This is a genomic window from Novosphingobium sp. PhB57 (assembly GCF_004342985.1).
GTDB lineage: Bacteria > Pseudomonadota > Alphaproteobacteria > Sphingomonadales > Sphingomonadaceae > Novosphingobium.
Genome location: NZ_SMBO01000001.1, coordinates 172815 through 230485 on the forward strand (window position 1 = coordinate 172815; position 57671 = coordinate 230485).

Sequence of the window (57671 nt, forward strand, 5' to 3'; positions counted from 1 at the left end):
CGGCCGACGGCCAGATCGACTGGCGCGATTCCGCGGCCGGGATCGACCGGCTCGTCCGCGCCGTGGGGCGGCCCTATCCGGGCGCTTTCACGCATGTTTCCGGACGCAGGATGACCGTCTGGGCCACGCGGCCCGTGGGCGGCGCGGACCGGCATCACGCCATCGCGGGGCAGATCATGGCCAGCCGCGACGGAATATTGACCGTGCAGACCGGAGACGGGTTGCTTGAACTGACCGACTGGGAGCTTGCCGAGGGCAAGCCACCGGCCCTGCATGCCGTGCTGAAAGGATAGCGCTTGGCTCTCGATCACTATGGAAAGGTCCTCGTCGTCGCGCCCCATCCCGATGACGAGATCCTCGGCTGCGGCGGCACGATGGCGCGCATGGCGGCGGCGGGCATGGACGTGCAGGTCGTGGTCGTCACCAGCGGGCGGCCTCCCGCCTTCTCGGAAGACGGCGTCGCGCGGGTCCAGGCCGAGATGCGCCGCGCGCACGATCATATCGGCGTGAGCCAGGTGCACATGCTGGATTTTCCGGCTGCTTCGCTGGACGTGGTGCCTGCTGCGGAACTCAATGCGGCGCTCGGGCGCGTGGTCCGCGAAGTCGCGCCGGACACGCTTTTCGTGCCGTTCCTGGGGGATATTCACCAGGACCACCAGTTGAGCTTCCTGGCCGCGATGGTCGCCGCCCGCCCGCGCGACCGCACCGTGCCGACGCGGGTGCTGGCCTATGAGACCCTGTCCGAGACCAACTGGTACGCAGCGCCGATGACGCCGCCTTTCGTGCCCAACGTCCATATCGACATCTCGGCCACCCTGCAGCGCAAGCTCGATGCCTTCGCGCTGTTCGAAAGCCAGGTTCGCGACTTTCCCGACGAGCGCTCGCTCATCACCATCGAGGCCCTGGCCCGGCTGCGGGGTTCCACCGTGTTTTCCGAGGCCGCCGAAGGCTTCGTCCTGGTTCGCGCCATAGAGCGCTGAGACCACGGCCGGCGCGACCCCCCGGCACGCGCGAAAGGTCATCTTTCGATAGCGCTCGGCGCTGAAAGCCGTGACCGCGCTTCGGGTCCCGCCCGGCGCAAGACGCGGGCGGCTCGTCGCACCGTCCCGGCAGGGGCGGGATCGCCGGCCGCCAGTCGCCGCCGCTGGGCTGCTCTTTACAGTTGGGCGGCCGGTCTTTGCCAAGAAGCGGCCTGCGCGTCAGCTATTGAAGCGGGAATACTTCGGTTTTTCTGACGTGATCCGAATATGTATAGATGGTGAATACTTTGCCGCGGCACCGTGACGCCGGTTTCACGCGGCCTTGCACACCGACCCGATCGAGAACCGTAAAAAGGCTCGAACGAGCCCGAAAAATCTCCGAATCGATTCGTCCGGTTAGTTTACCGTGCAACCGGCGAGGTAGTTGCCGGTAGCTTCTCACCGCAGTGCCGCGAGACGCGTGCTGCAGCCGCGAAGAGAATCGCCCTGGGCCTCAACCGATTCGCCGGCCCTACCTCCTGATCCTAGGAGGTTGCAGAGGATTGCAGCGACTGGGCAGTCGCAGCGCGAGTCGCATGGCGGAAATCCTCGACTTCCGGAAAAAGTCCCCTCGCTCGCACCCGTTCCGCAGGCTGGCGCGGATCCCCTCCAGCCGTGCCTGACAGAGGAAGGTATGTTAACTTTTGTAAGTTAACGTCTTGAAAAGGTGTAAGTTATCGAAAGACTACCTCTTTGGAGGTACAGTGTACCAGAATTATACGTTTGACTCCCTGCCCTCCAGAATGAACTTTTGGAAAGGGGGGGTATCCCACTGATCATAGGGGGAATTCGAAGGCACCTAGAATGCTCATTCACGGCTCGAATAGAACCTAACCACCCCCTCGACTTGAAGACGACAATATGTTCTAAGGTGATCTACCTAAGGTGTGGGTGGAAATAGGGGGCATGCAAAGGGGGGGCTCGCCATTCTGGCAAGGTCATCCAGCGATTGTCGTTGATTTTCTGATTTGGGATTTTCCGAAAGGGAAGTTCTTTGACTGTTCCGTCCTGCGCTTGGGTGAGTCAGGATCAGTCCCAAAATAATATCATAATACGCTTGGGTCGTCCGTATTTCCGTTATTCAGGAGAGAAAGACGATGTCGACTTTTGATGAAGTGTGCGTGAGCATTGTCGGTTTCAACTCCCTCGTGAGGGAAGGGATCTGCAAAATTCTCGACAAGTGCGAGTTCAAGTGCACCCGGTTCTTCAAGGACTGTGACGCGGTGCTCAGCGACAGCGATTCACCAACCGTTGGTCTTACCGTTTTCGACATGGGAACGTGTGGAGACCTGCTCGAATGCCTTCCGGCCATGAAGGAGCGCCATCCGCACATGCGGGCGGTCCTGCTGGCGGACGAATTCGAGTTCGGGCAGATGGTGGAAGCCTTCCAGCTTGGCGCCCATGCCTTCCTGTTGAAGGAAATCGGCTCCGAACCCCTGATCGAATCCCTGCGATTGGTTAATCAGGGTGAAAAGGTATTGCCCAGCGCACTGCTGCAGCATCTGCCGCAGAAGCAGGTCATCGCCGAGGGCAAGGCCGAAGTGCAGGTCCAGCTCAGCGAGCTGCTTTCCGATCGCGAAATCGATACGCTGCGCTGCCTGGTAATGGGCTATCCCAACAAGGTGATCGCCTATCGTCTCGACATCAGCGAGGCCACGGTCAAGGTTCACGTCAAGGCCATTCTGCGCAAGCTCATGGTCCAGAACCGTACCCAGGCCGCGATCTGGGCCGTGAACCAGGGGCTCATCACGCACGGCGGCGACTTCCGCGAAACGCCGGACTTCGTGCCGGTCGAGGAAACGGTCCGCGCGCCGGTGGCTCTGGCCATCGCCCGCTAGGAAACGTCCCGAGCGCGATTTTGCCGCAACGGACCTGAATGACAGTGCTGGCCGGCCGATCCCATCGGCCGGCCGCTGCTTCCCGAAGCGCCGCTTCCTACACGCTGCGCCTTGATCGGATTTCTATTTTTCCCGGACCACGCAGCGAAAGCCGATGTGCGTCGTCGCCGTGTCGATCATTTCGGGATGGCGCGCGGCGGGGCGATAGCGCTGGCAGTAATTCGCAGCGCAAAGATGCGAGCCGCCCTTGATGACCTTGCGGCCGATACGGATCTGCGGCTGCGCGGGATCGAAGCTGTCCTTGAGCTTCGCGCCCTTGGGGTTGCTGATCGCGCAGCAGGAGCCGCCCTGCTTCTTGCCGGCGTCCGGCCGATCCGACCACCAGTCGCGCGTCCATTCCCAGGTATTGCCGATCATGTCGTAGAGCCCATAGCCGTTGGCCGGGAAGCTGCGCACCGGCGAAGTGCGTTCCCAGCCGTCCAGGCACTGGTTCGCGAAAGGGAACAGTCCCTGCCAGTAATTGGCCATCATCCGGCCTTCGGGCGCGAGTTCGTCGCCCCAGGCATAGGCCGCATCATCGAGACCGCCCTTGGCGGCGAATTCGAATTCGGCTTCGGTCGGAAGATCCTTGCCTGCCCACGTCGCGTACGCTTCGGCATCGGCATAAGCGACGTGGATCACCGGATGATCCCAGAGGTCCAGCGCGTCGATGTCGCTGCCCGGCCCGAGCGGATGGCGCCACGATGCGCCGAATTCGAAATTCCACCAGTTTGCCGGGTTGGACGTGTCCACCGGGGTCGCGCTCTTGCGGAAGACCAGCGAGCCGGCATGCGCCATCTCGGGCGGCATTCCCGGATAGTCCTTCGGGTCGGGTGCGATCTCGGCACCGGTCGTATGGCCGGTGGCCTCCACGAAGCGGGCGAAGTCGCGATTGGTGACGGGTGTCTCGTCGATCCAGAAGGCATCGACGGCCACTCGCCGCAGCGGGGCTTCCTCGGGGTAGAAGCTTTCCGAACCCATCGTGAAAGTGCCGCCCGGCAGGCGGACCATGCCGCGCAGGCGCTCTTCGCCGTCAGCCGAAGTCGGGGGCAGGGTCTCGGTCATCCAAAGTCCTCTCGGTCGATCTCGTCCCTGTCTAGGGGCGGATTTGCCCCGCGCCAAATGTCGAGTTCACGGCGTCATGCCGAAACTGTCCGGCCGAAAGCATCCGGCCGAAAGTTTCCGGGAAAGGGACGAGGATCGCGCGAAAGGCTCAGCCGAGTTCCTTTTCCTTCTCGGCATAGAGGCGCTCCAGTTCGGCGCGGCTCTTCTTCTCGGCAGCGGTCTTGAGCTGGCCGCAGGCGGCATCGATGTCGCGCCCGCGCGGGGTGCGCACCGGGGCCGAGATGCCGCCCCTGAACACGATTTCCGAGAACGACTTGATCCGCTCCGGCGTCGAGCATTCGTATTGCGCGCCCGGCCAGGGGTTGAACGGGATCAGGTTGACCTTGGCGGGCAGGTCGTACTTCTTGAGCAGGCGAACCAGTTCGCGCGCGTCGTCGTCGCTGTCGTTCTTGTCCTTGAGCATCACGTATTCGAACGTGATGCGGCGCGCGTTCGAGGCCCCCGGATAGTCGGCACAGGCCTGGAGCAGATCCTCGATGCCGTACTTCTTGTTGACCGGCACGATCTCGTCACGGACATCCTTGGTCACGGCATGGAGCGAGACGGCCAGGTTCACGCCGATTTCCTCGCCGCAGCGGGCCATCTGGGGGATCACGCCCGAAGTGGAGAGCGTGATGCGGCGCTTGGACAGCGCCAGGCCGTCACCGTCCATGACCAGCTTCAGCGCGTCGCGCACATTGTCGAAATTATAGAGCGGCTCGCCCATGCCCATCATCACGATGTTGGTGAGCAGGCGGCCATCCGAGGTGTAGCTGCCTTCCTCCTCGTCGTCGGCCACATCCGCGCCGTCGATGCCGTCGCCGAAGCTGAAGTCCATGCGGCCCTTGGGCCATTCGCCCAGCGCATCGCGCGCCAGCATGACCTGGCCGACGATCTCGCCCACCGTCAGGTTGCGCACCAGGCGCATGGTGCCGGTGTGGCAGAAGCGGCAGTTGAGTGTGCAGCCGACTTGCGAGGAGACGCAGAGCGTGCCGCGATCGGCGTCGGGAATGAACACCATCTCGAAATCGTGCGCGTCGGCCGTGCGCAGCAGCCACTTGCGGGTGCCGTCGCTGGAGTGCTGGGCCTCGACGATCTCGGGGCGGCCGATCACGAAGCGTTCGGCCAGCCAAGGGCGCATGGTCTTGGCGATATCGGTCATCGCCTCGAACTCGGTGACGCCGCGGTGGTAGAGCCAGTGGTAGACCTGCTTGGCGCGCAGCTTGGCGGCCTTGGCGTCGAGCCCGGCCGTTTCGAACATTTCGGCGATGCGCTTCTTGGGCAGGCCGATCAGGTCCAGGCGGCCGTCTTCGCGCGGGGTCACCCCCTCCACGAGGTTGGGACGGGGCACCGGCACGGGATCGATATGGCCCGGGATCGGCATTGGCCCGGCGCCGGAGGGGCCGGAAGGAGTCTGGTTCGCGTCTGTCATGATCGGGGGGGCATATAGTGCATCCGCGCCCAAAACGGAAGATGCGCGCTCGCGCAGGCCTGCGCGAACCGCTGCAATGCTTCGCGGGTTCCCGCCGCCCGGCGCTCCATGCCCTCGCTCCGTCGATCAAGTGTGACACAAAAACATCAGCAATTTCGTTGTGTTAGGTTCAGGAAACTCCTCCCGTATGACGATCATTTGACCAGTCCAGACGGGCCGGTCGCCGCCAACGGATGCCCGTCGGAAAAAACAACGAATGGAGCATCCCATGAAGAAGTTTCTCGTCTGCCTGGCCCTCGGAACTGCCGCCGGCACGGCCATCGCTTCGGTCCCCGCCATGGCGCAGGACACCGGCCCGGCCCAGCCCTTCGAAGGCTTCCACGTCGAGGCGCTGGCCGGTTACGACGTGACCAAGGCCGGCAGCAGCGTCGACGACGACGCCAATGTCGATAACGACCAGTCGATCGACGGCTTCGCCTATGGCGTCGGCGCCGGCTATGACTTCCGGTCGGGCAACCTCGTCTTCGGTCCCGAAGCCGAAGTGACCTGGTCGACCGCCAAGACCAAGTTCGACGATGGCGATTTCGAAGGCTTCGGCCTCGGCAACGTCAAGACCAACCGCGACCTCTATGTCGGCGCGCGCGTGGGCTATGTCGTCACGCCGACCACGATGGTCTACGCCAAGGGCGGCTACACCAACGCCAAGTTCGACGTGCGCAGCACGTTCGGCACCGTGGAAACCAACCGCGACATCGATGCCGACGGCTGGCGCATCGGCGCCGGTGTCGAGCAGGCGATCACCAACAATGCCTTCGTGAAGCTCGAATATCGCTACTCGAACTACGAGAAGGGCGAGGTGGACTACACCGGCGACATCGCGGACGGCCAGCGCTTTGACCTCGACCTCGACCGTCACCAGGTCATGGCCGGCGTAGGCGTCCGCTTCTAAGGCGACACGCGATTGCAGGGGGAGGGCGGGAGCGAGAGTTCCCGCCCTTTTTCGTGGCGCGTTTCCGTTGCGCGGCCGGTTTCCGCCAGTGCGGAAAGCCGGGCGGAAAGCCCGGACATACCGCCCCTATTGCAGCTTCGCGCAGCCGATCAGCGCCGCGTCCATCGCCGAAGCGGCGCCGGAGAGCGCCCAGGCATTGACGAAGCGGTGGCCCTGGCGGTCGCGCGCCGTCACGGTCATGCGCGGCGCGGAGCGCATGGCCGCGACGATGGCGGCATTGTCCTTCTCGTCCCGCCCCCAGGCATCGCCTTCACCGGCCGTCAGCACGAAGCGCTCCCCGCCGAGCGACAGCGTCACTTGCGCGCCCTGCGCGATCCGCCGGGACAGCCGGAAATGAACTTGCCCGCGCGCCCCGCGCCGGGGCCAGGTGCCGACCGCCGCGAAAGGCTGGTACTCCCGCGCCGCAGCATTGGGCTCGGCCATGGCTATGGCATAGCACCGCGGAATCACCGGATCGCGGAACGCGCCCCAGCCGGCGTAGATCCCAAGGCTTTCCCGGGCGCGTGCCGGCGCGGGCGAGAACGTCAGGGCGAGGCCTGCCATCGCCAGAGCCGCCACGTTCAGCGGAATCCCGCGCAATCGCGACGTCACGGGGCCGGGTACCCGATCTCCAGCACTTCCCATTCCTTTTCGCCCGATGGCAGGCGGACCATGCGGAGGTCTCCCACGGCCGCGCCGCGCAGGGCGCGGGTGATGGGGGCGCTCCAGCCGATCAGGCCTTTCGAGGCGTCCTGCTCGTCGTCGCCGACGATGGTCACGGTCATCTGGAGGTCGTCCTCGTCGGCGAGGGTCACCGTGGCGCCGAAGAACACTTTGCCGCGCTCGGTCTGCTCGCGCGGATCGACCACGCGCAGTGCCTTCATGCGGCGGGCGAGATAGCCCAGTTCGCGGTCGATCTCGCGCATGCGCTTGCGGCCGTAGAGGTAGTCGCCGTTTTCGGAACGGTCGCCGTTGCCCGCGGCCCAGGATACGATCTCGACGATTTCGGGGCGCTCCTTGCCCAGCAGATGGTCGTAGCGGGCGCGCAGCGCGGCCATGCCTGAAGGCGAGATCGGAGGACCGGCGGGTTTCATGACCCGATCCTTATAAAGCATTGCCGGTCCGGCCAAGTCCCTGATCCGCTTCGTCACCGGCTTGCGCGCCGCCTATTAGTCCGACAAAAGAGCGAGCAATATCTAACGGGATTTGAGGATCGTCATGGACATTTCACGCCGCGCCGCACTGTTCGCTGCCGCTTCCGCACCGTTGCTCGGGCTGGCCGGCAGGGCCGGAGCCGAGGCCGGAAGCCCGGCAGTCGTCGGCGCTGCCGCGCCGATGCCCGGCCTGGCGCCCGCACCGGGCGCTGCGCTCGCGCCCCGCCCGCCGATGGGCTGGAACAGCTGGAACAGCTTTGCCGGGACCATCACCGAGGCACAGGCCCTCGAAACCGCCGCGATCATGCGCGAGAAGCTGCTGCCCTTCGGCTACGATGTCTTCACCGTCGACATCCAGTGGTACGAGCCGGATGCCAAGAGCTACACCTACAACGCCAACCCGGTGCCGGCGCTGGACGCCAACGGCCGGATGATCCCTGCGCCCAACCGCTTCCCCTCGTCCAGGGGAGGCAAGGGCTTCGCGCCGCTCGCCGCCAAGGTCCACGCCATGGGCATGAAGTTCGGCATCCACGTCATGCGCGGCATCCCGCGTCACGCCGTGAAGCTCAACCTCCCGGTGCTCGGCAGCAAGCTGCGCGCGCAGGACATTGCCGACACCTCCAGCATCTGCTCGTGGAACCCGGACATGTACGGTGTCGACATGAGCAAGCCCGGCGCTCAGGACTACTACGACAGCATTTTCAAGCTCTATGCCTCGTGGGGCGTCGACTTCGTCAAGATGGACGACATGAGCCGTCCCTACGACGCACACGCGCCCGAGATCGAGGCGGCCGCCAAGGCCATCGCCCGCTGCGGCCGCCCCATCGTGCTCAGCCTCTCGCCGGGCGAAACCCCCGTCCTGCGCGGCGCCCACGTTCGCCAGCACGCGCAGATGTGGCGCATCTCCGACGACTTCTGGGACGAATGGGCGCAGCTCTACGCGCAGTTCACGCGCCTGGAGAACTGGACGCCGTTCCGCGGTCCCGGCTCCTGGCCCGATGCCGACATGCTGCCGCTCGGCCGCCTCGCCCTGGGCGACCGCGATACCCGCTTCACCCCGGACGAGCAGCGCACGCTGATGACGCTCTGGTCGATCGCCCGCTCGCCGCTCATCATGGGGGGCGATTTGCGCCACCTCGACGCGCCGACGCTGGCGCTGCTGACCAATCGCGAAGTGCTGGCGGTGAACCAGGCGAGCACCGAGAACACGCCGCTGTTCCTCGACGACGGCACCAAGGTCTGGACAGCGCGCGCCGAGGGTAGCGGGGATCGCTACGTGGCGCTGTTCAATGTGTCGGACAAGGAGCGCGACGTAAGTGTTCCGCTTTCGCTGCTTGGTTTGGGCGCGAAGGCTTCGGTGCGGGACTTGTGGGAGGGCAAGGATCTTGGCGCAGTCGAAGGGCGGGTTTCGGCGCGGCTTGCTTCGCGCGGGGCGGGGTTGTTCAGGGTGAAGGGCATTTAAGAAGAGCAAGACCCGGGGGATGATCCCCCGGACCCTCGGAATGGCGGCGCCGTGCGCCACCTGTCCGTCGTGCGCTCCTTGCGGCGCAGGGGGCTATGCTCCCCTGCTTCTTCCCTTAACCTTCACCCCGGACTACGCTTCCCGATCAATTGCGTAAGCGGCGTATTCCCGCGATAACCCGACTCCTTCGGGTACATCGATTCGTAGACCACGGCGTTTTCCAGCACGCGCTGGATGTAGTTCTTGGTCTCGTAGATCGGGATCTGTTCCAGCCAGTCGATCCAGTCGACCGCGCCGGTGCGGGGATCGCCGTTGGCGCGCAGCCACTTGTTCACATTGCCCGCGCCCGCGTTGTAGGCGCCCACGGCCAGCGGAAGCGAACCGCCGAAGTAATTGCGCATGCGGGTGAAGTAGGCATCGCCGAGGCGGATGTTGTAGCTGGCGTCGTTGATCAGGGCGCTCTCGTCATAGGCCATGCCGAGCTTGCCTGCCTGCTCGCGCGCCGTGGCGGGCATGAGCTGCATCAGGCCGCGCGCACCGGCATGGCTCAGCGCGTTCTGGGCGAACTGGCTCTCCTGCCGGGTGAGGGCGTGCGCCATGGCGAAGTCGGCGCCGGGCGGCATCGGGATCAGGGGGTAGGCGATCTGCCCGAAGTCCTGGTAGCCGTCGCCGTGCGCGCTCTGGCCGAGGATGACGGCAAGGTCGCGGCGGCCTATCTGCCGCGCCAGTTCGGCCACGAGCACATGGTCGGATTCGCTCTGCGCCTGGTCCGAGATTTCGCGGAAGAACTGCACCGTCGTGCGCCAGTCGCCGTCGCGGGCGACATCGCGCACGGCATTCGTCAGCGGCTTGGCGAAGAAGGCGGAGCGCTCGGCCTGGGTCGGCACCGCGCGGGGGCGGGTGTCGAGGTCGGGCAGGGGGCGGCCCAGCCGTTCGAGCGCGAGCTGGCCGTAGAAGTAGTGCGGATAGGCCGCGGCCATCTGGAAATAGCGGTTGGCGCCGGCGGTGTCTCCGGCGCGGGCCAGGGCGCGGCCGGCCCAGTAGAAGCCCTTGGACCGGGTGCCGGGCGTCTGCGCCGCGGCGCCGTAGCGATAGAACAGCGGCGCTGCGCGCCGCGCGTCGCCCAGTTGCCACAGGGCCTTGGTGCCGCCCAGCCAGACCAGCGTCGTATAGTCGTCGCGCAGGCGGAAGGAGAGCTGGCTGATGTCGGTGCCGGGCGCGAAGGCGTCGTCGATGCTGGCGGCGATACGCACCGCCGAATCGGCACCCGCGCCCTTGGCGGCGGTGAGCAGTTCGCGCACCCACTTTTCCGGCTCGGGGACCGGCGCGGTCAGCGTGGGGCGATTCGAGAGCAGGGCGATTTCGCCGGGCAGGTTGCCGCTCTTCCGTGCCTGGACCGCACGGCTGTAGATATAGCCGGCATCGGCGTTCATCTGCGGCGTCAGTACGAGGCCCAGCGTGCCCGGGGGCGAGCCCTGCAACATCGCCAGCCGCTCCATGAACAGGGCGCGCCGCTCGGCCGACACGAAGGAGACCTGCCGCTCCGCCTGCGAGGTTTCGCCTTGCCACAGCAGCCGGTCCATGCGGATGTCATGGTCGGCCGGGGTCAGCATGCCGCGGTAGGTGGCGAGAATCAGTGCTTCGTCGTTCGGCGCCAGCGTGCCGCCGCGCCAGGCGGCCAGTGCACGCTGCTGCGCATCGGGGCGGCGCAGCGTGGTCAGCGCCACGGCGTAGCGCCCGGCGGCCTGGTTCGACAGCGGCGGATAGCGGGTGAAGAACGAGACCACCGAATTGGCGTCGGGCGACTGGTTCAGCAGCGCACGTTCGGCCGATACGCGAATCTTGTCCGCCTGCGGATAACCGGGATAAGTCAGCAGAAAGCCGGAATAGCTGCCGAAATCGAAGCTGTCCGACGCAGAGAGCTGGCGCCAGCGGTCGATCGACTGGTGAACCGCCATGTCGTGCGACTGCATCGCCTGAGCCTTGGCAAGGTCCCATTCGCGGCCGTCTTGCGCGGCTGCGGGGCTGCCGATGGCGATGCCGAATGCGGCGGTCGAAGCAAGCAGGACGAGGGGGGCGACACGCTGCATGCTGGACATTTTGGGAAAAGGCTCCTTATCAGGCGCTGAACATCGGGTCCGTCGGGCTCGATCAATGAACATCAGGTGAGGTAAAGTCCATGTTCTCGGGTTCCATTCCTGCGCTTGTTACACCGTTTCGCGACGGAGCGTTCGATGAGCAGGCTTTTCGGCGACTCGTGGACTGGCAGATAGAAGCGGGTTCTTCAGCCCTCGTGCCCTGCGGTACGACTGGCGAGAATTCAACGCTTTCGAATGCCGAGCACCATCGCGTCATCGAACTCTGCGTGGAGCAGGCCGCCGGCCGGGTGCCGGTGATCGCGGGCTGCGGCAGCAACGATACGATGAACGCGCTGCTGCACATGAATTTCTCCAAGAAGTGCGGCGCCTCGGCGGCGCTGCTGGTGGCGCCGTACTACAACCGGCCAAGCCAGGAAGGGTTGCTGGCCCATTTCACGTATCTGGCCGAAAACAACGACCTGCCGATCGTGCTCTACAACGTGCCCGGCCGCACCGTCACCGACCTGCTGCCGGAAACCGTCTGCGAACTGGCGCGCCGCTTCCCGGACCGCTTCATCGCCATCAAGGATGCCAGCGGCGATCTCAGCCGCGTCACCGATCACCGCATGGGCATCGGCAAGCACTTCGTGCAGCTCTGCGGTGACGACGAACTCGCGCTGCCGTTCAACGCGGCAGGCGGCGTGGGCTGCATCTCGGTGACCGCCAACGTCGCGCCGAAGCTCTGCGCCGAATTCCAGGCGGCCTGCGCGGCCAACGACCTGGAAGAAGCGCGCCGCCTGAACGACCTGCTCTATCCGCTGCACTACGCCATGTTCGAGGACAGCTCGCCGGGCCCGTGCAAGTACGCGCTGGCCCAGGTCCACGACTGGATCGAAAACGAACTGCGCCTCCCGCTCGTCCCCTGCAGCGACAAGGCTCGCACCGCCGTGGACGAAGCCCTGGCCCACGCCGGACTGGTCTGATCAGATAGACCGTCGTCCCGGACATGATCCGGAACGACGGTCTATAATTTTCTCAATCCGCCGGATTGTACTTTTGCACGAAGCGCACCGCTTCCGAGAGCATTCGCTTGCGCGTTTCCTCGCGGGAGAGCCAGTGGTCCTCACCGGTCAGGGCGACGAGTTCGTAGGGCTTCCCCGCATCCTTCAGTGCGTCCGCCATCACCTGGCTCTGCTTGTAGCCGACTACGGTATCGTCCTTGCCGTGGATCAGCAGGACCGGTGCATCGGCCCGCGAGGCGAAGCGGCGGGGTGAGACTTCGTCGTAAAGCTTCGGGTCGCCCAATTGCTCTCGCAGAGACTTGGTGAGCATCTTGGAATCGCCGCTCTCGCGGATGTCGGTCGAATACATGAGCTTGAGATCGGCCACGCCCGCCACCGACACGGCGCAGCGGTAGAGCCCCTGTTGCAGGGTTACGCCCGCCAGCGCCGCATAGCCGCCGTAACTGGCACCGACGATGCAAGCCCGCCTGGGATCGACCAGTCCGCGCTTTGCCAGTTCGGCGAGACCGTCCGAGATGTCGGACTGCATCTTGCGGCCCCACTGTCCGTCTCCGGCGTGGCGGAAGGTGTCGCTGCGGCCGGTCGAGCCCCGGAAGTTGGGTTGGAACACCGCATAACCGCGAGAGGCGAAAGCCTGGGCCCACCAGTCGAACTCAGCCTTGTCGTGCGCGGCGGGGCCGCCGTGCGGCAGCAGGATCACTGGCAGATTCCGGGCTTCTCGACCGGGAGGCAGGGTGAGGACACCGTCCATTTCGAGACCATCCTGCGCCTTGTAGTCGACGGTGGAAATGGCGCCGACCTGGTCAGGCGCGATGGCGGGACGCTCGTTGCCGATCGGATCGGCGCGCTTGGCGCGCACGTCCACGAGATACCAGGTGCCGCTGTCCTTGTTGCCTGTGGTGCGCACCAGCACGTTGGAGAAGTCGGGCGTCCAGTCGATCAGATGCGCTTCGCGGCCCGCGAAGGCCTTGAAGATCCGGGTGATCGCACTCTGGTACGCGGGGTTGTCCATGACTGTCCTGGGCGTTTCACCCTGGGTTCGGTAGCCGATCATGTTGCCGCTGTTGCGGTCCACGAACAGACGGTCGATGCCGACCTCGTTCAGGATTTCCGTGCCCTGGCCGCCAGCCAGCGGTGCTTCATACCAGTGGGAGGCCCCGTCCTCGTCCTCGATTGCGTAGATCACGGCCGAGCCGTCCTTGGCGAACGAGACCAGGCTGACGTCGCCGGTGGAATCGACGCCGCGGGCAAGCTCCAGACCCTTGGGCGTCGTGATTTTCTAGACCCCGCTGTTCTCGGCGACATCGAGGAAGACGGCCACGTTGCCGGCGCGGTCTATCAGCCAGTCGCGGTAATGGTCCTCCTGTGCCGGCTGTGCCACCGCGCGTGCTCGGTTGCTGGCCATATCCACGGCATAGAGCGTCGTGCGGCCATGGCGCCAGCGTGTGTTGAAGCCGTCGACCTCGAGAGCGATCCCGCCGAAATAGCCGACCGTGCGCCCAGCGATGGTGCGGATGCCGTAGCGCCCGCGCGTGGTACGCGCGATTCCCTTGCTCTTGCTGAAGACCATGCCCGATTCGTTGCCCGCCCGCATCGGCAGGATGATCGTACCGGACATCTCATACTTGGAGGCGGCGAAGCCGAACATCGGCACCGTGGCACTGCTGGTCACCAGCACGGTATCGTTGTCCGCCCATTCGATGGCGCGGACCTTGGTCTCCCCCGATGCGCCGTTGAACAGCACTTTCCCGTCTTTGATCACGAAGACCCGCCGGGCGCCGTTGGTGTGCACAACGCTGGCGATCGACGAACCGTCCGGCGAGATGGCCGCATCCTCCACTTCCGGTAGCTCGCCATAGGCATCGAGCGGTGGGGGCTGGATGGACGGAGGCGCGGCCGCCAATGCGATCGACGATGTTGAGCCGGCAATAAGCAAAGCAGCCGGCAGGGCCGACCGAAGTATGATGCGCAAGTTGATTTACCCCGTTTGTTCCGGGGTATTCAAATTGTCGGCGCCGATGGCAAGAGCGATCTTGGGCGCTGGCGCGGTTAATTTTCCTTCATGGCCGTTGGGCACTTGCCAGCGAGAGAAGTCGTCTGGACTATGCGCTCCCACGGCGGGACTGCCCGTCGACAACGGGATGACGAAATGACGCAAAGGGGCGTTTCCTTTTCCCGCGCCAATCCCTACATGCCGGGTCATCATGGCACGCCCGCAGCACACGACATTCGACAAGCACAAGAGCGTCGCGGAAAACCGCAAGGCGCGATTCGAGTACTACATCGAGGAAACTTTCGAGGCCGGCATCGCGCTGACCGGCACGGAAGTGAAATCGCTGCGGTTCGGCGAAGGCTCGATCGCGGAATCCTACGCCGAGATCAAGAACGGCGAGTGCTGGCTGGTGAACTCCAACGTGCCCGAATTCAGCCACGGCAATCGCTACAATCACGTCCCCAAGCGCCCGCGCAAGCTGCTTCTGCATGAACGGGAACTCTCGCGCCTGCAGGGTTCGGTGGAGCGCAAGGGCATGACGCTGGTGCCGCTTTCGATCTACTTCAACGGCCGGGGCCGCGCCAAAGTCGAACTGGCGCTGGCCAAGGGCAAGAACGCGGCGGACAAGCGCCACACGATCAAGGAACGCGACTGGAAGCGGGAGCAGGGCCGCATCCTGCGCGAACACAAGTGAGCGACCTGCTGCACCGCCTGGGGGCCTGGCTGCACGGCCAGATGCCCACGCATGCACAGTTGGAGGCGAATCGCTTCACCGCGCCGTTCACCCGCCGCCCGGAACTGTTCCGCTTCACCCGCCGCTCGGTGCCGCGCGGCGTGGCCGTGGGCATGTTCATCGGGATCTTCGCCCTCATTCCCGGTGTCCAGATCGTCGGCGCGGCGCTCATGTGCGTGCCGTTCCGCGGGAATATCCCGCTCGCGGCGGCCGTCACCTTCATCAGCAACCCGGTGACGACGCTGCTCATCATCCTGCCGCTTGCGGTCGCGATCGGAAACAGCTTCGGCTATCACGCCGACATCGCCACGGTTGAGGCGATGGTGCGCGAAGGCGCGGGCCTGGCCCAGTGGCGCAGCTGGCTGCTGTCCGACACGGCGCCGGCCGTTCTCATCGGCCTGTTCATCCAGTCGATCGTCGCCGCTTTCCTGAGCTATTTCCTCACCATGTGGTTCTGGCGCTACTGGATCGGCCGCAAGCACCGCGCCCGCCGCCACCGCGCGCTGTTCCGCCATGCCGAGAACGAGGCCGCCTCCATATCCTTGGCCGCATCCTCGACGCCTGCGGCGAAGGCTTCGGTAAAGACCGGCGACACGGAAGGAATTGCATGAAGGCAGGCCAGCAGCGGTCGGGCGTTTCGCAGGCCGTCAGCCGGAATCGGATGGGCGGCCTTTCGGACACCGCCGTTGTCGGCCTGGCGCTTGTGGCCAGTGCCGCGCTGGTCTGGCTGGTGAGCGGGGACGGCCTGCTGGTCGCCGTGCTCACGGGCACGTTGCTGGTCTTCGCCAGTCTGGCCTGGATGATCGCCAATCGTCGGCCCGAAGCGTCTGATATCGAATTCGCGCAGCCCGACTGGTCGGTCACCGTCGCCGCGATCGACCGGACCGATACGGCCATTGCCGTCACCGATCGCGCCGGCCGCCTGGCCTGCGCCAATGGCAGCTTCGAACTCTGGTTCGGCACCGCCAACCCGCCGCCGCGCCTACCGGTCGACGATGCCGCGATGGAGCGCCTCACCGATGCCGTGCGCGCGGCCTGGCGCGATGGCCATGCCCGCGCCGAAGTGCGCACCGAAGGCGATACCGCCGCGGACTGGCGGGTGGAAATCCAGCGCTCGGGCCGGGGGGACGACTTCCTGGTCTGGCGCATCCAGCCCGTCAGCGCGGTCGATCTCGTGGGGGAACTGGTGCGGCAGGTCGACGGCCGGCTCGGCAAGGGCCTAGCGCGGGCAGGCATTTCCGCGGCCGTGGTCGATCCCGACGGCATGATCCGGGCCGCCAGCGCCGGCTTTTCCCAGCGCGCGACGGGCGATGCCCTCTCGGACATGACCGGGCTCGATTTCGTTTCGCTGATCAGCCAGGAAGAAGGCGAAAGGATCGGCTGGGCCCGCGATGCGGGGCGCGGCGGTCCGCTGGTGCTCTATCACGTTCCCATTGCCGACCCCGAATCGCCGGTCGAGCCCGATCCCAACGTCACGCCGTCGCTGATGCTGGTGGTGGAGGCCGGGCAGGGCATCGGTGCGGGCGGCGGCGGGGGCACGGCCGCGCCGCATCTGGAAGCGCTGCTCAGCCAGTTGCCGCTCGGCCTCGCCATGGCCGACCGCGATGGACGCCTGCTCTTCGCCAACCCGGCCTTCATGCGTGCCGCCGGGCAGGAAGGCCAGCATCCGCCAAGCTACCCGACCGACCTTGTCGTGCGGGACGACAAGCGCGCGCTCTCGGAAGCGATCCGCCGTTTCGCGCAGGGCCCCGCCGCTGCCGGCGACATCGCCGTGCGCCTGACCGCGCAGCCGGACGACCCGGTTTCCCTCAGCCTTGCCGGTGTTCGCGGGCTGGGCGAGGCGGCCGTGCTTCTCGGGCTGACCGACACGTCTGAGGAAACCCGCCTCAAGCGCCAGGTCGCGCAGGCGACGAAGATGCAGGCCGTGGGCCAGCTCGCCGGCGGCGTCGCACACGATTTCAACAATGTGCTCACGGCCATCCTGGGCACCTGCGACCTCATGCTGATGCGCCATACGCCGGGGGATTCCGACTATGACGACATCCAGCAGATCCGCGCCAATTCGAACCGCGCCGCCTCGCTGACGCGCCAGCTTCTGGCGTTTTCGCGCCAGCAGACACTGCGCCCCGAAGTGCTCCAGCTTCCCGACGTGGTGGCGGACGTATCGCAGATGCTGCGCCGCCTGATCGGTGAAAAGATCCAGCTCGTCGTCAGTCACGATCGCGATCTCGGGCCGGTTCGCGCCGACCCCACGCAGCTGGAGCAGGTGATCGTCAATCTCGCCGTGAACGCGCGCGATGCGATGCAGATGAAGGGCGACGGCGCGGGCATCCTGACGCTCGCAACCCGCCGCATCAGCAACACGGACGTGCGGGCCATGCGCAGCGAGATCATTCCCGCCGGCGACTATACCGCGCTCTTCGTGGAAGACACGGGCGGCGGTATCCCTCCCGAGCATCTCGGCAAGATCTTCGAGCCGTTCTTCACGACCAAGGAACAGGGCAAGGGCACCGGCCTCGGCCTTTCCACCGTCTACGGCATCGTCAAGCAGTCCGGCGGCTTCATCTTCGCGGAAAGCGAGCCGGGGCGGGGCACCCGCTTCGTGGTCTACCTGCCGGTTCATCACGTCGCGCCGGGCGCGGCGCCCGAGCCCTCGCCGGTGGAAGAGCCGGAGGCGGAGCCCAGCCAGTGGGCCGGGGGCGGCGCGATCCTGCTGGTGGAAGACGAGGATCCCGTCCGCATCGTCGCCGAACGCGCGCTGACGCGGCAGGGTTATGAAGTGACCTGCGCCCGCGACGGCGAGGAAGGCCTCGAACTGGTGGAGGAAGGCGGCCGGTTCGATCTCGTCGTCTCCGATGTGGTGATGCCCTCGCTCGACGGCCCGGCCATGGCGCGTGAGATCCGCCGCATCGCGCCGGACCTGCCGGTGCTGTTCATGTCCGGCTATGCCGAAGAGCAGCTGCGCAAGGAAATCGGCATCGCCAATGCCTGGTTCATGCCCAAACCGTTCTCGGTGCAGCAGCTCTCCGAAAAAGTCGGGGATGTTCTCGCACGCACGGCAGGCGGCGTTAAAAATAGGAAATAAGCCGAAGTTCCCCTCTTGTTCCATGAGAACAAAGGCGATACATAGATCCCCGCGACGTTGACCTTTCCGGTCAGGCCGGTAGCAAAGGGGAAGTGACATGGCTGCTCAGCTCAAGCTGATCCAGGAAGGCAAGGAAAAGGACAACATGGACCGTCAGAAGGCGCTCGAAGCCGCGCTTGCGCAGATCGACAAGGCGTTCGGCAAGGGCTCCGCGATGAAGCTGGGTTCCAAGGAGGCGATGCAGGTCGAAGCGATCTCCACCGGCTCGCTGGGACTGGACATCGCGCTGGGGGTCGGTGGTCTTCCGCGCGGCCGCGTGATCGAAGTCTACGGGCCGGAAAGCTCGGGCAAGACCACGCTCGCCCTTCATGTCATTGCCGAAGCCCAGAAGTCGGGCGGCACCGCTGCCTTCATCGACGCCGAACACGCGCTCGATCCGGTCTATGCCAAGAAGCTGGGCGTCAACATCGATGAACTGATCGTCTCGCAGCCCGATACCGGCGAACAGGCGCTCGAAATCACGGACACCCTGGTCCGTTCGAACGCGATCGACGTGCTGGTGGTCGACTCGGTTGCCGCGCTGGTCCCCCGCGCGGAAATCGAGGGCGAGATGGGCGACAGCCACGTGGGCCTCCAGGCTCGCCTGATGAGCCAGTCGCTCCGCAAGCTGACCGGCTCGATCAGCCGCTCGCGCTGCATGGTGATCTTCATCAACCAGCTGCGCATGAAGATCGGCGTCATGTACGGTAACCCGGAAACGACCACGGGCGGCAATGCGCTCAAGTTCTACGCCTCGGTCCGTCTCGACATCCGCCGTACCGGCCAGATCAAGGACCGCGACGATATCGTCGGCAACGCCACCCGCGTGAAGGTCGTGAAGAACAAGGTCGCGCCGCCGTTCAAGCAGGTCGAATTCGACATCATGTACGGTGAGGGCATTTCCAAGATCGGCGAAATCCTCGATCTCGGCGTCAAGGCCGGCATCGTCGAGAAGTCGGGCGCATGGTTCAGCTACGATTCGATCCGCATCGGCCAGGGCCGTGAAAATGCGAAGAACTATCTGAAGGAAAACACCGAGGTCGCCGACCGTCTCGAAAAGGCCATCCGCGCGCAGACCGCGGGCCTTGCCGAAGAAATGATGGTCGGCCCCTCGGCGGAAGACGACGCGGAGTAAGTCTGGGCAGAGTAAGTCTGGGCCGAACAAATCCGGGCCGAATAAATCTGCGTGTCCCCGCAGAACGAAGAAAACCCCGGCCATCGCGCCGGGGTTTTTGTTTTAAGCCCCTACATGGGAGCCCGCCTTCCCGGACTTGATCCGGGACCGCTGGCCATGAGCAGCCCACCGCACGGCAAGGCGCCCTGGCGCTAACGCGCGCCTCAAGGACTGCCGGCGATCTCCGATCAAGTCCGGGACGAGAAGCAGCCAAAACCCGTGGCACGCTTGCAACACCCCCAAAGTGGCTGCCGCTTATCGCGAGAACCGAACAGTCTGACCGCAGCAAGCCGCTTGCCGCCGCCGCTTCGCTGGATTATCGGCGCGGGTCATGCACACGACCAACGAAATCCGCCGGTCCTTCCTCGACTATTTCGCCAGCAATGGTCACGAGGCCGTTCAGTCCGCGCCGCTCGTTCCTTACAACGATCCGACGCTGATGTTCGTGAACGCCGGCATGGTGCCGTTCAAGAACGTGTTCACGGGTCTTGAAACGCCCTTCGCGCCGCGCGCCACGTCCTCGCAGAAGTGCGTTCGCGCCGGCGGCAAGCACAACGACCTCGACAATGTCGGCTACACCGCGCGCCACCATACCTTCTTCGAGATGCTGGGGAATTTCTCCTTCGGCGACTACTTCAAGGAACAGGCGATCACGCACGCCTGGACCCTTCTGACCAAGGAATGGGGCCTTCCGGTCGATAAGCTGCTGGTCACCGTCTATCACACCGATGACGAAGCCTTCGATCTCTGGAAGAAGATCGCCGGCCTGCCGGAATCGAAGATCATCCGCATCCCCACGAAGGACAACTTCTGGGCGATGGGCGACGAAGGCCCGTGCGGCCCGTGCTCGGAAATCTTCTTCGACCACGGCGACCACATCTGGGGCGGCCCTCCGGGATCGCCGGAAGAAGACGGCGACCGCTTCATCGAGATCTGGAACCTCGTGTTCATGCAGTTCGAGCAGTCGGCCGGCGAAATCGTCGGCAACCTGCCCAAGCCCTCGATCGACACCGGCATGGGCCTCGAACGCATTTCGGCGGTCATGCAGGGCGTGCATGACAACTACGACATCGACACTTTCAAGGCCCTGATCGCTGCTTCCGAAAGCCTCACCGGCGTCGCCGCCGAGGGCGAGCAGCGCGCCAGCCACCGCGTGATCGCCGACCACTTGCGCTCTACCAGCTTCCTGCTGGCGGACGGCGTGCTGCCCTCGAACGAGGGCCGCGGCTATGTCCTGCGCCGCATCATGCGCCGCGCCATGCGCCACGCGCACCTGCTCGGCGCCCGCGATCCGCTGATGCACCGCCTGGTGCCGGCGCTCGTGGCCGAAATGGGCCAGGCCTATCCGGAACTCGGCCGCGCGCAGCCGCTGATTGAGGAAACCCTGGAGCGCGAGGAAGTGCAGTTCCGCCGCACCCTGGCCAACGGCCTCAAGCTGCTGGACGAAGCGACCGGCGACATGGGCGAGGGCGGCGAACTGCCCGGCGAGACCGCGTTCAAGCTCTACGACACTTTCGGCTTCCCTTACGACCTTACCGAGGACGCCCTGCGTTCGCGCGGCATCGCCGTGGATCGTGCAGGCTTCGATGCCGCCATGGCCCAGCAGAAGGCCGCCGCCCGCGCCGCGTGGAAGGGTTCGGGCCAGGCAGCGGACAGCGAAGTCTGGTTCGACATCGCCGAGCGCGAAGGCGCCAGCGAGTTCACCGGCTATGCCTCGACCACCGGCGAAGGCCAGGTCGTGGCCCTGGTGAAGGACGGCAAGGAAGTCCAGTCGGCCACCGCCGGCGAGCAGGTGGTCGTGCTGACCAACCAGACGCCGTTCTACGGCGAATCGGGCGGCCAGGAAGGCGATCGCGGCACGATTGCCGGCGCCGGCGGCCTGAAGATCGCCATCGTCGACACCGCGAAGCCGCTCGGCCGTCTCCATGCCATGAGCGGCACCGTGGAAGCCGGCACGATCAAGGTGGGCGACGCCGTCAACCTCACGGTCGATGTCGAGCGCCGCGATGCCGTGCGCGCCAACCACTCGGCCACGCACTTGCTGCATGCCGCGCTGCGTAACCGCCTGGGCGATCACGTCACCCAGAAGGGCTCGCTGGTCGCGGCCGAGCGCCTGCGCTTCGACTTCTCGCACCCCAAGGCGCTCGACGCCGAGGACATTGCGGCGATCGAAGCCGAAGTGAACGCGGAAATCCGCGCCAACGATCCCGTGCTCACCCGCCTGATGACGCCCGACGATGCGATCGAAGCGGGTGCCATGGCGCTGTTCGGCGAGAAGTACGGGGATGAAGTGCGTGTGCTCTCGATGGGCCGCAGCGCCAAGTCGGAAGCGGGCGAGCGCAACTATTCGGTCGAGCTTTGCGGCGGCACCCATGTGCGCGCCACCGGCGACATCGGCGTGTTCCGCATCGTGTCGGAAAGCGCAGTCTCCTCGGGCGTTCGCCGTATCGAGGCGCTGACCGGCGAAGGCGCGCGCCAGTGGCTCGTGGCCCGCGAGGAAGCCCTCAAGGCTGCGGCCAGCGCGCTGCGCACCACGCCGGAAGACGTCGAGGCCCGCGTGGCCGCGCTGCTCGACGAGCGCCGCAAGCTGGAGCGCGAGCTGGCCGAAGCGAAGAAGGCGCTCGCCCTTGGCGGCGGCGGCGCCAAGGGCGAGGCGGCCGACGAGGAAGTGGGCGGCGTGAAGTTCTCGGGCCAGGTGCTCGAAGGCCTCGATCCCAAGGAACTGCGCGGACTGCTCGATCAGGCCAAGCAGCGCATGGGCTCGGGCGTCGCCGCGATCGTCGCGGTGAACGAGGGCAAGGCCTCGATCGCGGCGGCCGTGACCGAAGACCTGATGGGCACGATCAGCGCCGTCGACCTCGTCCGCAAGGGCGTGGAGACACTGGGCGGCAAAGGCGGCGGCGGCCGTGCCGACATGGCCCAGGGCGGCGGTCCGGACGGCGACAAGGCTGCCGATGCCATTGCCGCGGTGAAGGCCGTACTGGCGGGGTAATGCGCGCGTCGTCCCGGACTTGATCCGGGAAGACGGGGAAGGGGCATCAATGTCGCCGATTGCCGCCATCGTCACCGAAGTGGCGGAAGAAATGCGCGAAGTCGGCAGCCGCGGCGCGGTCGCCGACTATATCCCGCCGCTGGCCCAGGTGCCGCTCGACAAGTTCGGGCTGGCGGTGGTCATGGCGGACGGCGCCGTCCACGTCGCGGGCGATGCCGACGAGCCGTTCTCGATCCAGTCGATCTCCAAGGTCTTCGCGCTTACCCTGGCGCTTGGGGCCGTAGGCGATCAGCTCTGGGAGCGCGTGGGGCGCGAGCCTTCGGGCAGCGCCTTCAACTCGATCGTGCAGCTCGAAACCGAGCACGGCATTCCGCGCAATCCTTTCATCAATGCCGGGGCCATCGTCGTGACCGACGTGCTGCTTGGCCGCCTGGAGCCGCGCGAGGCGATCGGGCAGTTGCTGCGCTTCGTGCGCGAACTGGCGGGTGACGATACCATCGCCATCGACGAAGTCGTGGCGGCGGCGGAGAGTGCCACGGGTTTCCGCAACCGCGCGCTGGCCAATTACATGCGGGCCTTCGGCAATGTCCGGGGCGAGGTGGAACGCGTGCTGGGCACTTATTTCCATTTCTGCGCGCTGACCATGAGCTGCCGGCAACTGGCGCTGGCGGGGCGCTACCTGATGAACGGCGGCCGGTCGGACGGGCACCGGGTGATCAGCGAGAAGCGGGCCAGGCGCATAAACGCATTGATGATGTCCTGCGGCCATTACGACAACTCGGGCGACTTCGCCTACCGGATCGGCCTTCCGGGCAAGTCCGGGGTGGGCGGCGGCATCCTTGCGGTCGCGCCCGGGATCGCCAGCATGGCGGTCTGGTCGCCGGGGCTCAACGAGAGCGGCAATTCCCAGCTTGGCCAGATGGCGCTGGAGCGGCTCGTCCAGCGCACCGGGTGGTCGGTGTTCGAGCCGCGAGCCGGTTGACGCCGCGGCGCTGAGCAGGCCCGTGAACTAGGCCTTCTCAGGCTCTCGTAACTGGCTCGACTTGAGCGCCGGCTTTTGGGAAAGCCCGCCCTGTTCCATGATCTGCTCGCGGAATTCGTCGCGCTTTTCGTGGATCGAGGCGATGACCGGACCCATGGCCACGCCGATCTCGGTCAGCGCGGCTTCGGAGAGCTGCAGCGAACTTTCGAGCGTTTCGGGCACGGCATGCGTGGCACCGGCGCGGTAGAGCACGGCGGCGTGTTCGGCATCCCGGGCACGGGCGATGATCGGCAGTTCGGGGAAATCGGCCCGCAGCTTGCGGACGATGCGCTGGGCGGTGACCGGCTCGTCCATGGTCAGGATCACTGCCGCCGCGCCCGCCGCGCCGAAGCGCAGCATGGCGTCTCCCCGGCCGGCATCGCCGAAGGCGACCGTGTAGCCGTGGCGGCGCCCGTCGGTGACGAGATCGGTATTGCTGTCCACCGCCAGGTAGGGACGGCCGTGGCGTGCCAGCATGTCGGCGACGAGCCGGCCGACGCGGCCGAAGCCGATGATGAGGACGCGGGGCTTGTCGGGCGCTTCGGCGGGCTGGTGCGGCGTTTCCACGCTGTCCACCTGCCGCGCCAGGACCTTGCCGATCATGGAGAGCAGCGGCGTCACCGTCAGCCCCAGCGCGGTGACGATCTGCCAGAACATCGCGGTGCCGGGCTGGATGAGCTGCGCGGCGCCCGCGGCGCTGAGCACGATCAAGGTGGTTTCCGAAGGGCTCGACATGAGGATGCCGGTCTCGGTCGCGGTGCCGCGCCGGGCGCCCATCATGCGCAGCAGCAGGCCGGTGACGGTGGACTTGAGCAGGATCACGCCGACGGTGGCGATCAGGATCGAGGCCAGGTTTTCCCACACGACGCGCAAGTCGATGCTCATGCCGATGGTGATCAGGAACACGCCGAGGGCAAGGCCCTTGAACGGCTCGATGATCTGCTCGACCTCGGTGTGATATTCGGTCTCGGCGATCAGCAGGCCGGCCACCAGCGCGCCGACGATGGGCGAGAGGCCGGTGGCGCCGGTCGCCAGCGAGGCCAGGATCACCACCAGCAGGCTGGCGGCCAGGAACAGCTCCGGGCTCTTGGTGCGCGCGGCCTGGGCGAAGAGTGGCGGCAGCAGGTAGCGGCCGAGCACCAGCAGGGCGGTGACCACCAGTGTTCCCCAGACGAGCGTGTGGACCAGTTCGTCCATGCCCGCGCCCTTGGCATGGGGCGCCAACGCGCCGAGCAGGAAGATGATGGGGACGAGGGCGATATCCTCGAACAGCAGCATCGCCAGGGCGGCGCGGCCGACCGGGGTGGTGGTGTCCGTCATCTTCAGCACCAGCGCCGTGGAGGACAGCGCCAGCGCCAGTCCGAGCGCCATGGCACCCGAAAAGCCCTGTCCGATCGCGGCGAAGAAGAAGGTGAGGGCGCTGCCGGTCAGGATGAGTTCGAGCGAGCCCAGCCCGAAGACGAAGCGCCGCATGGCCCATAATCGGCCGAAGGACAGCTCCAGCCCGATCGAGAACAGCAGCAGGATGATGCCGAACTCGGCGAATATCTCCAGCCCGTCCGGGTCGGTTATGGTCACCCAGGACAGCCAGGGATGGTCGAAGACCAGCCGGCCGAGACCGAACGGACCGACCAGCAGGCCGACCAGGATGAACCCGATCACCGGGGTGATGCGGAATCGGTTGAAGACGGGAATCACGATGCCCGCGGCGCCCAGGATCACGAGCGCGTCGGACATGACGGGGGAAGAGAGTGCGTTGGTGCCGGCCATGTTCCCGCGACTATGGCAGGGACGGCGCTCGGCACAACCGCCAAACCGCCCTGAATCCGAGTATTTCTGCGATTGACGCCGCTTCATGAGGGGCCGGGGTTGGACGGGGAGAGGATCGGCGCAACGCTCTTGTGCGTAACGTCCTGCAACTTCACTTGGCGTTCAGCAAAGCGCTGGCTATAGACCGGCGCATGTTCGAACGTTCGCGCTTCAAGATCGCCCTCGCTGCCGCCGCTACCGGGGCGCTCGTATTGACTGCCGGATGTGCCGGACGCGGAGGCGGCAACAAGGATACTGCCTATGTCGCCCGCGACGTGGACACGCTCTACGCCGCCGCGCAGGAGCGCCTGAACCAGGGCCGCACCCGCCAGGCCGCCGCGCTGTTCGACGAAGTCGAGCGCCAGCACCCTTATTCCCCCTGGGCCCGCCGCGCCCAGTTGATGAGCGCCTTCAGCTATTACGCCTCGCGTGACTATACCAAGTCGATCCAGTCGGCGCAGCGCTTCCTCTCGATCCACCCGGGCAACAAGGACGCGCCTTACGCCTACTACCTGATCGCGATCTGCTACTACGAACAGATCAGCGACGTGACGCGCGACCAGAAGACCACCGAGCAGGCCAAGCAGGCCCTTACCGACGTGATGCGCCGCTACCCCGGCACGTCCTACGCCTCGGACGCCAAGCTGAAGATCGACCTCGTGAACGATCACCTTGCGGGCAAGGAAATGACCATCGGCCGCGGCTACGAGGCCAGCGGCAAGTGGCTGGCGGCAACGCTGCGCTTCCGCAACGTGGTCGACAATTTCCAGACCACCAGCCACGCGCCCGAAGCGCTGTTCCGCCTGGTGGAAGGCTACCTCGCGCTCGGCGTTCCCGAGGAAGCGCAGAAGGCCGCCGCCGTGCTCGAACACAACTATCCCAGCAGCAAGTGGTACGAACGCGCCTACAAGCTGATGAACAAGAACGCGCCCAGCAACCTGACCTGACGGTTGCCTCGGGGGTGCCCTTGCGGCATTCCCGAGAGGCCTGCCGTGCTTGCGCCGAGCCGGCAGGAAGGCGGGCGCACGAAGAGGCGTGACGGGCGGCACGGTTTTCGTTAGAACGGATCGCGAACATGCTGAACCGCCTCTCCATCCGCAACATCGTGCTGATCGAAGCGCTCGACCTGGATTTCGCCAGGGGACTGGGCGTTCTCACCGGTGAGACCGGCGCGGGCAAGTCGATCCTGCTCGACGCGCTCGGCCTCGTCATCGGCAACCGCGCCGACAGCGGCCTCGTCCGCGCCGGCGAAGGCCGCGCCACGGTGACCGCCAGTTTCGAGTTTCCCCAGCTTCCCGCCCATGTCCGCGCCGTGCTCGACGATGCCGATATCGACATCGAGCCGGGCGAGCCGCTGATCCTCAAGCGCCAGCTCAAGGCCGACGGCGGCAGCCGCGCCTTCCTCAACGACCAGCCGGTGGGCGTCGCCCTGCTGCGCGAGATCGCGCCTGCGCTGGTGGAGATCCACGGCCAGCACGACGATCGCGGTCTCGTCAATTCCAAGGGCCACCGCGCGTTGCTCGACCGGTTCGCCGGGGGTGACGTGGCCGGAGTGGAAGCGGCCTGGAAGACCTGGCGCAGCGCCCAGAACGCGCTCGATGCCGCCCGTGCGCAAGTCGCCAAGGCGGCCGAGGACCAGGACCTCCTCCTGGCGCACCTGGCCGAGCTGGACGCTCTCTCGCCGCTGGAAGGCGAGGAGGAAGAACTCGCCGAGGCGCGTGCCGGGATGCAGAAGGGCGAGAAGCTGTCCGACGATCTCGTGGCGCTGCAGCACCTGTGGACCGGCTCCGATTCGGCGCTGGCAACCTTGCGCGGGGCATCGCGCCGGCTAGACCGCATCGCCGGGGAGCATCCGCTGCTGGCCGAGGCGCTGGAAGCGCTCGACCGCGCGGTGATCGAGGCCAGCGAAGCGGAAGACCGCCTGGACCACGCCGCCGAGGCCCTGGCTTTCGATCCCGACGAACTCGACCGCATCGAGACCCGCCTGTTCGACCTTCGCGCCGCCGCGCGCAAGCAGGGCTGCCAGGTGGATGACCTGCCGGAGAAGATGCGCGAGATGCGCAGCGCGCTCGATGCCATCGAGGGCGGGGAAGAACATGTCGCCGGGCTGGAACGCAGCGCGCAGAAGGCGGCGCTGGTCTACCGCGAGCAGGCCGAGGCGCTCCACGATCTTCGCCGTTCGGCCGCCAAGCGGCTCGACAAGGCCGTGGCCGCGGAGTTGGCGCCGCTCAAGCTCGATGCCGCGCGTTTCCAGACTTCGGTGATCCGCCTGCCCGAGGAGCGCTGGGGCGCGCAGGGCATGGATGCGGTGGAATTCCTCATCAGCACCAACCCGGGTGCCGACTTCGCGCCGCTCGCCAAGATCGCCTCGGGCGGCGAGCTTTCGCGCTTCATCCTCGCACTCAAGGTGGCGCTGGCGGAAGAGGGCGGTGCGGCCACGGTGATCTTCGACGAGATCGACCGGGGCGTGGGCGGTGCGGTGGCCAGCGCGATCGGCGAGCGTCTGGCGCGGCTCGCCTCGGAAGGGCAGCTCCTGGCCGTCACTCACAGCCCGCAAGTCGCGGCGCGGGGGCGGCGGCACTACATGATCGCCAAATCCAGCGAGGGCACCGTGACGCGCACTTCGGTGGCGCTGCTGGACGAGGGCGAGCGCAAGGAAGAGATCGCGCGGATGCTCTCCGGCGCGGAAGTGACGGCAGAGGCGCGGGCGCAGGCGGATCGGTTGCTGGAAGGCGTTTGAAGAGAGGGAAGACCCGGGGGATGATCCCCCGGACCCTCGGAATGTCAGCCTCGCGCGCTGCCTGCCCGTGGTGCGCTCCTTGCGGCGGAGCCATCAAGTCTTCTGACGCAGCCGTGGGCGCCAGACGGATAGGCTGGACATGACTTCGACATTCCCGGGGGCGCAGGGGGCATTGCTCCCCTGCTTCTGCCTTTTCTTCCCGGGACAGGAAGCCTAGGGTCCGCCCCGACAAATCCCACCATACGGACCCGATCATGCCCAAATTCCTCCTCGCCCCCGCGCTTCTCGCTGCGACCAGCCTCGTTTCGGTACCGGTCCTCGCGGCCGAGCCGGCCTACGATCTTGCCGCGCAGAAGGCGAAGCTGGCGACGATCCCGATGGAGGTGGACACGAAGTTCCTTTCTGCCGAGGAGCGGGACGTGGTGAACCTGCTCATCAAGGCGTCCGACCTGATGAGCGCGGTCTACCTGCGCCAGCGTTATGCCGAGAATCCGCAGGTCCGCGGCGCGATCTCGATGAACCGCCGGGCCGACCGGGACTTGCTGGTGGAAATGTTCGACCGCAATTTCGGTCCCTGGGACGAACTGGCCGACCTGCATCCGTTCTGGGGCACGACGCCGATGCCGGAAGGCGCCGGCTTCTATCCCGAAGACCTGACGCGCGCCGATTTCGAGGCCTATCTGACGGCCCATCCCGAGCAGAAGGCGGCGCTGACCAGCCCTTATACGGTGGTTCGCCGTGACGGCGCGAAGCTGGTCGCGGTGCCCTATTCGGTGGCCTACAAGGAGTGGCTGGAGCCGGCGGCGCAGCTTCTCGACCAGGCGGCGGCGCGGACCAGCAATGCCAGCCTCAAGACGTTCCTCTCGCTGCGCGCCAAGGCCTTCCGCACGGATGACTACTATGCCAGCGAACTGGCCTGGATGGACCTGAAGGACACGCCGATCGAAGTCGCTATCGGGCCTTACGAGGTCTATACCGATCGGCTGATGGGTGCAAAAACCTCGTTCGAGAGCTTCGTGACGCTGAAGGACCCGGAGGAATCGGCCTCGCTCGCCAAGTACAAGAACTACTTGCGCGACATGGAGGCGAACCTGCCGATCGCGGAGGAATACAAGAACTTCCAGCGCGGTTTCGAAAGCCCGATCGCCGTGGCCGAGCAGATCCGCGGCGGCGGAGACAACGTGCCGGGGCCGCAGACGGTGGCCTTCAACCTCCCCAACGACGAGCGCGTGCGCGAGGCCAAGGGTGCGAAGAAGGTGATCCTGTCCAACGTGCTGGGCGCCAAGTTCGAGCGCATCCTGAAGCCGATGGGCGCGCTCGTGCTGGTGCCGGCACAGGCGGGCCTGGTCGACCGCAAGTACATGCAGCTGGAAACGCTGTTCCACGAATTGTCGCACAGCCTGGGGCCGGGCACGATCGTCGTGAATGGGCAGACCACCACGGTCGACAAGGCGCTCAAGGAGCAGAACTCGGCGATCGAGGAAGCCAAGGCCGACGTCGCGGGGGTCTGGGACATCCTGCTGATGATGAAGAAGGGCGAAATTCCCGCCGCCGAACGGCCGCAGCTGTTCGCCACTTATGTCGCCGGGATCTTCCGCGCGGTGCGTTTCGGCGCGGTGGAGGCGCATGGCAAGGGCGCGGCGCTTCAGTACGGCTATTTGCGCGCCAAGGGTGCCTTCACTTACGACGCGGCGACGAAGCGCTACACGTTTGACGACGCGAAGATGGAAGCCGGCCTGCGCGACCTCCTGCACGACATGCTGATGCTCCAGGCCAAGGGCGACTACGAGGGCACCAAGGCCTTCATGGCGTGCTGGGCGAAGCTGGACCCGCAGGCCGAAGCGGTGATCGCCAGCATGGACGAACTGCCCGTGGACATCCGCCCCGTCTACCCGGACGGGGTTTGAGCACGTTTATCCCGACGGGGTTTGAGTATCCATCCTGACGGGGTCTGGCCCTCAGGGGCGCATGACGACGTGCCCGAACGGCCGCCCGCCGAGGATGAATTCATAGGCCTCGGCGGCCTCGCAGAGCGCGAATTCGTGCTCGATCGGCAATAGCAGGTCGCCGCCGGCGATGCGCTCCAGCATCCTCGCCACCTGGGCGTGGACTTCGGGATCGCGCATCGGGGCGGCGGGCATGATCGTCAGGCGATGGAGTTCCGGCGCCGCGCCGTCCATGCCGTAGCCGATGTCGGTCAACATCCCGGTGGCCGAAAGCGCCGCATAGCGGCCGCCCGGTACGACCAGCCGCGCGAGCTGTGCAAAGCGCTCGCCCGCGCTGACGTCGAATACGAAATCCACGCCGCGGCCCCCGGTCAGTTCCAGGCATCCGGCGATCACGTCGTCCCGGCCCGCGCTGAGCATGTCGACCAGGCCGATCTTGCGCAGGCGTTCGTGGCAGAACGGATCGCGGGCGATGCCGATCACCCGCGCGCCGGCCGCCAGCGCCAGTTGCAGGGCGATGATGCCCAGGCTGCTGGTGACGTGGTTGATGAGGATCGTCTCGCCGGCCTGCAACCGGCCGCGTGCATTCAGCGTGTCATGCGTGGCGGCCAGGGTGAAGGGCGCGGCGGCGCCGATGCCCGGGTCCAGCCCGTCCGGCAAGTGCCAGGTCGAGGCTTCGGGAGCGGCGAAGAGTTCGGCATGGCTGCCGCAGCCGTGATAGGCCACCACGCGGTCCCCGACGCTGAAGCGGCTGACTTCGGCGCCGACGGCCACGATCGTGCCGCTCGCCTGGCAGCCGACGACGCCGCAGCCGGGAACCTCGATGAGCCCGCGGCGGTAGAGCGCCAGCTTGACGAGATCGATGGCTTCGATGGAAACGAGTTCGACGCGGATAAGGACCATGTCCGCCGCGACGTCCGGATCGGGTGCTTCCCCGAACGTGAGCAAGGGGCTGCCTCCGTGGCCGGAGCAAAGTACTGCCTGCAAGCGATCCCCGTGTTCTTCTGGTTGCGTTAGGTTCGTCAGACAACTCTGTATAAAATCGTTTGCACGTCAAGGGCGTCGTAAAGTGAAACCGTCCCTTTCTGGCGCAAATCCCCCCGGATCCGTCCAGAATCGAGACGCTGTCAGGGCCTGGGGGTATGGCCTTGCGGGCGCAGCACGATTGAAGCGGTGCCTTGGGCGGACACGGGCAGGTATAGCCCCTTGCCGCTGGCCTGGATCCGGCCGGTGCGGGCCTGGCGGACTTGCGCGCGGATCATGAAATCCCCTTCGCGCTTGTCGTCGATGGCGCGGGCGATCTTGCCGAGAAGTTCCTGGTAGTCGTGCTCGAAGTTCTGGCCGAGGGCGAGCGCCAGCGTGGCCGACATGCCGGGGGCATTGGCGATCCGCAGCAACAGGTCTCCGCCCACGGCGTCGGTGGTGCCGCTGACGTGGAAGTCGGCGAAGTCCACCTTGCGCGAATTCTCGGCGTTAACCGGGGTGGCGGTCATCCAGACGGTGCCGTGCGCGGGCTTCATGCGGCCGGCCTTGTCGCGCGCGCTGAACGTGACGCCCACGGCAATGCGCCCGCCGTTGGTGCCGTAGATCGTCGCCTTCTGGAAATCCGCGATAAGTGGGCCGAGGTGCGGCACGTCGAAAGGCCGCTGGGCGCGCTTGCGCAGTGCGCGCATCAGCACCGGCTCCAGTTGGCGATAGTCGGCAATGACGGGAATGAAGAAGGCCAGCTTGCCGGCCTCGTCTTCCAGCGGCCGCACCGGGGGCAGGGGCTTCGGCGTGGGGTCTGTCGGCCGGTCGCCGATGAACGTCTCCGTCCGTGTCTTGAGGCCGAGCCGCAGCAGCAGGCGATTGCCCTGGAGTTCGTAGCCGCCGTACTGCAGTTCCTCGGGCGTTACCCGCATCCATACGGGCGGATTCTTCTCGTTCAGCAGCAGTGAGGTGAAGGCAGAGGCCCAGGCGCGCTCGATCTGGGGGCGCAGTTCCAGACGGGCCAGGTGGCCGGGCAGGGTGCGCTCCAGCCGGGCGATCACCGGCTTGAGCTTGCTGTCCGCCTGATCGGTGAATTCGATGCGCTGGCCCAGGAAATCGAGGTGGGGTGCGTTCGTCCAGTCATAGCGGATGTCCACGGTGCCGCGCGGCGTCCAGTCCGATCCCAGCTTTAGCCGGATCGTGGCATGGGCATTGGCATCGGCCGTAGCGGTCTCGCGCTTGAGCACGCCGCCGATGTCCTCGGCCCGCACCACGGCATGAAGCGGCATGCTGAGCAGGATGTCGCGTCCCTTGCCCGTCATGCGCAGCGGCCCGCGGTTCACTTCGCCGACGATGCGGCACTTGATCGTGGGCGTCTTGATCTTGACGAAGACCACTTTCACCCGCTTCGAGGGCACGCAGGGCGTTTCGGGGCGGTCGATCGACCAGAGCCGGCGGGGGATTTCCTTTTCCAGCGCGGCGGCAAGCCCGGTGACGTCGGCGTGGATCGGTACGGTGATGAGCGAGGCCTGAGGCTCGATGGTGATCGCATCGTTGGCCCGGGGCGGCGGCTTGTCATCCATGCCGCGCTTGCAGCCCGCCAGCGCGAGCGGCAGGCAGAGGGCAAGCGTCATGGCTCGCACGATCGGCGTTAGCGTGGTCGCACCGCCCGCTGTGCAGGCTCTTCCTGTCCTCATCGCGTGGATGCCCCGGATATGTCCCCTTGGACTGGGACAATACCCGAGACATGGCGTGGTTCCAATCGGTACCGGGCGCGGCGCTTTCGCGCGTCGGGGTCAGCGGATCAGGGCGTGAAGCGCAAGTAGGCAGCCAGGCGTGAGCCGGTGTCGCGATCGAGATAGCGGCCGGTGCCGCTGCCGGCGGCCAGGTCGTCGCCGATCGAAGTGCCGGTATAGCGCAGGCCCAGCGCGAGCCGGTCCATCTGGTGCTCGACGCCGAGATAGTAGTCCCAATAGCTGCCGCCCGGACGCAGGCGGCGCACGCGGTCGGCCGCCAGGGCGTCGTCGCGGGTCGAGCCGGTGCTGTACCCGCCGCCGCCATAGACGGTAAGCGCCGTGCCGGGAACGCCCAGCGCGGCATTGCCCTCAAGGTAGAGGTCGCTGCCGCCGATGGCCTTCTGCGAGGGCGCGAAGCTGGCGCCGAAGGCCAGTTGCGCCGGGCCGATGGCGTAGGCCAGCGTGGAGTTCAGTTCGCCGTAGCTGAGGCCGGAGGCGCCTACGAAGACATGGCCGGTGGCGCCTGCCGACAGCGTCCAGCCCCCGCGCGACAGCAGCGAGATTTCCGGCGCCGCGGTCAGGCCGAGGTCGGCGCCGCCATGTCTCGCGCTGTCCCGCAGGCTTGCGGCACCGAGGTCGAGGGTGACGCTCTGGGACAAGGGGACGGTGGCATCGGCTGACAGGGCGGGCTTGCCGTCGCTCCAACTCAGGCCGCGTTCGCGCAGGTCAGTGGTGGCTTCGAGGGAGAAGGTGGGGGAGGCAGTCTGGGCCTGAGCCTCGCTGGAGGCGGCCATCGTGGCGGCAGCGGCGGCCGAAAGGGCCGCCGGAATCAGATAACGGTTCATTCGCGGGCGTGTAGCCTGTTTTCAGTTCACGGCGAAATCGCGGGCGTGTAGCCTGTTTTCAGTTCACGGCGAAATCGCGGGCAGCGTCGATGGCGGCCAGGGTGTCGTGGTGATCGGCCGAGGCGAGTTTGCGGACATGGGCGCCGATGGCGTCGGACTTTCCGGCAACGAGCTTTGCCGCGTCCTTGCCATCAGAACGGCAGTCGCCCGGATGGTTCTGGGTGAACGTGCGGGTTTCCGGCAGGCGCGTGGTGATCGCCCGGCCGCCGCCCGCAGGCTGGATGCGGCGCTCGACCGAGACGTCCGCGCTGACGATGCAGCGCCGCGAACTGGGACGGGTGGGCGGCGAGATGCCGATGGCCTTGGAGCGGGTTTCGACGTGCGTGACGTAGTCGACCGCATAGCTGGCGCCGTGGTGGTCGATCTGCACACTATGGGCCGTGGCAGGAGCGGCGGTGAGGGCGGCGGCGGCGGTCAGGGCAAGGAGGCTCACGTCTTACATCCTCTCATGGTGCCTAAAAACAAGGCATGTTCTGCTTAATTCTTGAGCATGAGGGGTAGCAGGCCAACGTGTCCCGCTGGTTTCCGGTGATTGAAGTTCCCTGTCTGGTCGAGCCTCGGTCCTTGGATGCCTACGGTGCGTTTCTGGAACGATTGGAAACGAAAAGGCCGGCGATGCTTTCGCACCGCCGGCCTTTCCTAGCCTTCGAAGGTGGGGGGCCGATCAGATGTGGATCGGCTTGCCCAGCACGGCCATGGCCGCTTCCTTGATCGCTTCCGAATGGGTCGGGTGCGCGTGGCAGGTGTAGGCGATGTCTTCCGAGGTCGCGCCGAATTCCATGGCCTGCGCGGCCTGGCCGATCATCGTGCCCGCCACCGAGGCGATGCACCACACGCCGAGGACGCGGTCGGTCTCGGCATCGGCGATCACCTTCACGAAGCCGTCGGGCTCGTGGTTGGTCTTGGCGCGCGAGTTGGCCAGCATCGGGAACTTGCCGACCTTGATCGCGCCGCGTTCCTTGGCGGCTTCCTCGGTGAGGCCGACGCCTGCGAATTCGGGCTGGGTGTAGACCACGCCCGGGATCACGTCATGGTTCACGATGCCGGTGAGGCCGGCGATGTTCTCGGCCACGGCGATGCCTTCGTCCTCGGCCTTGTGGGCAAGCATCGGGCCGGGGATCACGTCGCCGATGGCCCAGACGCCGTCGACCTTGGTCGCGAAGTCGTGGTCGGTCTCGATCTGGGCACGCTGGTTCAGTTCCAGCCCGATCTTGTCGAGGCCGAGGCCCTCGGTGTTGGGACGGCGGCCGATCGAGACGAGCACGACGTCGGCTTCGATGACTTCCGCTTCGCCACCCTTGGCGGGTTCGACGGTAACCTTGGCGGTCTTGCCTTCAACCGAAACGCCGGTGACCTTGGTGCCCAGCTTCAGGGCCATGCCCTGCTTCTTGAAGATCTTGCCGGCTTCACGGCGCACTTCGCCGTCCATGCCGGGCAGGAGCTGGTCGAGGAATTCGACGACGGTCACTTCCGCGCCGAGACGACGCCAGACCGAACCGAGTTCCAGACCGATCACGCCGCCGCCGATGACGACCATCTTCTTGGGCACGGCCTTCAGTTCCAGCGCGCCGGTGGAGTCCACCACCACGCCGCCGGCGTTGTCGATCTCGACGCCCGGAAGCGGGGTGACCGAGGAACCGGTGGCGATCACGATGTTCTTGGCGGTCACGGTCTTGCCGGCCACTTCGACGCTGTGCGCGTCCTTGAACTGGGCGTAGCCCTTCAGCCAGTCGATCTTGTTCTTCTTGAACAGGAATTCGATGCCGCCGGTCAGGCCCTTCACCGCATCGAGGCGCTGGCCCTGCATGGTGTCGAGGTCCAGTTCGGGGGTGACCTTGATGCCCATCTTGGCCATCGAGCCGCCTACCTTCGCCGCTTCGAAGTATTCCGAAGCGTGGAGCAGCGCCTTCGAGGGGATGCAGCCGACGTTGAGGCAAGTGCCGCCCAGCGTCTCGCGGCCTTCGGCGCAGGCAGTCTTCAGACCGAGCTGCGCGGCGCGGATCGCGGCGACATAGCCGCCGGGGCCGGCACCGATGACAAGGACGTCGTAATCGTAATCAGCCATTGTTCAGGCCTCCGTACGCTCGTGCTTCGCACATTTTGGGCACGAGCGGAAAATAGTCATTTCGGCTCAAGTGAAAACCCCGCCCGTCCGGATGTTTCTCGGGGCGGGCGGGGCTTTTAACTCAGAGGTCGATGAGGAGACGGGTGGGATCCTCGATCGCTTCCTTGATGGTCTTGAGCGCGGTGACCGCTTCGCGGCCATCGATCAGGCGGTGATCGTAGGACAGCGCGATGTACATCATCGGGCGGATCACGATCTCACCGTTGCGAACCACGGCGCGGTCCTCGATGCGGTGCAGGCCGAGCACGGCCGACTGCGGGGGGTTGATGATCGGGGTCGACATCAGGCCGCCGAACACGCCGCCGTTGGAGATCGTGAAGGTGCCGCCGGCCATGTCGGCCATGGTCAGCGTGCCTTCCTTGGCCTTCTTGCCGAAGTTCGCGATCGCCTTCTCGATGCCGGCGAAGCCCAGCTTGTCGCAGTCCTTCACGACCGGAACGACGAGGCCGTTCGGGGCCGAGACCGCGATCGAGATGTCCACATAGTCGTGGTAGACGATCTGGTCGCCGTCGATCTGCGCGTTGACCGCCGGGATGTCCTTGAGCGCCAGGACCGAAGCCTTGGCGAAGAACGACATGAAGCCGAGCTTGATGCCGTGCTTCTTCTGGAACACGTCCTTGTACTTCTCACGCGCTTCGATGACGGCCGACATGTCGACGTCGTTGAAGGTGGTGAGCAGCGCGGCGTTGTCCTGCGCGGACTTCAGGCGCTTGGCGATGGTCTGGCGCAGGCGCGTCATCTTGACGCGTTCTTCGTTGCGCGCGGCCGGAGCAGCGGCAGCCGAAGCAGCGACAGGCGCCGAGGCGGGCTTGTTCTTGGCCGCTTCAAGGACGTCGTCCTTGGTGATGCGGCCGTCCTTGCCGGTGCCCTTGATGGTGGCCGGATCGATGCCGTGCTCCAGGACCGCGCGGCGCACGGCCGGCGAGAGGACCGAGGAACTGGCCGAAGCTTCGTCCGAGGCTGCAGCAGCCGGGGCGACGGCGGCAGCGGCGGGGGCCGGAGCCGGGGCGGCGGCGGCCGGAGCGGCTGCGGCCTTGGGAGCGGCAGCAGCGCCGGTGCCTTCTTCAATCGTGGCGATCAGCGCGCCGACGACGACGGTGTCGCCTTCGGCCACGAGCTGCTGGCCCATGACGCCCGCGTGGGGCGCCATGACGTCGATCGCGACCTTGTCGGTCTCGAGGCTGGCAATGGGCTCGTCAGCGGCAACGGCTTCGCCGGGCTGCTTGAGCCACTGGCCGATGGTGGCTTCGGCGACGGATTCCCCGAGGACGGGGACCTTGACTTCAGTGGTCATGATTTATCTCAAGCCTTCTGCTTGCGACGGAGTTCGGAACGGACGGAAAGGTGCAGCGCGTCGGCAACCAGCGCGGCCTGTTCGGCAACGTGGCGCTTGGCGAGGCCGGTGGCCGGCGAGGCCGAGGCGTTGCGGCCAGCATAGCGCGGACGCGGCTGGGCGACGCCGGCTTCCTTCGAAGCGGCCTCGATCTGCGATTCGACGAAGAACCACGCACCGTTGTTCTGCGGTTCTTCCTGGCACCACACGACCTCTTCGAGGTTCGGCATGCGCGCAAGGCGCTTGGCCAGCGGCTCGCCCGGGAAGGGGTAGAGCTGCTCGATGCGGATGATCTGGGTATCGTCGATCTCGGCTGCATCGCGGGCTTCGAGCAGGTCGTAGAAGACCTTGCCCGAGCACAGGATGACCTTCTTGGTCGCGGCGTCTTCCGAACCCTTGGGGTCGGAGAGGATGCGCGAGAAGGTGCCGCCGGTGAACTCCGCGGCTGCCGACTTCGCCAGCGGATGGCGGAGCAGCGACTTCGGGGTCATGATGATCAGCGGCTTGCGGAACGGACGGTGCATCTGACGGCGCAGAACGTGGAAGTAGTTCGCGGGCGTCGTGATGTTGCAGACCTGGATGTTGTCCTGCGCGCAGAGCTGCAGATACCGTTCCAGACGTGCCGACGAGTGCTCCGGACCCTGGCCTTCGTAGCCGTGGGGCAGCAGCATGACGAGGCCGTTGGCGCGCAGCCACTTGGACTCGGCCGAGGCGACGTACTGGTCGATGATGATCTGCGCACCGTTGGCGAAATCGCCGAACTGGGCTTCCCAGAGGACCAGGGTCTTCGGGTCGGCACTGGCGAAGCCGTACTCGAAGCCGAGCACGCCATATTCCGACAGCGTCGAGTCCAGCACTTCGAACTTGCCGTGGGGCAGGGTCGAGAGCGGGGTGTACTTGTGCTCGTCGGTCTGGTCGGTCCAGACGGCGTGGCGCTGCGAGAAGGTGCCGCGGCCGCAATCCTGGCCCGAGAGACGCACGCCGTAGCCTTCGGTGACGAGGCTGCCGAAGGCGAGCGCCTCGGCCGTGGCCCAGTCGAAGCCTTCGCCCGACTTGAACATCTCTTCCTTCGCCGCGAGCACGCGGGCCAGCGTCTTGTGGACGGTCAGGCCTTCGGGCACCGTGGTCAGGGTACGGCCGAGGCTGTCGAACAGCTTGTTCTCGATCGTCGTGTCGACGTTGCGGCGCGCGGTTTCGGGGTCGGCAGGCTTGTGGAAGCCGCTCCACTGGCCGGAGAACCAGTCGGCCTGGTTGGCCTTGTAGGTCTTGGCCGCCTCGAACTGCTCTTCGAGATGGGCGGTGAAGTCCGCTTCGGTCTGCGACAGGAAGGTGTCGTCGATGACGCCGTCCTGCTTCAGGCGCTCGCCGTAGATCTGGCTGACCGGCGGGTGCTGGCGGATCTTCTGGTACATCAGCGGCTGCGTGAAGCCAGGCTCGTCGCCTTCGTTGTGGCCGAAGCGGCGATAGCACCACATGTCGATCACGATATCGCGGCCGAAGGTCTGGCGATAGTCGATCGCCAGCTTGCAGGCGAAAGTCACCGCGGCGGGATCATCGCCGTTGACGTGCAGGATCGGCGCCTGGACACCCTTCGCCACATCCGAAGGATAGGGCGAGTTGCGCGCGAACTGCGGGCTGGTGGTGAAGCCGATCTGGTTGTTGATGATGAAGTGGATGCAACCGCCGGTGTTGTAGCCCTTCACGCCCGAGAGGCCGAAGCACTCCCAGATGATGCCCTGGCCGGCAAAGGCCGCGTCACCGTGGATGAGGACCGGCAGCACCTGCTTGTGCTTGGCGCCCGGGCCGATGTCGTCGCCGATGTCGTCGGCGATCGCCTGGTAGGCGCGAACCTTGCCGAGCACGACCGGGTCGACGGTTTCGAGGTGCGAGGGGTTGGGCATCAGGCTCATGTGGACCTTGATGCCGTCGAACTCGCGGTCGGCCGAAGTGCCGAGGTGGTACTTCACGTCGCCGGAGCCGCCCACGTCCTCGGGATTGGCGGTGCCGCCCGAGAATTCGTGGAAGATGACCTTGTAGGGCTTGGCAAGGACGTTCGCGAGCACGTTCAGGCGGCCGCGGTGGGCCATGCCGTAGACGATTTCCTTCACGCCCAGCGTGCCGCCGTACTTGATCACGGCTTCGAGCGCCGGGATCATGGCCTCGCCGCCGTCAAGGCCGAAGCGCTTGGTGCCGACGTACTTCTTGCCGAGGAACTTCTCGTACTGCTCGCCGCGCACGACGGCCTGAAGGATCGCCTTCTTGCCCTCGGGGGTGAACTCGATTTCCTTGTTCGCCCCTTCCATGCGCTCCTGGAGGAAACGGCGTTCCTCGACATCGGCGATGTGCATGTATTCGAGGCCGACCTTGCCGCAATAGTTGGCGCGCAGGATCTGCACGATCTCGCGAACGGTCGTCCACTCCAGGCCGAGTGCGCCGCCGACGTAGACCGAACGGTCCTGCGCGGCGCCTACGAAGCCGTGGTATTCGGGGGTGAGGTCAGCAGGAAGCTGGCGCTGGTTGAGGCCGAGCGGATCGAGATCGGCAGCCAGGTGACCGCGCACGCGATATGTGCGGATCAGCATCATGGCGCGGATTGCGTCGGCCGCGGCTTCGTCTATGCGGGACTGGTCGACCTTCTGGCCGCCCTTTGCCGCTGCCTTCTCGATCTGGACCTTGAGCGCGCTGGGGTCGAGGCCCTGGGTCAGGTCGTCCTCGAACTCCGCTCCTACGAGCGGCCAGTTCTTGCGCTGCCAGCTCGGGCCGGCCTGCGGGCCGTCGAGGGCATCATCGGGGGTGAAGTCGAAACTTTCGTCGCCCATCGGGTGTCACCTTTTGTCGCGCCGGAAAACGGCCGGCGCTACCAAGCTAGATCTGGAACGATGGTCCCGATGGAGAGGGGGCCGTTTCGTTCGCATGGCGTCCGGCATCTCGAACGTGCCGGATCGCGTGTGGGTCCCGTGGCGGCGCAAATCCGAAGATTCGCGCCGCCCGCGGGGGATTGGGGTCAGGCGAGTTCCTTGAGGACTTCCACAAGGGTTTCACCCAGGAGCGACGGCGAGGCGGAGACGCGGATGCCCGCTTCTTCCATCGCCGCGATCTTGTCCTCGGCGCCGCCCTGGCCGCCCGACACGATCGCGCCGGCGTGGCCCATGCGGCGGCCCGGAGGCGCCGTACGGCCGGCGATGAAGCCCGCCATGGGCTTCTTGCGGCCGCGCTTGGCTTCGTCCTTGAGGAACTGGGCCGCTTCTTCTTCGGCGCTGCCGCCGATTTCGCCGATCATGATGATCGACTTGGTCTCGTCGTCGGCCAGGAACAGTTCCAGGACGTCGATGAAGTTGGTGCCGTTGACCGGGTCGCCGCCGATGCCGACTGCGGTGGTCTGGCCGAGGCCGGCGTTCGTGGTCTGGAACACGGCTTCATAGGTCAGCGTGCCCGAGCGCGAAACGACGCCCACCGAACCCTTGGAGAAGATGCTGCCGGGCATGATGCCGATCTTGCATTCGCCGGGGGTCAGGACGCCGGGGCAGTTCGGACCGATCAGGCGCGACTTCGAACCCGAGAGGGCGCGCTTCACGCGGACCATGTCGAGAACCGGGATACCCTCGGTGATCGCGACGATCAGTTCCATCTCGGCGTCGATCGCTTCCAGGATCGAGTCGGCCGCGAACGGCGGCGGAACGTAGATGCAGGTGGCGGTCGCACCGGTCGCGGCCTTGGCTTCGGCGACGGTGTTGTAGTTCGGCAGACCGATGTGGGTCGTGCCGCCCTTGCCGGGGGTCACGCCGGCGACCATTTGCGTACCATACGCAAGGGCCTGCTCGGTGTGGAAGGTGCCGGTGGCACCGGTCATACCCTGGGTAATGACCTTGGTGTTCTTGTTGACGAGAATGGACATAGGGGAATCCTAATTCCTGTTCCTGGTGTAGGCCGATTCCGGCTTGGGAAGCGCCTTGGCGCAAATTCCGCGAAGTGCAACCGTCCAGATCGTAAAATCAACGGCCGGATAGGCCGAAGCCCCGCCCGCCCCGTGGTTCCACGGGGCGGGCGGGGCGTCTATCTTGGATCAGGCCAGAGTGCTGTCGATGCCCTTGCAGGCGACCAGCAGTTCCTTGACCGCGTCGACCGAGACTTGAAGGTTGGTCTTGGCTTCGCCGTCCAGCTCGATTTCGATGATCTCTTCGACGCCGTTCGCGCCGATCACGGCGGGCACGCCGACATAGAGGCCGTCAACGCCGTACTGGCCATCGACATAAGCGGCGATCGGCAGGATGCGCTTCTGGTCGTTCAGGTAGGCTTCGGCCATGGCGATGCCCGATGCGGCCGGCGCGTAGAAGGCCGAGCCGGTCTTGAGCAGGCCGACGATCTCGCCGCCGCCCGAACGGGTGCGCTGGACGATGGCGTCGATCTTTTCCTGGGTGGTGCGGCCCTGCTTGATGAGGTCCGGAACCGGAATGCCGTTGACGGTCGAGTACTGCACGACCGGCACCATGGTGTCGCCGTGGCCGCCGAGCACGAAAGTGTTCACGTCGCGGATCGAAACGCCGAATTCCCAGGCGAGGAAGGTCGAGAAGCGGGCCGAGTCGAGCACGCCGGCCATGCCGACGACCTTGTTGTGCGGCAGGCCCGAGAATTCGCGCAGCGCCCAGACCATCGCGTCGAGCGGGTTGGTGATGCAGATCACGAAAGCGTCGGGTGCGTTGGCGGCGATGCCTTCGCCGACCGACTTCATCACCTTGAGGTTGATGCCCAGCAGGTCGTCGCGGCTCATGCCCGGCTTGCGGGCGACACCGGCGGTGACGATGATGACGTCTGCGCCGGCAATGTCGGCATAGTCGTTGGTGCCGGTGATCTTGGCGTCGAAGCCTTCAACGGGGCCGCACTGCGACAGGTCCAGAGCCTTGCCCTGGGGCAGGCCTTCAGCCACGTCGAAGAGGACGATATCGCCCAGTTCCTTCTGCGCGGCGAGGTGCGCGAGAGTGCCGCCGATGTTGCCGGCGCCGATGAGGGCAATCTTCTTACGAGCCATGATGCTTGCTTGTCCTTCCCAAAGGCGGGACCAACGGACGAAAAGGCGGCCTGCTTTGTCCCGCTAAGGCAGGTGCCGGTGTTCAACGAAGGGCGGCCTACGCCCCCCGAACCGACATTGCAACCGGGAAAAGCCCGCGCGAAGGGCAGGCAGGCGAGTTTTTACTGATAATAGTTCGCAATTGCAATAGTGAGCGAAAATGCGCAGGAAACGGCGCCCTGAGCCAGGGCGGTGCGGCCGTTTCACGCAACAGACCGGGCGCAGATTGCATCCTCCCGGTGCTCTCCCGAGGGTGGCTCACTGTCTCGCACGTCCGGATGACAGGCAAGCGTCGCAGGGTGCGAGTCGGCCCGGATGAGGGGCGGGCGGTCGCGGCATGGCTCTTTATAGAGAGCGTGGGCGTACCGGCCGTGTCGTGCCTTTTTCCAAATGTTGCGGCTTGCAGATCCTGCGGGCGGCGCTTGCCGGGGCGCGCTGTTGCAGACACTGTCCGCGTTCGTGCCGATCGCTCCTCCGTGACGGGCCGCCATGGCCTCGTCGCGCAATCGCTGGACTGACCTGCTTGCTGAAACCACCCGGAAAGCCGACCTCCAGCCCGGGTTTCAGCCCCGGTTTCAGCCCGCGGGCGCGCCTGCGGGTTTCCTGTTCGCGGGGCGCGGGCTGCGCTGGCTGGTGCGGGACGAGCACAATGCCCGGTTGCACCTGGCGGCCTCGCTGGGCGTGATGGTCGCCGGGTTCTGGCTGGAAGTTTCCGCCGCCGACTGGCGCTGGCTCGTGCTGGCCATGGCGCTGGTATGGCTGGCGGAGGCGTTCAACACCGCGGTCGAGGGCCTGTGCGACCGCATCCATCCGGAGTTCGACCCCGCCATCGGCCGGATCAAGGATCTGGGGGCCGGCGGCGTGCTGGTCGCTTCGATCGCCGCGGCCCTGATCGGGGTGCTGACCCTGGGACCGCCGCTGCTGGCCCGCCTGTTCTAGCGGTTGGCCGGTTTCAGTCGTTCCTGGCGATCCGTCCGGCGAAGGCGTCGGCCATGCGGCGGTCGAGCTGGCGGCAGATGGCGATCCAGCGGGTGCATTCGCCGTCGTTGCCCGCAAGGCGCGCGGCGGCGGCATGGGCGCGGGCGTGGGCGGCGGCGGACAGGCCGTGGCGGGCGAAGTGGCGCAGCGCTTCGGCCAGGATGCGCTGGTGCGGCGTGTCCGTGGTCGCCGTAGCGACCGGCTCGCGGCGGAGGCCGCCGCGCAGGCCGGCGCCGTTGTCGTTCGCCGCGCAGAGCGGAACCGACGGGCACAGCGCTCGCACCATCACCGGGCAGGAAACGTCCCGGGCGGCGGAAAAGCGGATTGCCATGGTAAAGCGAACCTCTTGTTGGAAACGCTCGGGGGCTTGGCGTCTCTCCCGGTATTATAGGATGAAGCCGCTAAGTCTTGGTGTGGGGCTATGGTTGCTGAAACCTTGCAGTCGTTCCCGTGACGAATTGATGAAAGCGCCGGATCGCTAAAGGCGCCAACTTGCCCTCAGCGTGCCTGCTCCTGACGCGGCTGGGCGATCCACTTGCCCGAATTGGCATATTCCGGCCGCACGCCCTGGGTCTCGGGCAAGTTGCTGGCCTTGTAGAGCGACTCGCCACCGCGATCCCGCACGTCGCTGGCATAGACGGGCGCGCGCTCCGCACCCGTGGAAGGGGTGGCGGAGGGCATGGCGGGCGAAGGCGCAGCGGCCTGCCCGGGGCGGAGCGCCTCGGCGGTGCCGAAGCTGCGCTGCACGGCCAGCGGGTCCAGTGCGGCGGTGGCGAGGGCCGAGGCGGCGGACTCGTCGCGGCGATGCGGGGCGGCCAGCGGCTCGCCGCCGAAATAGGCGAAGCGGAACGCGGCAGGGCGGCCCGCGGCGCCGTTGAAGGCATAGAAACGATGGGCGCCGATGGTGGTCAGATAGTGCAGGCTCGGGGCCCAGTAGGGATTGACCTGGATCGTGTGATAATGCGTCGCCAGCCCGATCGGCATATAGACTTCGCCAGACAGCGCGGCGCGGGCGACGGATTCGGCACGCTGCCAGAAGAAGCGCTGCGGCGCGCGGGCCAGCGATCCGTCGCAGGCGAAGGAGAACTGGCAGCCGGTCGGCCGCTCCGAACCCTGGTAGACGACGCCGCAGACGGTCTTGGGATAGGCCGGATGGGCCACGCGGTTGAGCACGACCTGGGCCACGGCGCGCTGGCCGCCGTCGGGCTCGCTGGCGGCTTCGTAATAGATCGCCGCCGTCAGGCACTGGAGCGCGCGGCTGCGGTCCACCCCGGAATTGTCGACCCGCAGGGCGCGGGCGACCGGGCCGGGGCCGCCGGTTCCGTCATCCGCGTCGGAATGGATGCCTTCGCCTATCTTGAGCACGGGCTGCTCGGCTTCGAGATAGTAATAGGCAGAGCCGGGGAAGCTGGCGCCGGCCTGCTCGAAGGGCATGGGCAGAACGGGCGCGCCGCCGGTTTCTGTCCCGGAGGCGGTGAGGCGGTCCCAGGCTTCGGCCGGGGCGAAGGAAGGCGCGGCGAAGGCAGGCAGGGCCACGGCGACGAGCGCGGCCGAGCCGAGCGTCCAGCGCCGCCGCCTGCGTTGCAGCCGCTTGCGTCCGCCGCGCACGAAATGGCCCTGGAAATCGCGGGGACGCGGCTCCCAGGTTTCGGTGCAGGCAGGAAGGGCGGCAGCGGTCACTCGGGTCCTTTCGGCGCATCGTCGGCCAGCGCGGATTTCGCGTTCCATCGGGTCATCGCGCACCTTGCGCCTAACCTGCTTTGCCGGGCGCGGCATCCCTGGAAATCGGCGCGTCCCGAAGCGGTACAGCGGGCAGCGATAGGCTGAATCGCTTAAGAGTTTGTTTGCGATCTTCCCCGGCGATACCGCCGCGCCGCCCTTTGCGCCGCTTGCCAATCCCCCCACTGCCCAGTATCGGCACTCGCGACGTCATGGGTGGCCCGGAGCCGGGCCCCGGGTTTCGTGAAAAGGGAACCCTGGTGGGAATTTCGGCGCAAGTCCGAAGCTGCCCCCGCAACTGTAACCGGGGAGCGCCCCTGCCACGCTATGCCACTGGGTCACACCGGGAAGGCCGCAGGCGGCGCGAAGATCCGGGAGCCAGGAGACCTGCCTTTGACGGTCGTTCCGCAGCCGGGCGGGGTGTCCCGGCATGCAGCGAGCACGCGCATGAGGAAAAGCGCGCGTCTCCGCCATGGACGGCAAAGTCGTTCAGGTTGGAGGAATACGCGTGAAGTACCTGTTTCTGCTGGGGACGGCTCTTGCCGTCTCGACCCCCGCTTTCGCGGATGAAGCCGCAATCGATAGTATCGTCGTCACCGCGACGCGCACCGAAACCCCCACCAGCGAGATCGGCCAGTCCGTCTCGGTCATCACCCGCGAGGATATCGAGCGCACCCAGGCGGTCACCGCGACCGACATCCTGGCCCGCCTGCCGGGCGTGACTTTCGCCCAGTCGGGCGGTTTCGGCCAGCCGGCCAGCGTGTTCATCCGCGGTGCCGAGAACGCGCAGAGCCTTGTGCTGATCGACGGTGTGCGCATCAACGATCCCGGCGACGTGGGCGGCGGCTTCGACTTCGGCAGCCTGACCGTCGGCCAGTTCGACCGCATCGAAGTGGTGCGCGGATCGTCCGGCGTGCTCTGGGGCAGCCGCGCGATCGGCGGCGTCATCAACCTCATCACCGCGCGCCCGACCGAGCAGTGGACCGCGCGCGGCCAGGCCGAATACGGCTGGCGCGACCAGAAGCAGCTCGGTGCCTCGGCGGCGGGCAAGGTCGGCCCGGTGGGCCTGACCCTGGGCGGCAACTGGCTCAAGGGCGACGGCTACTCCGCTTTCGACGAACGCCTCGGCGGCCAGGAGAAGGACGGCTTCGAGAGCAAGAGCGCCAACGCCCGCGCCGAAGTGGAGCTGGTGAGCGGTCTTACCGCCGATGCCGGGACGTACTGGACCAAGGCCAATTACGATTACGACAACACCGGCGCCGATGCCCTGAACGTGGGCATGAAGCGCGACACCGTGGGCTATGCCAACTTGCGCTACAAGGGGCTGGACGGCCGCCTCAGCGCGCGCCTGGGCTATGGCCTCACCGATACGCGCCGCATTTCGGACGATGCCGTCTTCGGTCCCTACACCACCAATGGCCGCGCCGACCGTTTCGAGGGTCAGGTCTCCTACACCCCCATCGACATGGCCAGCATTCTCGTCGGCGCCGAGACGGAGAAGCAGAAGTTCTCCGACAATTACGGTTCGAAGGATTCGACCTCGATCGACAGCTACTTCGGCATGCTGACCCTGCGCCCCGTCACCGGGCTGACGCTGAACGGCGGCCTGCGCTATGACGACAATTCGGACTTCGGCCACAAGACCACCTTCTCGGCCAACGGTGCCTGGGTGATCGGCGGCAGCGAGGAAGCGCCGATCCTGCGCGCCAGCTACGGAGAAGGCTTCAAGGCGCCGTCGCTCTACCAGCTCTATTCCAATTCCGGCTTCCGCGCGCTCGATCCCGAGACGTCGAAGTCGTGGGATGTCGGCGTGGAGCAGCCCTTTGCGCAAGGCCACGGCACGTTCTCGGTCACTTACTTCGACCGCAAGACGAAGAACCTGATCGATTACGACCTGACCGCCTTCAACTACTACAACGTCGGCCGCGCGCGGGCGAAGGGCGTGGAACTGGGCATGCAGGTGAGCGACTGGGAAGGCTTCGACATGAGCCTTTCGGCCACTTACCTCGACGCTACCAACGAGGTGACCGGCACGCGCCTCGCTCGCCGTCCCAAGACGAACCTCTATGCCAGCCTGGACAAGCACTGGTCGGACGGCTTCCGCCTCGGTGCGGACTTGCGCGTGGGCGGCGGTCGCTATGACGACATCGCCAATACCTACTACCTCGGCGGCAATGTCGTCGTCGGCCTGCGCGGCGCCTTCGACGTGACGCAGAACATCCAGGTCTACGGCCGTGTCGAGAACCTGTTCGACGAGCACTATGAAGTGGTGCGGACATATGGCACGCCGGGCCGCGCGGCTTATGCCGGGGTGCGGGTGAAGATGTGATCCTGTCGTCTGCCCTGACGACATCGGTTGGACGGGGCAGGCGCAAGGCCCGCCGGTTCCTTGTCGTGCTGGCTCTGGCCGGCTCGGCGGCGCTGGCGGGCTGCGGGGGCGGTGACACCACCGAGGCCGCCCCCGCGGTACCGGGCCACGGCGAAAGCGGGGCGGAGCGCCCCACCATCGTCTCGCTCAACCCCTGCACGGACGCCATCCTGGCCGAAGTGACGGATCCGGGGCAGTTGCTGGCGATCTCCAGCTATAGCCAGGATCCCGAGAGCAGTTCGATGCCGATCGCCCGCGCGCGCCGGTACCGGGCGATCTCGGGGACGGTGGAGGAAGTGGCGACGATCCATCCCAGGGTGGTCGTCGCCAGCGCGTTCCTCGACCCTGCGAGCGAGGCGGCATTCCGGCGCCTCGGCTACCGGCTGGTGAAGATGCCGATCGCCTCGGACCTGGGGGCCGCGCGCGAACAGGTCCGCACGCTGGCACGGCTGGCGGGTCATGCCGCGCTGGGCGAAAGGCTGGTGGCCCGCATCGACGCCGCCGTGCGCCGCGATGCGCCGCCGCCGGGCTCAGTGCTTCTTCCGGCAATAGTGTGGGAATCCGGTGGACTGGTGGCGGGCGACCAGACCCTGATCGTTGACATGATGAAGCACACCGGCTTTACGAATATTGCCGGCGCGCGGGGCCTTTCCCAGGCCGATTACCTGCCTCTGGAGCACGTGCTGGCGGACCCTCCGCGCGTGGTCTTCGCGGTGGGCGATCCGCTCGCCGAGGAGGACCGAATGTTGCATCATCCGGCGCTCTCCGCGCTGACCAGTACCCGGCGTTTCCTGCTCAGCCGCTCCATTCTCTGGTGCGGCGGGGCAACCATCCCGCGTGCGCTGGACGAACTGGCCGCCGCGCGCCGCGCGCTTGCGGAAACGGAGACGCTGCCGGCCCACGGGGCAGGCACCGCAACAGGCCCCGCGACAGGCACCGCAACAGGCACCGCATCGGCCCCCGCAAAAGCCACCGGGCGGATCGTTTCCGCAAGACCATGAACCTGCGTTTCGTCCTGCTGCTGGTCCTCGCGCTCGTCGTCGCGGTGCCGCTGTCCCTGCTGGCCGGGCGGGTGTGGATCAATCCCTTCGCCCCGGAACTGCACAGCGCCTCTGTCATCCTGCTTCAGCTTCGCCTGCCGCGCGCGGTCCTGGCGCTGGTGCTGGGGGCGGGGCTGGGCGCGGCGGGTGCGGCCATGCAGGGGTATTTGCGCAACCCCCTGGCGGATCCCGGCCTGTTCGGCATCGCGCCGGGCGCGGCGCTGGGTGCCGTGCTGAGTTTCTGGACCGGCTATGCTTCGGCGCCGTGGATGCTGCCGCTCTTCGCGCTGATCGGCGCGGGCGGCGCCATGGCGCTGCTGGCGCTGATCGCGGGACGCGGCGGCGGCGTGGCGCTGTTCACCCTGGCCGGCCTCATGGTCTCCAGTCTCGCCGGCGCGCTGATGAGCCTGGCGATCAGCCTGACGCCGTCGCCTTTCGCCATGAGCGAGATCGTCACCTGGATGATGGGCTCGCTGGCCGACCGCTCCTGGCGCGAGGTCTGGATCGCCACGCCGCTGACGCTGGCCGGGATCGGCGTCATCCTGGCGGCGGGACGCGATCTCGACGCGATGACCCTGGGCGAAATGGCCGCGCGCTCGCTGGGCGTGGAGCCGCTGCGGCTCCAGGCTCTGCTGATCCTGGGCGTGGGCCTCGTCGTCGGTTCGGGGGTGGCGGTAGCCGGCATCATCGGCTTCGTCGGCCTGATGGTGCCGCACCTCGTGCGCCCGATGACTGACCGCAAACCCTCGTCGCTGATCGTGCCTTCGGCGCTGGCGGGGGCGCTGCTGCTGCTGGTGGCGGACTGCATCTGCCGGATCATGCCGCTGTCCGGCGGCGAACTGCGGCTGGGCATCGCGCTCAGCCTGCTGGGCGCGCCGTTCTTCCTGCGCCTGCTGCTGAAGATGCGCCGGGGCATGGTGGCATGAGCTTCGGCGCCGACAACGTCACGGTCGCCGGACGGCTCGACGGGGTATCCCTCAATTGCCGCCGGGGCATGATCACGGCGATCTGCGGGCCCAACGGTGCGGGCAAATCGACGCTGCTTTCGGTGATCGCCGGATTGCTCAAGCCCGATGCGGGCAGGGCGGTCATGGGCGGCCGGGCGCTGGCGGCGGTCTCGCTGGCCCAGCGCGCGCAGTGGATCGGCTATCTGCCCCAGACGCCGGAAGTGGCCTGGGACGTCTCGGTGGAAGTGCTGATCTCGCTCGGCCGACTGCCCTGGCGCGGTGCGCCCGCCGCCGAAACGCAGGACGCCATCGAGGACGCCATCGCCGCCATGGACCTTCAGGAACTGCGCCACCGCCCGGTCTCGACCCTGTCCGGCGGCGAACGCGCGCGGGCGCTGATGGCCCGCGTCCTGGCGACCCAGCCCGGCTGGCTGCTGGCGGACGAGCCTTTCGCGAACCTCGACCTGGCCCATGGTGCGGCGCTGATGCACCGCTTTCGCCAGCAGGCGCGGGCGGGGCGCGGCGTCGTCCTGGTGCTGCACGACCTGGCGACGGCGATGAACCATGCGGACCAGGTGCTGGTGCTGGCGAAAGGCCGGGTGGAGGCGGAAGGCCCGCCGGAAATGGCCCTCTCGCGCGAGGTCATCACCCGCGTGTGGAACTGCCCCGCGCACTGGCTGGGCGACCCCGGCGAGCGCGCCCTCTCGATCGGCGCCCCGGCGCCGCTCGCCGTGGATTTCCGGCAGCAGTTCTAGCGCGCGGGAATGCGGCCGCGGGTTATAATTGCATTTTCCGCAAATATCGTCTATCACCGTCCACGCTGACGTCGCGTGCGACGGACCATCGGGCAGCCATTGCTCCCCCCTTGTCCCTTACGAGCCTCATGACGCCGGAATGCGCCGAGACGTGCATGCCGCGATGCGCCGGACGAGAACGTCCAGAGCGCTTTTCCTGCCCTTGGGGGCCTACGGCTAAACGGGATTCATTCCATGACCGATCCGAGCACTCGTCCTTTCCTCATCACCAAGGATGAGGATGGGGCCTTCCGCCTTACCGTGAGAACGACGAGGTACAATTCGCGCGGCTATCCGCTGGTGACGGCCACGCTTCAGGACGGCGCGTTCAAGACGGCCAACGCCGCGCGGGCCTTCGCGCGCGAGAACTTCAATGCCCAGCCCGGCGAATACGCCACGAAGTAAGGCGCGGCCGGTCGAGCCTGCGCCGCCAGGCGCGGCTCGCCGTGCTCCATGCAAGACCGCCGCCCCGTTTCCGGAGCGGCGGCTTCGTCCGGGCAGGGCCGGCGCGTCGAGCGCCTGCCCGGGATCCGATCCTTACTGAGCCTTCGGCGCCAGGCCGCGGGCTTCCAGCATCGGTTCGACTTCGGGGTCATGCCCGGTGAAGTCGCGGTAGAGCTGCGCGAAGTCCTTCGTGTGGCCCTGGCCGAGGAAGGTCTTGCGGATGTGGTCGCCATTGGCGCGCGTCATGCCGCCGTGCTTCTCCACCCAGTCCCAACCGTCGTGAGCGAGCATCTCGGTCCAGATGTACGAGTAATAGCCCGCAGCATAGCCGTTATCCCAGATATGGCGGAAGTACGGCGTCTTGTAGCGCGGCGGGATCAGGTCGGTGTTGAGCCCGGTGGCGGCCAGTGCCTTGGCTTCGAAGGTCATCGGCGGCTGCGCGGCTTCTTCCGGCGAGAGCTGGTGCCACTGGATGTCGAGCATCGCTGCCGACAGCGTCTCGCCCAAGCCGAGGCCCTGGTTGAAGGTGTGCGCGGCCTTGATCTTGGCGATCAGGTCGGCCGGGATCGTCGCGCCGGTCTGGTAGTGCTTGGCGTAGTGGTTGAGCACGGCCGGAATGGTCGCGAAGTTCTCGTTGAACTGGCTGGGGAACTCCACGAAGTCGCGCGCGGTGTTCGTGCCCGAGAGCGAGGGATACTTCTGGCTGGCGAAGAAGCCGTGAAGTGCGTGGCCGAATTCGTGGAACATGGTTTCCACATCGTCGAAGCTGGCGAGCGCGGGCTGGCCGTCGGCGGGCGGGGCGATGTTCAGGGTGTTGCTGACGACGGGCTTTTCACCGAGCAGGTATGACTGCTCGACGAAGTTGCTCATCCAGGCGCCGCCCTTCTTGTTGGAGCGGGCGAAGGGATCGTAATAGAAGATCGCCAGCTGCTTGCCGTCGGCATCGAACACTTCGTAGGCGCGCATGGTCGGGTGGTAGACCGGCAGGTCGGTGCGGCGCTTGAAGGTCAGGCCGTACGTCTGGTTGGCGGCATAGAACACGCCGTCTTCCAGCGTGCGCCAGACTTCGAAGTAGGGCTTGATCTGGCTTTCGTCGAGTTCGTACTTCGCCTTGCGGACCTTCTCGGCATAGTAGGACCAGTCCCACGGTGCCAGCGTGACGTTCTGGCCGCCGGCCTTGGTGCCCTCTGCCTTCATGGCGGCTTCGAGCATGGCGGCTTCGCGGTCCTGCGTGGCGCGCAGCGCGGGGACGAAGCCCTTCATGAACTCCATCGCCTTGGCGGGCGTCTTCACCATGCGGTCGTACATCTGGTACGTCGCGAAGTCGGGCGCGCCCAGCAGTTTGGCCTTCTTCGCGCGCAGGGTCGCCATCTGGGTGACCATGGCGGTCGTGTCGTATTCGTCGCCGCCCGAGGTGCGGTTGATGCTTGCGTCCCAGAGCTTCTTGCGGCTGTCGCGGTTGGTGAGGCTGGCTAGCGCGGCCTGCTGCGTGGTGTTGCCCAGCGCCAGCATGAACTTGCCCGCATGGCCCTTTTCGGCGGCGAGCTTGCCGGCGGCGGTGATTTCGGCCTGCGAAAGGCCGTCCAGCTGCGCGGCCGTGTCGAAGATCGGTGCCTTGGCGGCCGTGGCCGTGGTCAGCTTCTGCGAGAAGGCGGTTTCCAGCTTGGCGATTTCGAGGTTCATCGCCTTCAGCTCGACCTTCTGCGCGGCCGAGAGCAGGGCGCCGCGGTGGACGAACTTGTCGTATGTGGTCGCCAGCAGCATGGCGTCCTCGCCGGTCAGGGCCTTTCCTGAGGCGCTGTCATGCACGGCCTTGACGCGGGCGAAGAGCGCATCGTCAAGGTAGATATCGTCGTTCAGCGCAGAAATCTGCGGGCTGACGGCCGTATCGATGGCATCCAGCGCATCGCTGGTATTGGCCGAGGTGAGCTGGCTGAACACGTTGTAGACGCGGTCGTACAGCGTGCCGGCGCGCTCCATCGAGACGATGGTGTTCTCGAAAGTCGGCTTGGCCTTGCTGCCGGCGATGGCCTTGATCTCGGCGCGCTTGGCGGCGATGCCGGCTTCGATGGCGGGCTGCCAGTCGCTGTCCTTGTACTGGGTGAAGTCCGGCGCGTGGAGCGGCAGGGCGCTGGGCTTGGCGAAGGGGCCGTTATAGGCGGGCGCCGTGGCGGCGCTCCTGGCGTCTGTCTTTGCGGCAGCCGTCATGGAAAATCCTCCAAGCAGGCCGGCGCCGAGCACGAGCGGGGCGGCGGCGGCCATGAGCCGGGTCTTCATCGGTCTTTTCTCCTGGCTTCGGCAACCCGAAAGATACAGCTCGAAAGATGCAGCCCGAAAGAAGCAGAGAAGGCCTCCCTGCGGGGTCGCGGGCGGGTGCCGAAAAGTGGTCAACACACGGGGTTGAAGCGGAGAAAACCGAGAGGTGCAAGGGCTGGAGCGCGTGCAGGAATGCCATTGCGCAAATGACGCATGCGACGTTTATTCGCGGAAAGGAATACGCGCCGGAGCGCAATCAAGTTGCGCTCCGGCGCGCCGTCAGGTCGCTCCGACAGGGGGAATCGGTCCGGTCAGCTCGACCGGAAGCGACCTTTGGTCCACACCAGCATGGGTTCGGTGCCTTCGTCGTGGTCGCGGCGATGTTCCTCGCGCTGGCGATCCAGGATCAAGGATCCCGTCTTCCGCGCGAACTGGCTGCGGCGAAACGGAATTTCGGCTCCGATATTCATTTCAGGCTCTCCTCTTTCGAGGAGCAACGCCGCAGCAGGGTGAAAAGTTCCCGAAGGAAGCGGGGTGTCGCACCGCTGGCGTGGCGAGTGCTGCGAAGGTCACGGCGCGCTAACCTGCCCGATCCGCCAGAAGGCCGAAGGGCAGCCGGGTCGCTGAAGCGGCATCCGCCAAAGTGTGGGCGTCGAGTTCGGCGAGGAAGGCCGCCATCGCCTGACGCAGGATCGCCGTCAGCCCGCAGGCGCCCTGGAGCAGGCAGTTCCCGCAATCGGCGGGGCTCATGTTCGGTTCGGTGAGCCGGACCACTTCGCCCAGCGTGATCGCGCGCGCGGGACGGCCCAGGCGGAAGCCGCCGTTTCGGCCGCGCACCGTTTCCAGCAGGCCGGCATTGCCCAGCAGGTTCACCACTTTCATCGCATGGTTGCGCGAGATCGCGTGGGCCTGCGCCACTTCGGCGATCGAGAACAGCCCCGCGGGATCGACCGCAGCGTGGAGCAGGATGCGCAAGGCGTAGTCGGTGTGCGCGGTAAGGCGCAAGGCGGGTCTCCGGGAAAATGATGCTCCTCATTTACATCTTTTTGGATCGGCGTATAGATGCATCCAGTTTGCATCATTTAAGAGGACGAATCGAAATGGCCGCTCCGCTCAGCGAACAGACTGTCGCCACGATCAAGGCGACTGCACCCGCGCTTCAGCAGCACGGGGTGGAAATCACCACCCGCATGTACGAGCGGCTGTTCCGTAACGAGGAGGTCCGCGCCATGTTCGACCAGGCCGCGCAGGATTCCGGCGAGCAGCCGCGCCGCCTGGCCGCCGCGATCCTCGGCTATGCGCAGAACGTGGACAAGCTGCAGAACCTGACCGGCGCGGTCGCGCGCATGGTGCAGCGCCATGTCGATACCGGCGTGAAGGCGGAGCATTACCCGCTGGTGGCCGAAGCGCTGCTGCCCGCCATCCGCGACGTCCTGGGCGCGGCGGCGACCGACGACGTGCTGGCGGCCTGGGGTGAGGCTTACTGGTTCCTGGCCGATATCCTTATCGGCAAGGAGACCGAGGCTTACGCGGAACTGGAAGAGGCCTGAGCTTCAGGGCGCAGGGCACCGGTTCCGCGAAGCATCCCGCTTCAGCGCGTGCCCACGCCCGTCTCGAACTGCGACTGGAGGTTCGCCAGCGCCGTGGGCGAGACCGGCGGCAGTTCCTTCGCCGCCTTGCCCTTGCGCAGGGCGGCACGGTCCTTTTCCGCCGGCTCCACCACACGCACGCGCACGGCGGCCTTGCCCTTGTTTCGCACCCCCAGCGCTTCGGCGGCGCCGCGCGAAAGGTCGATGACGCGGGCGCTTTCGCCGAAAGGACCGCGGTCGTTGACGCGTACCAGGATGCGGCGGCCGGTATCGAGGGCGGTCACTTCGACATAGCTCGGCAGCGGCAGGGTGGTATGCGCGGCCGTGATCCAGTCCGGGCGGAAGCGCTCGCCATTGGCGGCGCGGTTACCGGATTCGCTGCCGTACCAGGTGGCATAGCCCAGCACGTCGTAGCCGGGCTGGGCGGCGGGCGTATAAGTATTTCCTCGGACCTTGTAGGGCGGGCCGATGCGCACCGGCGCATCGCTGACCGGCCGGAACTTCGTGCCGCCGCCGCAGGCCGCCAGGGCTGCGGTGAGGACGATTGCGAATGCGGGCTTGAGCACCCCCGTTAAACTCTCGCTCATGCGGGCTTCCTAGCTTTCCCGGGGCGGCGCTGTCCATGCCTCCCGGCGTGAGGGCCAGTGAGACGGCGACGGAACTTCCGGGCCTTGAGGCCGGTTGTCTCCCGCTGAAGGAGTGACGCATGTTCAAGTCGATAGCCGTTGCCGCACGCGATCGGGGCCGCATGGCGGAAGTCTCGGCCGTGATCGCCCGCTTCGGGCTGGACTCGCTGGCGGTCCGGCTCGGGATCGGTGGCGACGGGAAAGAGGGCGATGATGCGCAGGAGAGCGCGGAACCGCGGGACTTGCCCACGCGCACCCGCAAGGCGCTGGAGGCGCTCGGGCCGACTTACGTGAGCTCGGCCAGATCCTGGCGACGCGGCGCGACCTGCTGCCCGATCCTTGGATCGCCGCTTTCGAACAATTGCAGAGCGATGCGCCGCGCCTGCCCTTCGAGACGCTGCGCGGCGAAGTGGAAGCGGCGCTGGGCGGGCCGCCGGAGAGCGTCTTTGCCCGGTTCGACACCGAGCCGCTGGCCGCCGCCTCGATCGCGCAAGTGCACCGGGCGCGGCTGCACGACGGCACTGAAGTGGTGGTGAAGATCCGCCGCCCGGGCATTCGCGCGCGGATGGAGGCGGACTTGCGGCTCATGCGCCACCTCGGCGCGCTGGCCGAAGCGCGCAGCGCCGCCGTGCGCCGGATGAAGCCCGCGGCGATGATCGAGCAGCTTGGCCGCGAGATCCTGGACGAACTCGATTTCACGGCCGAGGGGCGCAATGCCGACTTGCTGCGCGCCGACCTTGCTTCGCTGGAGCGGATCACCGTTCCGCGCATCCACTGGGAGTGGACGGGCGAGCAGGTGCTGGTGATGGACTATATCGAAGGCATCGCCCCGCGCGATCCGGCCGTGCTGAAGGCGGCGGGGATCGATCCCTCCCGCATCGCCGCGCTGGGGGCGGAACTGGTGCTGGAGATGGTGCTGGTCAACGGCCGCTTCCATGCCGATCCGCATCCGGGCAATCTGCTCTGCCTGCCGCCGCAGGTGCCCGGCGGTGACGGACTGGCGCTGCTGGACCTGGGCTCGGTCGGCTTCGTCAGCCCGCGGCGGCAGCACGAATTCCTGACGTTCATCCTGGCGCTGCGCAGCGGCGACCCCGGCGGCGTGGCGGACATGCTGGCCACCTGGTCGCAGGACGGTGAGGTCCCGCGCGAAAAGCTGCTGCGTGCCTCCGAACGGCTGGTGTCGCGGCACGGCACCGGGGCGCTCGTGCTCAATGCGATGGTGGCGGATTTCTTCCCGCTGCTGCGGCAGGAGGGGCTGGTGCTGCCGCCCGATCTGGTGCTGATCTTCAAGGCCATGGTGACGATGGACGGCGTGCTTTCCGGGATCGCGCCGGACTTCGACTTGTCCGAAGCGCTGAGCCGGATGCGCGGGCGGCTGGTCGCTTCGCGGCTGTCGCGTCTTGCCGCGCCGGACAAGCTGGAGACGGCGCTGCTCGAACTCTCGCGCGTGGCCGAGGAAGCCCCGCGCTTCCTGCGCGCGGCCACGGCCCGGATGGAGGCATCGTCACCGCCTGCACGGGAATCCGGCCGAGACTCCGGGCGAGAGGGGGGCACGGCCAGAGCGGTGAGCCGGGCCGGATGGCTGATCGGCGGCGCCGTGGTGATCCACGCCGCCGCCGACCTGCTCGTTCACTGGACCTGAATTATCGGCGGGCCGCTTCGGACTTGTCGCGCGCGGCCTTGAATTCCGAGCCGGCCTTCCACTGCGGCCACTTGTCGGAATTGGCGAGGTCCGTGCCGATCGTGCGGACGAGTTCGACGTCCTGCACGGCGCCTTCCATCTTCCACTCCGGCGACCAGGCATCGCAGGCCTGGTGGTAGCACTGGCCGGTATAGGCATCGATCCAGGCCTGGCCCGCCTTGACGCCGCCCTGCTTGAGGTCGGAGGCCCCGGCGATGCCCATCATCAGCATGACCGGCACGCCGCGCTTCGCGAAGGAGAAATGGTCCGCGCGGTAGAACAGGCCGCGCTCCGGCAGGCCTTCCGGGGTGACGCGGCGGCCCTGGGCTGCGGCGACGCGGGCCATGTCGTCCTCCAGGGTATCCTGGCCCTTGCCGATCAGCGTCACGTCGTTGGCGGCGCCCGCCGTCTGGAGCACGTCGATGGTGAGGTTGGCGACGGTCTTCTCCATCGGGAAGACCGGGCTGGCGGCATAGAATTCCGAGCCGAGCAGACCGCGCTCCTCCGCCGTCCAGGCCGCGAAGACGACGCTGCGCTGCGGGGCGGGCTCGCTCTTCATGACGCGGGCGATGTCGAAGAGGGCGGCGATGCCGACACCGTCGTCATTGGCGCCGGCACGGTAGATGCGGCCCTGCGCGTCGGGGGCGCCCTTGCCGTAGGCGTCCCAGTGGGCACCGAACATCACCACTTCGTCCTTGCGCGTGGTGCCGGGGATCTGGGCCAGCACGTTGTGGCTCATGACTTCTTCATGCGCGACGGGCACGTCCGCATCGAAAGTCACGCCTTTCAGCGGCACCGGCTTGAAGTCCGGACGGCGCGCGGCGGCCGAGAGCTTGGCGAGGTCCAGCCCGGCGGAGCCGAACAGGCGGTTGGCCGCCTCGCCCGAGAGCCAGCCCTGCAGCGCCAGGCTGGTGAGCTTGTCGGGGCTCCGCACGATATCGTAGTTCTCGCCGCCGGGGCTGGTGACGACGTTCCAGCCATAGCCGGCGCCCTCCGTCTCGTGGACGATCAGCGCGCCGACCGCACCCTGCCTTGCGGCTTCCTCGAACTTGTAGGTCCAGCGGCCGTAATACGTCATCGTCCGGTCGCCGAACTTGCCGGCGGCGGGCTCACCCTTCTTTGCGTGGAAGTCCGGATCGTTGATGAGGAAGACCACGACCTTGCCCTTGAGGTCCATGCCCTTGAAGTCGTCCCAGCCGCGCTCCGGTGCGTTCACGCCGTAGCCGACGAAGACCACCGGCGCGCCCGCGATGCGCGCGGAATCGTCGGGGCGGACGGTGGAGATGTAGATGTCCTTGGCGACGGTCACCGGCATGGCGCCCTTCGGGCCGGAGAACGCCATCGTCTTCGGCGCGGCAAGGCGGGTGTGGAGCAGCGGCACTTTCTGCACCCACTGCCCGTCAGGCCCGGCGGGCTGGAGGCCGATGT

The 57671-nt window shown here is 66.7% G+C and carries 47 protein-coding genes and 1 riboswitch (2 of these 48 cut by a window edge); of the genes, 23 read left to right on the forward strand and 24 right to left on the reverse strand.

What is annotated here, in order from left to right; all coding sequences use genetic code 11:
* From EDF58_RS00730 to EDF58_RS00740, 3 genes are all read left to right on the forward strand, one after another.
* Positions 1–293: the final stretch of a formyltransferase family protein gene (locus EDF58_RS00730; RefSeq protein ID WP_132261824.1), read on the forward strand. 613 nt of this gene lie to the left of the window's left edge; 293 of the gene's 906 nt are visible here — the last part of the coding sequence; its start codon lies beyond the left edge, outside the window; its stop codon occupies positions 291–293.
* A gap of 3 nt (positions 294–296) precedes the next feature.
* Positions 297–980, forward strand: a complete 684-nt coding sequence (locus EDF58_RS00735; RefSeq protein ID WP_132261826.1) for a PIG-L deacetylase family protein — start codon at positions 297–299, stop codon at positions 978–980.
* 1136 nt (positions 981–2116) lie between these two features.
* Positions 2117–2857 carry a response regulator transcription factor gene (locus tag EDF58_RS00740; RefSeq protein WP_132261827.1) on the forward strand — a complete coding sequence of 247 codons (741 nt, stop codon included), beginning with the start codon at positions 2117–2119 and terminating at the stop codon, positions 2855–2857.
* Between the two features lie 123 nt (positions 2858–2980).
* On the opposite strand, the gene EDF58_RS00745 is transcribed toward EDF58_RS00740, so the two are convergent.
* Both EDF58_RS00745 and rlmN read right to left on the reverse strand, forming a co-directional pair.
* On the reverse strand, positions 2981–3907 hold the full coding sequence (locus EDF58_RS00745) for a formylglycine-generating enzyme family protein (protein ID WP_132264003.1): 927 nt from the start codon (positions 3905–3907) through the stop codon (positions 2981–2983).
* Between the two features lie 202 nt (positions 3908–4109).
* Entirely contained in the window at positions 4110–5384 is a 1275-nt protein-coding gene (rlmN, locus tag EDF58_RS00750; RefSeq protein WP_132264005.1) for a 23S rRNA (adenine(2503)-C(2))-methyltransferase RlmN, read from the reverse strand.
* Between the two features lie 316 nt (positions 5385–5700).
* Here rlmN and EDF58_RS00755 point away from each other — a divergent pair, with 316 nt between their 5' ends.
* Positions 5701–6381, forward strand: coding sequence for an outer membrane protein (locus tag EDF58_RS00755; RefSeq protein WP_132261829.1), 681 nt, complete (start codon positions 5701–5703; stop codon positions 6379–6381).
* Positions 6382–6507: 126 nt separating this feature from the next.
* On the opposite strand, the gene EDF58_RS00760 is transcribed toward EDF58_RS00755, so the two are convergent.
* Positions 6508–6984, reverse strand: coding sequence for a hypothetical protein (locus tag EDF58_RS00760; RefSeq protein ID WP_132261830.1), 477 nt, complete (start codon positions 6982–6984; stop codon positions 6508–6510).
* Between the two features lie 44 nt (positions 6985–7028).
* Entirely contained in the window at positions 7029–7514 is a 486-nt protein-coding gene (gene greB / locus EDF58_RS00765; RefSeq protein ID WP_132261832.1) for a transcription elongation factor GreB, read from the reverse strand.
* A gap of 241 nt (positions 7515–7755) precedes the next feature.
* On the opposite strand from greB, the gene EDF58_RS00770 reads away from it, so the two are divergent.
* Positions 7756–9036, forward strand: a complete 1281-nt coding sequence (locus EDF58_RS00770) for a glycoside hydrolase family 27 protein (RefSeq protein WP_243654112.1) — start codon at positions 7756–7758, stop codon at positions 9034–9036.
* 122 nt (positions 9037–9158) lie between these two features.
* Here the strand turns inward: EDF58_RS00770 and EDF58_RS00775 are convergent, their stop codons facing one another.
* On the reverse strand, positions 9159–11135 hold the full coding sequence (locus tag EDF58_RS00775) for a lytic transglycosylase domain-containing protein (RefSeq protein ID WP_132261835.1): 1977 nt from the start codon (positions 11133–11135) through the stop codon (positions 9159–9161).
* A gap of 80 nt (positions 11136–11215) precedes the next feature.
* On the opposite strand from EDF58_RS00775, the gene dapA reads away from it, so the two are divergent.
* Positions 11216–12097, forward strand: a complete 882-nt coding sequence (gene dapA / locus EDF58_RS00780) for a 4-hydroxy-tetrahydrodipicolinate synthase (RefSeq protein WP_132261837.1) — start codon at positions 11216–11218, stop codon at positions 12095–12097.
* A gap of 52 nt (positions 12098–12149) precedes the next feature.
* Here the strand turns inward: dapA and EDF58_RS26265 are convergent, their stop codons facing one another.
* Positions 12150–13322, reverse strand: a complete 1173-nt coding sequence (locus EDF58_RS26265) for an alpha/beta fold hydrolase (protein WP_243654013.1) — start codon at positions 13320–13322, stop codon at positions 12150–12152.
* A 93-nt stretch (positions 13323–13415) separates the two neighbouring features.
* A complete protein-coding gene (locus EDF58_RS26270) occupies positions 13416–14108 on the reverse strand; it encodes a hypothetical protein (RefSeq protein WP_243654014.1) in 693 nt (230 codons plus the stop codon).
* Between the two features lie 232 nt (positions 14109–14340).
* On the opposite strand from EDF58_RS26270, the gene smpB reads away from it, so the two are divergent.
* From smpB to EDF58_RS00815, 6 genes are all read left to right on the forward strand, one after another.
* Positions 14341–14823: an SsrA-binding protein SmpB gene (smpB, locus tag EDF58_RS00790; protein WP_132261838.1), complete on the forward strand. Its 483-nt coding sequence runs from the start codon at positions 14341–14343 to the stop codon at positions 14821–14823.
* Positions 14820–15473 carry a DUF2062 domain-containing protein gene (locus EDF58_RS00795; RefSeq protein ID WP_132261840.1) on the forward strand — a complete coding sequence of 218 codons (654 nt, stop codon included), beginning with the start codon at positions 14820–14822 and terminating at the stop codon, positions 15471–15473. The genes smpB and EDF58_RS00795 overlap by 4 nt, the downstream gene beginning before the upstream one ends.
* A 50-nt stretch (positions 15474–15523) precedes the next feature.
* On the forward strand, positions 15524–17947 hold the full coding sequence (locus tag EDF58_RS00800; protein ID WP_132264007.1) for an ATP-binding protein: 2424 nt from the start codon (positions 15524–15526) through the stop codon (positions 17945–17947).
* A 97-nt stretch (positions 17948–18044) separates the two neighbouring features.
* Complete coding sequence (gene recA, locus EDF58_RS00805) at positions 18045–19121, forward strand: recombinase RecA (RefSeq protein WP_132261841.1); 1077 nt, start codon at positions 18045–18047, stop codon at positions 19119–19121.
* 370 nt (positions 19122–19491) lie between these two features.
* A complete protein-coding gene (alaS, locus tag EDF58_RS00810; protein WP_132261843.1) occupies positions 19492–22152 on the forward strand; it encodes an alanine--tRNA ligase in 2661 nt (886 codons plus the stop codon).
* A 49-nt stretch (positions 22153–22201) separates the two neighbouring features.
* Positions 22202–23134 carry a glutaminase gene (locus tag EDF58_RS00815; protein ID WP_132261845.1) on the forward strand — a complete coding sequence of 311 codons (933 nt, stop codon included), beginning with the start codon at positions 22202–22204 and terminating at the stop codon, positions 23132–23134.
* Positions 23135–23161: 27 nt separating this feature from the next.
* Here the strand turns inward: EDF58_RS00815 and EDF58_RS00820 are convergent, their stop codons facing one another.
* A complete protein-coding gene (locus EDF58_RS00820; protein ID WP_132261847.1) occupies positions 23162–24943 on the reverse strand; it encodes a cation:proton antiporter in 1782 nt (593 codons plus the stop codon).
* Between the two features lie 191 nt (positions 24944–25134).
* Between EDF58_RS00820 and EDF58_RS00825 the strand changes: the two genes are divergently transcribed.
* From EDF58_RS00825 to EDF58_RS00835, 3 genes are all read left to right on the forward strand, one after another.
* Positions 25135–25929, forward strand: a complete 795-nt coding sequence (locus tag EDF58_RS00825) for an outer membrane protein assembly factor BamD (protein ID WP_132261849.1) — start codon at positions 25135–25137, stop codon at positions 25927–25929.
* A 128-nt stretch (positions 25930–26057) separates the two neighbouring features.
* Positions 26058–27722 carry a DNA repair protein RecN gene (gene recN / locus EDF58_RS00830; RefSeq protein WP_132261851.1) on the forward strand — a complete coding sequence of 555 codons (1665 nt, stop codon included), beginning with the start codon at positions 26058–26060 and terminating at the stop codon, positions 27720–27722.
* A 254-nt stretch (positions 27723–27976) separates the two neighbouring features.
* Positions 27977–29629, forward strand: a complete 1653-nt coding sequence (locus EDF58_RS00835; RefSeq protein WP_132261853.1) for a hypothetical protein — start codon at positions 27977–27979, stop codon at positions 29627–29629.
* 51 nt (positions 29630–29680) lie between these two features.
* On the opposite strand, the gene EDF58_RS00840 is transcribed toward EDF58_RS00835, so the two are convergent.
* From EDF58_RS00840 to mdh, 9 genes are all read right to left on the reverse strand, one after another.
* Positions 29681–30616 (reverse strand): zinc-binding alcohol dehydrogenase family protein, encoded by a 936-nt coding sequence (locus EDF58_RS00840; RefSeq protein WP_132261854.1) that lies wholly within the window; start codon positions 30614–30616, stop codon positions 29681–29683.
* Positions 30617–30795: 179 nt separating this feature from the next.
* Positions 30796–32271, reverse strand: a complete 1476-nt coding sequence (locus EDF58_RS00845; RefSeq protein WP_132261856.1) for a DUF4403 family protein — start codon at positions 32269–32271, stop codon at positions 30796–30798.
* Between the two features lie 170 nt (positions 32272–32441).
* Complete coding sequence (locus EDF58_RS00850; protein ID WP_132261858.1) at positions 32442–33218, reverse strand: TorF family putative porin; 777 nt, start codon at positions 33216–33218, stop codon at positions 32442–32444.
* A gap of 58 nt (positions 33219–33276) precedes the next feature.
* Positions 33277–33711, reverse strand: a complete 435-nt coding sequence (locus tag EDF58_RS00855) for a hypothetical protein (protein ID WP_132261860.1) — start codon at positions 33709–33711, stop codon at positions 33277–33279.
* A 231-nt stretch (positions 33712–33942) separates the two neighbouring features.
* Positions 33943–35343, reverse strand: coding sequence for a dihydrolipoyl dehydrogenase (gene lpdA / locus EDF58_RS00860; RefSeq protein WP_132261862.1), 1401 nt, complete (start codon positions 35341–35343; stop codon positions 33943–33945).
* Between the two features lie 121 nt (positions 35344–35464).
* Positions 35465–36697 (reverse strand): 2-oxoglutarate dehydrogenase complex dihydrolipoyllysine-residue succinyltransferase, encoded by a 1233-nt coding sequence (gene odhB / locus EDF58_RS00865; RefSeq protein WP_132261864.1) that lies wholly within the window; start codon positions 36695–36697, stop codon positions 35465–35467.
* An 8-nt stretch (positions 36698–36705) separates the two neighbouring features.
* Positions 36706–39555 carry a 2-oxoglutarate dehydrogenase E1 component gene (locus tag EDF58_RS00870; protein ID WP_132261866.1) on the reverse strand — a complete coding sequence of 950 codons (2850 nt, stop codon included), beginning with the start codon at positions 39553–39555 and terminating at the stop codon, positions 36706–36708.
* A gap of 185 nt (positions 39556–39740) precedes the next feature.
* Entirely contained in the window at positions 39741–40631 is an 891-nt protein-coding gene (gene sucD, locus EDF58_RS00875; protein WP_132261868.1) for a succinate--CoA ligase subunit alpha, read from the reverse strand.
* Between the two features lie 168 nt (positions 40632–40799).
* Entirely contained in the window at positions 40800–41762 is a 963-nt protein-coding gene (gene mdh / locus EDF58_RS00880) for a malate dehydrogenase (protein WP_132261870.1), read from the reverse strand.
* 528 nt (positions 41763–42290) lie between these two features.
* Here mdh and EDF58_RS00885 point away from each other — a divergent pair.
* Entirely contained in the window at positions 42291–42740 is a 450-nt protein-coding gene (locus tag EDF58_RS00885; RefSeq protein WP_132261872.1) for a diacylglycerol kinase family protein, read from the forward strand.
* Positions 42741–42753: 13 nt separating this feature from the next.
* On the opposite strand, the gene EDF58_RS00890 is transcribed toward EDF58_RS00885, so the two are convergent.
* Both EDF58_RS00890 and EDF58_RS00895 read right to left on the reverse strand, forming a co-directional pair.
* Positions 42754–43110 carry a hypothetical protein gene (locus tag EDF58_RS00890; RefSeq protein ID WP_165921305.1) on the reverse strand — a complete coding sequence of 119 codons (357 nt, stop codon included), beginning with the start codon at positions 43108–43110 and terminating at the stop codon, positions 42754–42756.
* 167 nt (positions 43111–43277) lie between these two features.
* The gene (locus EDF58_RS00895) at positions 43278–44459 is read right to left on the reverse strand and encodes a cell wall hydrolase (protein ID WP_243654015.1); all 1182 of its coding nucleotides are present in this window, start codon (positions 44457–44459) and stop codon (positions 43278–43280) included.
* A 272-nt stretch (positions 44460–44731) separates the two neighbouring features.
* Positions 44732–44908, forward strand: a riboswitch (cobalamin riboswitch).
* 98 nt (positions 44909–45006) lie between these two features.
* Here EDF58_RS00895 and EDF58_RS00900 point away from each other — a divergent pair.
* From EDF58_RS00900 to EDF58_RS00920, 5 genes are all read left to right on the forward strand, one after another.
* Positions 45007–46827, forward strand: a complete 1821-nt coding sequence (locus tag EDF58_RS00900; protein WP_132261875.1) for a TonB-dependent receptor — start codon at positions 45007–45009, stop codon at positions 46825–46827.
* Positions 46824–47867 (forward strand): ABC transporter substrate-binding protein, encoded by a 1044-nt coding sequence (locus tag EDF58_RS00905; RefSeq protein WP_132261877.1) that lies wholly within the window; start codon positions 46824–46826, stop codon positions 47865–47867. Before EDF58_RS00900 ends, EDF58_RS00905 begins: the two co-directional genes overlap by 4 nt.
* Positions 47864–48832, forward strand: a complete 969-nt coding sequence (locus EDF58_RS00910) for an iron ABC transporter permease (protein WP_132261879.1) — start codon at positions 47864–47866, stop codon at positions 48830–48832. Before EDF58_RS00905 ends, EDF58_RS00910 begins: the two co-directional genes overlap by 4 nt.
* Positions 48829–49608 (forward strand): ABC transporter ATP-binding protein, encoded by a 780-nt coding sequence (locus tag EDF58_RS00915; protein ID WP_132261881.1) that lies wholly within the window; start codon positions 48829–48831, stop codon positions 49606–49608. Before EDF58_RS00910 ends, EDF58_RS00915 begins: the two co-directional genes overlap by 4 nt.
* 234 nt (positions 49609–49842) lie before the next feature.
* On the forward strand, positions 49843–50052 hold the full coding sequence (locus EDF58_RS00920) for a hypothetical protein (protein ID WP_132261883.1): 210 nt from the start codon (positions 49843–49845) through the stop codon (positions 50050–50052).
* Between the two features lie 132 nt (positions 50053–50184).
* Here the strand turns inward: EDF58_RS00920 and EDF58_RS00925 are convergent, their stop codons facing one another.
* From EDF58_RS00925 to EDF58_RS00930, 3 genes are all read right to left on the reverse strand, one after another.
* A complete protein-coding gene (locus EDF58_RS00925; RefSeq protein ID WP_132261885.1) occupies positions 50185–52368 on the reverse strand; it encodes a M3 family metallopeptidase in 2184 nt (727 codons plus the stop codon).
* Positions 52369–52658: 290 nt separating this feature from the next.
* A complete protein-coding gene (locus EDF58_RS25750; RefSeq protein ID WP_165921306.1) occupies positions 52659–52817 on the reverse strand; it encodes a hypothetical protein in 159 nt (52 codons plus the stop codon).
* A 109-nt stretch (positions 52818–52926) separates the two neighbouring features.
* A complete protein-coding gene (locus EDF58_RS00930; RefSeq protein WP_132261887.1) occupies positions 52927–53352 on the reverse strand; it encodes an Rrf2 family transcriptional regulator in 426 nt (141 codons plus the stop codon).
* A 95-nt stretch (positions 53353–53447) separates the two neighbouring features.
* Between EDF58_RS00930 and EDF58_RS00935 the strand changes: the two genes are divergently transcribed.
* Complete coding sequence (locus EDF58_RS00935) at positions 53448–53897, forward strand: globin domain-containing protein (RefSeq protein WP_132261888.1); 450 nt, start codon at positions 53448–53450, stop codon at positions 53895–53897.
* Positions 53898–53938: 41 nt separating this feature from the next.
* On the opposite strand, the gene EDF58_RS00940 is transcribed toward EDF58_RS00935, so the two are convergent.
* Positions 53939–54523, reverse strand: coding sequence for a septal ring lytic transglycosylase RlpA family protein (locus EDF58_RS00940; protein ID WP_132261890.1), 585 nt, complete (start codon positions 54521–54523; stop codon positions 53939–53941).
* 400 nt (positions 54524–54923) lie between these two features.
* On the opposite strand from EDF58_RS00940, the gene EDF58_RS00945 reads away from it, so the two are divergent.
* Complete coding sequence (locus EDF58_RS00945) at positions 54924–56204, forward strand: AarF/ABC1/UbiB kinase family protein (protein ID WP_347812880.1); 1281 nt, start codon at positions 54924–54926, stop codon at positions 56202–56204.
* A 1-nt stretch (position 56205) separates the two neighbouring features.
* Here EDF58_RS00945 and EDF58_RS00950 read toward each other — a convergent pair whose 3' ends face one another.
* A protein-coding gene (locus EDF58_RS00950; protein WP_132261892.1) for a M28 family metallopeptidase crosses the window boundary here: on the reverse strand, positions 56206–57671 show its 3' portion. It continues 196 nt past the right edge of the window; the window shows 1466 of its 1662 coding nt (coding positions 197–1662); the start codon falls outside the window, past its right edge; its stop codon occupies positions 56206–56208.

Bases quoted from the DNA above. Each gene is read 5' to 3' on its own strand.
- EDF58_RS00800 (WP_132264007.1), top strand. From the start codon at position 15,524: ATGGGCGGCCTTTCGGACACCGCCGTTGTCGGCCTGGCGCTTGTGGCC.
- EDF58_RS00935 (WP_132261888.1), top strand. From the start codon at position 53,448: ATGGCCGCTCCGCTCAGCGAACAGACTGTCGCCACGATCAAGGCGACT.
- EDF58_RS00910 (WP_132261879.1), top strand. From the start codon at position 47,864: ATGAACCTGCGTTTCGTCCTGCTGCTGGTCCTCGCGCTCGTCGTCGCG.
- mdh (WP_132261870.1), bottom strand. From the start codon at position 41,762: ATGGCTCGTAAGAAGATTGCCCTCATCGGCGCCGGCAACATCGGCGGC.
- rlmN (WP_132264005.1), bottom strand. From the start codon at position 5,384: ATGCCGATCCCGGGCCATATCGATCCCGTGCCGGTGCCCCGTCCCAAC.
- EDF58_RS00850 (WP_132261858.1), bottom strand. From the start codon at position 33,218: ATGAACCGTTATCTGATTCCGGCGGCCCTTTCGGCCGCCGCTGCCGCC.
- EDF58_RS00835 (WP_132261853.1), top strand. From the start codon at position 27,977: ATGCCCAAATTCCTCCTCGCCCCCGCGCTTCTCGCTGCGACCAGCCTC.
- EDF58_RS00760 (WP_132261830.1), bottom strand. From the start codon at position 6,984: ATGGCAGGCCTCGCCCTGACGTTCTCGCCCGCGCCGGCACGCGCCCGG.
- recN (WP_132261851.1), top strand. From the start codon at position 26,058: ATGCTGAACCGCCTCTCCATCCGCAACATCGTGCTGATCGAAGCGCTC.
- EDF58_RS00740 (WP_132261827.1), top strand. From the start codon at position 2,117: ATGTCGACTTTTGATGAAGTGTGCGTGAGCATTGTCGGTTTCAACTCC.
- EDF58_RS00845 (WP_132261856.1), bottom strand. From the start codon at position 32,271: ATGACGCTTGCCCTCTGCCTGCCGCTCGCGCTGGCGGGCTGCAAGCGC.
- lpdA (WP_132261862.1), bottom strand. From the start codon at position 35,343: ATGGCTGATTACGATTACGACGTCCTTGTCATCGGTGCCGGCCCCGGC.
- recA (WP_132261841.1), top strand. From the start codon at position 18,045: ATGGCTGCTCAGCTCAAGCTGATCCAGGAAGGCAAGGAAAAGGACAAC.
- EDF58_RS00770 (WP_243654112.1), top strand. From the start codon at position 7,756: ATGCCCGGCCTGGCGCCCGCACCGGGCGCTGCGCTCGCGCCCCGCCCG.
- EDF58_RS00820 (WP_132261847.1), bottom strand. From the start codon at position 24,943: ATGGCCGGCACCAACGCACTCTCTTCCCCCGTCATGTCCGACGCGCTC.
- alaS (WP_132261843.1), top strand. From the start codon at position 19,492: ATGCACACGACCAACGAAATCCGCCGGTCCTTCCTCGACTATTTCGCC.
- EDF58_RS00920 (WP_132261883.1), top strand. From the start codon at position 49,843: ATGACCGATCCGAGCACTCGTCCTTTCCTCATCACCAAGGATGAGGAT.
- EDF58_RS00755 (WP_132261829.1), top strand. From the start codon at position 5,701: ATGAAGAAGTTTCTCGTCTGCCTGGCCCTCGGAACTGCCGCCGGCACG.
- EDF58_RS00940 (WP_132261890.1), bottom strand. From the start codon at position 54,523: ATGAGCGAGAGTTTAACGGGGGTGCTCAAGCCCGCATTCGCAATCGTC.
- EDF58_RS00745 (WP_132264003.1), bottom strand. From the start codon at position 3,907: ATGGTCCGCCTGCCGGGCGGCACTTTCACGATGGGTTCGGAAAGCTTC.
- EDF58_RS00815 (WP_132261845.1), top strand. From the start codon at position 22,202: ATGTCGCCGATTGCCGCCATCGTCACCGAAGTGGCGGAAGAAATGCGC.
- dapA (WP_132261837.1), top strand. From the start codon at position 11,216: ATGTTCTCGGGTTCCATTCCTGCGCTTGTTACACCGTTTCGCGACGGA.
- EDF58_RS00775 (WP_132261835.1), bottom strand. From the start codon at position 11,135: ATGTCCAGCATGCAGCGTGTCGCCCCCCTCGTCCTGCTTGCTTCGACC.
- EDF58_RS00915 (WP_132261881.1), top strand. From the start codon at position 48,829: ATGAGCTTCGGCGCCGACAACGTCACGGTCGCCGGACGGCTCGACGGG.
- EDF58_RS00890 (WP_165921305.1), bottom strand. From the start codon at position 43,110: ATGGCAATCCGCTTTTCCGCCGCCCGGGACGTTTCCTGCCCGGTGATG.
- EDF58_RS25750 (WP_165921306.1), bottom strand. From the start codon at position 52,817: ATGAATATCGGAGCCGAAATTCCGTTTCGCCGCAGCCAGTTCGCGCGG.
- EDF58_RS00825 (WP_132261849.1), top strand. From the start codon at position 25,135: ATGTTCGAACGTTCGCGCTTCAAGATCGCCCTCGCTGCCGCCGCTACC.
- smpB (WP_132261838.1), top strand. From the start codon at position 14,341: ATGGCACGCCCGCAGCACACGACATTCGACAAGCACAAGAGCGTCGCG.
- sucD (WP_132261868.1), bottom strand. From the start codon at position 40,631: ATGTCCATTCTCGTCAACAAGAACACCAAGGTCATTACCCAGGGTATG.
- EDF58_RS00870 (WP_132261866.1), bottom strand. From the start codon at position 39,555: ATGGGCGACGAAAGTTTCGACTTCACCCCCGATGATGCCCTCGACGGC.
- greB (WP_132261832.1), bottom strand. From the start codon at position 7,514: ATGAAACCCGCCGGTCCTCCGATCTCGCCTTCAGGCATGGCCGCGCTG.
- EDF58_RS00885 (WP_132261872.1), top strand. From the start codon at position 42,291: ATGGCCTCGTCGCGCAATCGCTGGACTGACCTGCTTGCTGAAACCACC.
- odhB (WP_132261864.1), bottom strand. From the start codon at position 36,697: ATGACCACTGAAGTCAAGGTCCCCGTCCTCGGGGAATCCGTCGCCGAA.
- EDF58_RS00925 (WP_132261885.1), bottom strand. From the start codon at position 52,368: ATGAAGACCCGGCTCATGGCCGCCGCCGCCCCGCTCGTGCTCGGCGCC.